This is a genomic window from Micromonospora sp. NPDC049049 (genome assembly GCF_040649115.1).
Classification (GTDB): domain Bacteria; phylum Actinomycetota; class Actinomycetes; order Mycobacteriales; family Micromonosporaceae; genus Micromonospora.
In genome coordinates, this window is record NZ_JBEZEX010000011.1 from 150736 (window position 1) to 194927 (window position 44192).

39 protein-coding genes and 1 pseudogene are annotated in these 44192 nt (G+C 70.1%); 20 read left to right on the forward strand and 20 right to left on the reverse strand.

All coding sequences use genetic code 11. The features are described from left to right. The first annotated feature begins 256 nt into the window (after nt 1-256). Complete coding sequence (locus AB0B68_RS14310) at nt 257-811, forward strand: hypothetical protein (RefSeq protein ID WP_357204828.1); 555 nt, start codon at nt 257-259, stop codon at nt 809-811. Here AB0B68_RS14310 and AB0B68_RS14315 read toward each other — a convergent pair. After that, nucleotides 796-1284 carry a MarR family transcriptional regulator gene (locus AB0B68_RS14315; protein WP_357204831.1) on the reverse strand — a complete coding sequence of 163 codons (489 nt, stop codon included), beginning with the start codon at nt 1282-1284 and terminating at the stop codon, nt 796-798. The two genes, AB0B68_RS14310 and AB0B68_RS14315, sit on opposite strands and share 16 nt — an antisense overlap. Nucleotides 1285-1409: 125 nt before the next feature. On the opposite strand from AB0B68_RS14315, the gene AB0B68_RS14320 reads away from it, so the two are divergent. After that, entirely contained in the window at nt 1410-1637 is a 228-nt protein-coding gene (locus tag AB0B68_RS14320; protein WP_357204834.1) for a hypothetical protein, read from the forward strand. Between the two features lie 10 nt (nt 1638-1647). Here AB0B68_RS14320 and AB0B68_RS14325 read toward each other — a convergent pair whose 3' ends face one another. The 5 genes from AB0B68_RS14325 to dnaA form a co-directional block, all read right to left on the reverse strand. Continuing rightward, nucleotides 1648-2259, reverse strand: a complete 612-nt coding sequence (locus AB0B68_RS14325) for a DciA family protein (RefSeq protein WP_357260255.1) — start codon at nt 2257-2259, stop codon at nt 1648-1650. Next, nucleotides 2249-3382 (reverse strand): DNA replication/repair protein RecF, encoded by a 1134-nt coding sequence (gene recF / locus AB0B68_RS14330; RefSeq protein ID WP_112583934.1) that lies wholly within the window; start codon nt 3380-3382, stop codon nt 2249-2251. The genes AB0B68_RS14325 and recF overlap by 11 nt, the downstream gene beginning before the upstream one ends. 16 nt (nt 3383-3398) lie before the next feature. After that, a complete protein-coding gene (gnd, locus tag AB0B68_RS14335) occupies nt 3399-4271 on the reverse strand; it encodes a phosphogluconate dehydrogenase (NAD(+)-dependent, decarboxylating) (RefSeq protein WP_357260258.1) in 873 nt (290 codons plus the stop codon). A 40-nt stretch (nt 4272-4311) separates the two neighbouring features. Then, entirely contained in the window at nt 4312-5445 is a 1134-nt protein-coding gene (dnaN, locus tag AB0B68_RS14340) for a DNA polymerase III subunit beta (RefSeq protein ID WP_210782097.1), read from the reverse strand. A gap of 777 nt (nt 5446-6222) precedes the next feature. Beyond that, nucleotides 6223-8052 (reverse strand): chromosomal replication initiator protein DnaA, encoded by a 1830-nt coding sequence (gene dnaA, locus AB0B68_RS14345; RefSeq protein ID WP_357260276.1) that lies wholly within the window; start codon nt 8050-8052, stop codon nt 6223-6225. Between the two features lie 626 nt (nt 8053-8678). On the opposite strand from dnaA, the gene rpmH reads away from it, so the two are divergent. The 9 genes and pseudogenes from rpmH to AB0B68_RS14390 all read left to right on the forward strand — a co-directional run. Continuing rightward, on the forward strand, nt 8679-8816 hold the full coding sequence (gene rpmH, locus AB0B68_RS14350) for a 50S ribosomal protein L34 (protein ID WP_007453904.1): 138 nt from the start codon (nt 8679-8681) through the stop codon (nt 8814-8816). Between the two features lie 34 nt (nt 8817-8850). Continuing rightward, a complete protein-coding gene (rnpA, locus tag AB0B68_RS14355) occupies nt 8851-9267 on the forward strand; it encodes a ribonuclease P protein component (RefSeq protein ID WP_357204844.1) in 417 nt (138 codons plus the stop codon). Continuing rightward, a complete protein-coding gene (yidD, locus tag AB0B68_RS14360) occupies nt 9264-9560 on the forward strand; it encodes a membrane protein insertion efficiency factor YidD (protein WP_355004553.1) in 297 nt (98 codons plus the stop codon). The genes rnpA and yidD overlap by 4 nt, the downstream gene beginning before the upstream one ends. 2 nt (nt 9561-9562) lie before the next feature. Further along, on the forward strand, nt 9563-10552 hold the full coding sequence (gene yidC, locus AB0B68_RS14365) for a membrane protein insertase YidC (RefSeq protein ID WP_357204865.1): 990 nt from the start codon (nt 9563-9565) through the stop codon (nt 10550-10552). 212 nt (nt 10553-10764) lie between these two features. Then, the gene (locus tag AB0B68_RS14370; RefSeq protein WP_357204848.1) at nt 10765-11382 is read left to right on the forward strand and encodes a R3H domain-containing nucleic acid-binding protein; all 618 of its coding nucleotides are present in this window, start codon (nt 10765-10767) and stop codon (nt 11380-11382) included. Between the two features lie 4 nt (nt 11383-11386). Continuing rightward, a complete protein-coding gene (gene rsmG / locus AB0B68_RS14375; protein ID WP_357204851.1) occupies nt 11387-12241 on the forward strand; it encodes a 16S rRNA (guanine(527)-N(7))-methyltransferase RsmG in 855 nt (284 codons plus the stop codon). A gap of 256 nt (nt 12242-12497) precedes the next feature. Beyond that, entirely contained in the window at nt 12498-13823 is a 1326-nt protein-coding gene (locus tag AB0B68_RS14380; protein ID WP_357204854.1) for an AAA family ATPase, read from the forward strand. Between the two features lie 27 nt (nt 13824-13850). Then, complete coding sequence (locus AB0B68_RS14385; protein ID WP_357204857.1) at nt 13851-14867, forward strand: ParB/RepB/Spo0J family partition protein; 1017 nt, start codon at nt 13851-13853, stop codon at nt 14865-14867. Between the two features lie 1466 nt (nt 14868-16333). Next, nucleotides 16334-16924 (forward strand): annotated as a pseudogene (locus tag AB0B68_RS14390) (hypothetical protein); the annotation flags it as partial. Nucleotides 16925-17673: 749 nt separating this feature from the next. Here AB0B68_RS14390 and AB0B68_RS14395 read toward each other — a convergent pair. Both AB0B68_RS14395 and AB0B68_RS14400 read right to left on the reverse strand, forming a co-directional pair. Continuing rightward, nucleotides 17674-18675: a D-alanine--D-alanine ligase gene (locus AB0B68_RS14395; RefSeq protein ID WP_357205147.1), complete on the reverse strand. Its 1002-nt coding sequence runs from the start codon at nt 18673-18675 to the stop codon at nt 17674-17676. Nucleotides 18676-18682: 7 nt separating this feature from the next. After that, nucleotides 18683-19996 (reverse strand): PLP-dependent aminotransferase family protein, encoded by a 1314-nt coding sequence (locus AB0B68_RS14400; protein ID WP_357205150.1) that lies wholly within the window; start codon nt 19994-19996, stop codon nt 18683-18685. A gap of 295 nt (nt 19997-20291) precedes the next feature. Here AB0B68_RS14400 and AB0B68_RS14405 point away from each other — a divergent pair, with 295 nt between their 5' ends. Next, nucleotides 20292-20957: a GNAT family N-acetyltransferase gene (locus tag AB0B68_RS14405; protein WP_355004547.1), complete on the forward strand. Its 666-nt coding sequence runs from the start codon at nt 20292-20294 to the stop codon at nt 20955-20957. Between the two features lie 11 nt (nt 20958-20968). Here the strand turns inward: AB0B68_RS14405 and AB0B68_RS14410 are convergent, their stop codons facing one another. The 7 genes from AB0B68_RS14410 to murJ all read right to left on the reverse strand — a co-directional run bounded on the left by AB0B68_RS14410 (nt 20969) and on the right by murJ (nt 29325). Further along, nucleotides 20969-22132 carry an N-acetylmuramoyl-L-alanine amidase gene (locus AB0B68_RS14410; RefSeq protein ID WP_357205154.1) on the reverse strand — a complete coding sequence of 388 codons (1164 nt, stop codon included), beginning with the start codon at nt 22130-22132 and terminating at the stop codon, nt 20969-20971. Nucleotides 22133-22303: 171 nt separating this feature from the next. Continuing rightward, entirely contained in the window at nt 22304-22627 is a 324-nt protein-coding gene (gene trxA / locus AB0B68_RS14415) for a thioredoxin (RefSeq protein ID WP_030331849.1), read from the reverse strand. 31 nt (nt 22628-22658) lie between these two features. After that, complete coding sequence (gene trxB / locus AB0B68_RS14420) at nt 22659-23609, reverse strand: thioredoxin-disulfide reductase (protein WP_091396582.1); 951 nt, start codon at nt 23607-23609, stop codon at nt 22659-22661. A gap of 183 nt (nt 23610-23792) precedes the next feature. After that, complete coding sequence (locus tag AB0B68_RS14425; RefSeq protein ID WP_357205157.1) at nt 23793-24764, reverse strand: hypothetical protein; 972 nt, start codon at nt 24762-24764, stop codon at nt 23793-23795. After that, nucleotides 24761-25477 carry an RNA polymerase sigma factor SigM gene (sigM, locus tag AB0B68_RS14430; protein WP_357205160.1) on the reverse strand — a complete coding sequence of 239 codons (717 nt, stop codon included), beginning with the start codon at nt 25475-25477 and terminating at the stop codon, nt 24761-24763. Before sigM ends, AB0B68_RS14425 begins: the two co-directional genes overlap by 4 nt. Nucleotides 25478-25520: 43 nt before the next feature. Next, the gene (locus tag AB0B68_RS14435) at nt 25521-27128 is read right to left on the reverse strand and encodes a protein kinase family protein (protein ID WP_357205163.1); all 1608 of its coding nucleotides are present in this window, start codon (nt 27126-27128) and stop codon (nt 25521-25523) included. 445 nt (nt 27129-27573) lie between these two features. Next, on the reverse strand, nt 27574-29325 hold the full coding sequence (gene murJ, locus AB0B68_RS14440) for a murein biosynthesis integral membrane protein MurJ (RefSeq protein ID WP_355004542.1): 1752 nt from the start codon (nt 29323-29325) through the stop codon (nt 27574-27576). Nucleotides 29326-29451: 126 nt separating this feature from the next. Between murJ and AB0B68_RS14445 the strand changes: the two genes are divergently transcribed. Further along, complete coding sequence (locus tag AB0B68_RS14445; RefSeq protein ID WP_357205167.1) at nt 29452-30912, forward strand: CCA tRNA nucleotidyltransferase; 1461 nt, start codon at nt 29452-29454, stop codon at nt 30910-30912. A gap of 303 nt (nt 30913-31215) precedes the next feature. Continuing rightward, nucleotides 31216-33294: a S8 family serine peptidase gene (locus AB0B68_RS14450; RefSeq protein WP_357260262.1), complete on the forward strand. Its 2079-nt coding sequence runs from the start codon at nt 31216-31218 to the stop codon at nt 33292-33294. Nucleotides 33295-33420: 126 nt separating this feature from the next. Here the strand turns inward: AB0B68_RS14450 and AB0B68_RS14455 are convergent, their stop codons facing one another. Next, on the reverse strand, nt 33421-34944 hold the full coding sequence (locus tag AB0B68_RS14455; RefSeq protein ID WP_357208249.1) for an SPFH domain-containing protein: 1524 nt from the start codon (nt 34942-34944) through the stop codon (nt 33421-33423). Nucleotides 34945-34972: 28 nt separating this feature from the next. Continuing rightward, a complete protein-coding gene (locus AB0B68_RS14460) occupies nt 34973-35530 on the reverse strand; it encodes a hypothetical protein (protein ID WP_357208251.1) in 558 nt (185 codons plus the stop codon). A gap of 98 nt (nt 35531-35628) precedes the next feature. Here AB0B68_RS14460 and AB0B68_RS14465 point away from each other — a divergent pair, with 98 nt between their 5' ends. The 3 genes from AB0B68_RS14465 (at nt 35629) to AB0B68_RS14475 (ending at nt 36900) form a co-directional block, all read left to right on the forward strand. Further along, the gene (locus tag AB0B68_RS14465; RefSeq protein ID WP_357208246.1) at nt 35629-36108 is read left to right on the forward strand and encodes a methylated-DNA--[protein]-cysteine S-methyltransferase; all 480 of its coding nucleotides are present in this window, start codon (nt 35629-35631) and stop codon (nt 36106-36108) included. A 202-nt stretch (nt 36109-36310) separates the two neighbouring features. Further along, nucleotides 36311-36517 carry a ribbon-helix-helix protein, CopG family gene (locus AB0B68_RS14470; protein WP_088987059.1) on the forward strand — a complete coding sequence of 69 codons (207 nt, stop codon included), beginning with the start codon at nt 36311-36313 and terminating at the stop codon, nt 36515-36517. Beyond that, nucleotides 36514-36900 (forward strand): hypothetical protein, encoded by a 387-nt coding sequence (locus tag AB0B68_RS14475; protein ID WP_357208243.1) that lies wholly within the window; start codon nt 36514-36516, stop codon nt 36898-36900. Before AB0B68_RS14470 ends, AB0B68_RS14475 begins: the two co-directional genes overlap by 4 nt. Nucleotides 36901-36962: 62 nt before the next feature. On the opposite strand, the gene AB0B68_RS14480 is transcribed toward AB0B68_RS14475, so the two are convergent. Both AB0B68_RS14480 and AB0B68_RS14485 read right to left on the reverse strand, forming a co-directional pair. Further along, nucleotides 36963-38042 (reverse strand): inositol-3-phosphate synthase, encoded by a 1080-nt coding sequence (locus tag AB0B68_RS14480; protein ID WP_091396616.1) that lies wholly within the window; start codon nt 38040-38042, stop codon nt 36963-36965. A 23-nt stretch (nt 38043-38065) separates the two neighbouring features. Then, on the reverse strand, nt 38066-38704 hold the full coding sequence (locus AB0B68_RS14485; RefSeq protein WP_030331823.1) for a PadR family transcriptional regulator: 639 nt from the start codon (nt 38702-38704) through the stop codon (nt 38066-38068). A gap of 175 nt (nt 38705-38879) precedes the next feature. Here AB0B68_RS14485 and AB0B68_RS14490 point away from each other — a divergent pair, with 175 nt between their 5' ends. Then, nucleotides 38880-39329, forward strand: a complete 450-nt coding sequence (locus AB0B68_RS14490) for a DUF5318 domain-containing protein (protein WP_355004535.1) — start codon at nt 38880-38882, stop codon at nt 39327-39329. 139 nt (nt 39330-39468) lie between these two features. Here AB0B68_RS14490 and AB0B68_RS14495 read toward each other — a convergent pair whose 3' ends face one another. Further along, nucleotides 39469-40179, reverse strand: coding sequence for a hypothetical protein (locus AB0B68_RS14495; protein ID WP_357207717.1), 711 nt, complete (start codon nt 40177-40179; stop codon nt 39469-39471). Here AB0B68_RS14495 and AB0B68_RS14500 point away from each other — a divergent pair. Continuing rightward, nucleotides 40142-42445, forward strand: coding sequence for a transglycosylase domain-containing protein (locus tag AB0B68_RS14500; protein WP_357260265.1), 2304 nt, complete (start codon nt 40142-40144; stop codon nt 42443-42445). The two genes, AB0B68_RS14495 and AB0B68_RS14500, sit on opposite strands and share 38 nt — an antisense overlap. A gap of 126 nt (nt 42446-42571) precedes the next feature. Then, complete coding sequence (locus AB0B68_RS14505; protein ID WP_357207711.1) at nt 42572-44074, forward strand: glycosyltransferase 87 family protein; 1503 nt, start codon at nt 42572-42574, stop codon at nt 44072-44074. Nucleotides 44075-44192: the final 118 nt, after the last annotated feature.

Here is a 44192-nt window from a genome sequence, read left to right on the forward strand (position 1 = left end):
TCGGCACCCTCAGCGAGGCGGCTGAGAAGTCCATAGCCGGCAGAACCCTGCCGCCCACGACTCCCCCCACACGGCTGACCCCCATCGCACGCGCCGCCCCAGGACGGGTTGACCCGCGGTCGGGCGGGTCGGGGGTCGCGGCCGAAGCGTCGGTGCCGTACGTTTGCGGCGCCCCGGAACCGGCCTTGATCTTTACCGGTTGGAACCGGGACGATCGACCCGATCGACCCGACACGTGCTCTTTAAGAGGTGACAGATGGGGCTGGACAACGTCGCGGTGCACTGGCCGCGGACCGGCCGCTTCTACGATCCGGTCGCGCCGGCCGAGTTCGTCGACTTCGGCGAGATCGTCGACCTGCCGCGCATCTCCGCGCCGACCGCGGCCCTGGCCGAGCTGATCGCGAAGACCGGCACCGTCCGGGCGACCGCGTACACCGAGTTGGTGGATCTGCTTCTCGGCCTCGAAGGTGTGTTGTACGCCACAGACGCCGCCGCCGAGGACGAGGACCCGGTGATCGACCCGGACGGGTGCTCCTGGATCGCGGGCGGCATCGAACGGTTCGTGGCCGCGCACCGTCCGACCGGCGAAGCGGTCACCTTCGAGTCGGTGAGCACCGTGTTGCGCTCCCTGCTCGGCGACGGTCGGTTGGCCGAGCAGCAGTTGCGTTGGCTGGAGAGCCGGCTCGACGCGCTGCGCGACGAGAGCGGTGACCCGCCGCAGTGGAACTTCACCTGCGCCGAGCTGGGCGTGCTGGCGGCGTTCTACCGGCGCTGCGCCGAGCGCGGGTTCGCCGTCTACGCCGACGCCTGAGCCGCCGCGTCAGATTCCGAGGCGGCCGGCCGGTTGGCTGCCGAGATCACCTGCGTGAGCACGGCGTGCAGATGTTGCAGGTCCTCGACGGGCAGCCCGAGCCGCTGCACGATCGCGGCCGGGATCAGCTCGGCCTGACTCCGCAGCGCGGCACCGCTGGCGGTGAGGGTGACGGCGAGGCTGCGCTCGTCGCTCGGGTCGCGTTCCCGGCGTAGGTAGCCGGCCGTCTCCAGCCGCTTGAGCAGGGGTGACAGCGTGCCCGGGTCGAGCTGGAGCAGGCGACTGAGGTCACGACCGGACAGTGGCGCGTGCTGCCAGAGCGCCAACATCACCAGGTACTGCGGATGGGTCAGCCCCATCGGCTCCAGCAGCGGCCGGTAGACGGCCACCACGCTGCGCGCGGCGACCGAGAGGGCGAAGCAGACCTGCTGCTCCAGGGCCAGCGGGTCGCCGCTGCCCGGCCGTTCGCTCATCGGTTGCCCTCCCTGCGCACGGTGACTATCGTACCGATCATTGGTACACCAATCATTGGTGCCCCAAAGGTCTGCTCGTGCGACGGGCGAGCACCGGCGAGGCGACGCGCGGAAGAGGGCGGCAGATGAGCGAGGACGGCGCGGTCACCAGGACCCCGGGCGAGGGCGGCCGACTGATGCGGTGGGCCTTCCGGCACCTCGCCGGCCCGGCCGAGGGCGTGCAGGGCGCGGTGCAGGGCGGCTCGGCCGAGGCCCGCGAAGCGTGGAAACGTGACCTGGCCGAGCGCAAGCGCTTCACCCGGGAACAGCGGGAACGCAAGCGGGCAGCACGCGAGGCCGACCGGCGAGGCTGACCGGCGAGGCTCAGCCGTAGGTGTCGCGCGGGCCCCGGCCGCGTACCCGACGCGGACCCTTACCCCACGAGGGCGCGGCCGGGCCGTGAATGTGCAGCTTGCGCACCACGTTGTGCCCGACCTCGCTGGCGATCTGCTTGAGCAGCGAGCCGGCGAGCAGCCGCAGCTGGGTGGCCCAGGCGGTCGAACGCGCCTCCACCGTCAGCTCGCCGTTCTCCAACTTCACCGGGCGACTGTTCTGCGCGACCTCCGCGCCGACGACCCGCTCCCAGGCGCCGAACACGGTGGCCTCGGCGGCCGGCTGCTGCCAGCCACGCGCCTTCACCAGCCGGTTGAGCACGGCGCTGAGCGGCTGCGGGTCGCGCGGGTCGGGCCCGGGGCCGGAGTAGCCGCGCAACCGCCGCCCCGAGCCGCCGGCAGCGTCGCCGCCGCCGGGGGTACGCCGGGCGCGGGCGGCCGCCTGCCGTCGGGACAGCGCCGCGTCGAGCACCGCCCGGGCCAGCTCCGGCCCGCTGGCGGCCGCCGCAGGCTCACCGCCCGCCGAACCCTGTGCCGCCTTCGGGGTACGCGCAGCAGGGCCGTCGCCGGCCGCTGGTCGTTTGCCGCCTGGCTCATCCGACACGGCGTACCGTCCCTTCGCCGACCTGGTAGCGGGTGCCGCGCAGGGCGGCCGGCACATCGTCGTCCACGGCGCAGGTGACCAGCAGCTGACTCGCCCCGCCGACCAGCTCCGCCAACCGCTCCCGGCGGCCGGTGTCCAACTCCGCGAAGACGTCGTCGAGCACCAGCACCGGCTCGATGCCGTCGGCGCGCAACAGGTCGTACCCCGCCAACCGCAACGCGAGAGCGAACGACCACGACTCGCCGTGGCTGGCGTACCCCTTGGCGGGCAGTGGGCCGAGGCTCAGCGCCAACTCGTCGCGGTGTGGGCCGACCAGGGTGGTGCCCCGCTCGATCTCGGCGGAGCGGGACGCGGCCAGGGCCGCCGTCAGCGCCTCGGCCAGCGCGGCCCGATCGGTGGTCGGCTCGGCCAGCTCGATCGAGGGCCGGTACGTGATGCTCGCCGCACCCCGACCGGCGGCCACCGCGTCGTACGCCTTGGCAACGTGCGGGGTGAGCGCGGCCACCAGCTCCAGGCGGCCGGCGAGCAGCTCCGCCCCGTGCTGGGCCAGGTGGGTGTCCCAGACCGCGAGGGTGCCGAGATCACCACCGCGGGAGCCACCGGTCTTGCGGGCCAGGTACGCCGTGCGCAGCAGGGCGTTGCGCTGCTTGACGACCCGCTCGTAGTCGGCCCGCACGCCCGCGAACCGGGGCTGCCGGTTGACCAGCAGGTCGTCAAGGTAGCGGCGGCGCTCAGCCGGATCGCCCCGGACCAGCTCAAGATCTTCCGGAGCGAAGAGCACCAGCCGGAGCGCACCGAGCACGTCCCGTGCCCGCCGCGCCGGTGACCGGCCCAGTCGCGCCCGGTTGGCCTTGCCGGGCACGATCTCCAGCTCGACCAGGAGTTCGCGGCCGTCGTGAACCACAGCGCAGCGGATCACTGCGGACGTGGCGCCCATCCGGACCAGGGGCGCGTCGGTGGCGACCCGGTGCGAGTCCAGGGTCGCCACGTAGCCCAGCGCCTCGACGAGGTTGGTCTTGCCGACACCGTTGGCCCCGATCAGGACGTTCGCTCCCGGCTGGAGGTCGACGGCCACCCGCTCGTACGAGCGGAAGTCGACCAGTTCCAGCCGGTGAACGTACACAGGTTGTGGATACCGCTCAGCGCTTGTGGACGGCGTGGCCACCGAACTGCTGACGCAGCGCGGAGACGGCCTTCATGGCGGGTGAGTCGTCCTGCCGCGAGGCGAACCGGGCGAAGAGCGAAGCGGTGATGACGTTCAGCGGCACCGCCAGCCGGACCGCCTCGTCGACGGTCCACCGGCCCTCGCCGGTGTCCTCCGTGTAGCCGCTCAGATCGGCCAGCTCCGGATCCTCGTCGAGCGCCCGGTCGAGCAGGTCGAGCAGCCAGGAACGGACGACGGTGCCCTCCCGCCAGGACTTGATGACGCCCGGCACGTTGGTCACCAGCTCCGAGGCGGCCATCAGCTCGTAGCCCTCGGCGTAGGCGTGCATCAGGCCGTACTCGATGCCGTTGTGCACCATCTTCGAGTAGTGCCCGGCACCGACGGGGCCGGCGTGCACGAAGCCGAACTCACCCTCCGGCTTGAGCGCGTTGAAGATCGGCATCAGGCGGTCCACGTGCTCCTGGGCACCGCCGACCATCAGCCCGTAGCCGTTCTGCCGGCCCCAGATGCCGCCGGAGACCCCGACGTCCATGTAGCCGATGCCCCGCTGGTTGAGTCGCTCCGCGCGGGGCGCGTCGTCGCTGAAGCGCGAGTTGCCGCCGTCGATGATGATGTCACCCTCGCTGAGAACCTCGGCGAGCTCGTCGATGGTGGCGTCGGTGACACCGGCGGGCACCATGACCCAGACCGCGCGCGGCGACTCAAGCTTCTCTGCGAGGCCCGCGATGGTCGTGACGTCGCTGATCTGCGCGTTGTGGTCGAAGCCGACCACCTCGTGCCCGGCCGAACGCAACCGCTCCCGCATGTTGCCGCCCATACGGCCGAGTCCTACCAGGCCGAGCTGCATGTGTTTCTACCTCCGTGGATCTGGGTGTTGCTGGGCGCGATCAGCGCGAGACGCGGATCGGCATGATGAGGTACCGGTACCCCGGAATGACCTCGCCATCCTCGCCAGCGGGTGAGATCACCGCGGGTTTGAAGGCGTCGACGAACGAGAGCACGGCCGTCTGAGCGCCCAGGTTTGCCAGACCGTCGATGAGGTACTGCGGGTTGAAGCCGATGGTCAGCGGTTCACCGGTGAAGGTCGCCTCCATCGCCTCGCTGGCCCGTGCCTCCTCGGAACCGCCGGCCTCGACCACCAGGCCGTCGGCGCTGAAGCTGAGCAGCACCGGGGTGGTCCGTTCGGCGACCAGCGCGACCCGCTTGACCACCTCGATCAGCGTGCTGACCGGCACCCGCGCCGCGGCGTTGTGGGTGGCCGGGAAGAGTGACCGCACCGGCGGGTAGTTGGCGCCGTCGAGCAGCCGGCTGGTGGTACGTCGGGTGCCGCCGGCGAGGCCGACCATGCCCTCGCCCGCAGCGCCCTGGGCGAGGGCGAGGGTGACCTCGCCGCCCAGCGGGCCGAGGGCCTTGGCGGTGTCGTTCAGGGTGCGGGCGGGCACCAGGGCGTTGATGCTCACCTCGGGGTCGTCCGGCCGCCACTGGATCTCGCGCAGCGCCAACCGGTAACGGTCGGTGGCGAGCATCGACAGGGTGTCGCCCGACAACTCCACGCGGACGCCGGTCATCATCGGCAGCGTCTCGTCACGACCGGCGGCGATGGCCACCTGGGCCACCGCGGTGGCGAACGCCGCGGCGTCGACAGTGCCGGCGCTCTGCGGCATCTCGGGCAGCGCGGGGTAGTCCTCCACCGGCATGGTGGGCAGCGTGAACCGGGCGCTGCCACAGACCAACTCGAGATGCGCGCCGACCGCGGCGATGTCGACCGGCTTGGCCGGCAACGCCTTGGTGATCTCGGCGAGCAGGCGGCCGGAGACGAGCGCGGCACCGTCGGCGTCGCCCTGCACCTCGACGGTCACCTGGCTGGAGACCTCGTAGTCGAACCCGGAGACCCGCAGGTTGCCGTCGGTGACGCGGAGCATCACCCCGGCGAGCACCGGTACGGATGGCCGGTTGGGCAGGCTCTTCGCGGTCCACGCCACAGCCTCGGCGAGCGCGTCGCGCTCCACTCGGAACTTCATCAATGCCTCCGCGTCGACGTCAGCGACAACTCTCTCATGCCGACCGCTGCCTACCGTCCCGCCCGACCGTGCGGGTACCCATCGCACCTTAGGGCGCGGGGACATCGGCTGTGCGCCCGACCCCATGGATCGTGTCGATGCTGACCGGCTGATCCGACAGCGTTCGGCCCGATCCACAGAAAGCCCAACGGTGATGATTGGTTTTTGTTCTCTTAGAAGAGATAACTCATCGTCTTCATCGCACCTGTGCAAACTGTGGAAAACCGAGGTCTGCGCAGGTCAGACGGGTTATCCACCGGTGATTTAGCTGTGGAGAACCCGGGGTACAACCGGCTTGTATGTCCACAGCCCGGCGACGACGGCCGGTTGTCCACCGTTGTCCACCGGTTGTCCACCGGTAATCCACCGACTTTCTCCCCAAGCCTGTGGATCGCGGGGAAGATCACCATTGCCGTCATCCCCAGAACCTTCAACAGCTCGTACACAGGTTGATGATGATCGGTGGATAACCTGACCGTCGTCCCCAGGCGTCCACAACCTCGTCCACAGGGTTTCTCCACAGCCTGTGGGTAACTGGCGAAGGACGGTCCGTAGTTATCCACCGACGGTGGACGACGAGCTGTGGACAACGAGTGGGGATCGAGGCGGTCACGGCCTCAATGCTGTGGTCTGCACCATGTCGAGAGTCCAGCTGACTGACCCAAAAAGAACGCCCGACCGGAGATCCGGTCGGGCGTGTCCTGCGGCTGTGCGCCGCCGTGCGGGCGGTCGTACGCCTCAGCTGTTCTGTTTGATGCGGTTGGTCAGCTCGGCGATCTGGTTGTAGAGCGAGCGGCGCTCCGCCATCTGCTGACGAATCTTCCGGTCGGCGTGCATCACGGTGGTGTGGTCCCGGCCACCGAACGCCTGCCCGATCCGGGGCAGCGACAGCTCGGTCAACTCCCGACACAGGTACATGGCCACCTGGCGGGCGTTGACCAGCACCCGGGACCTGGACTGGCCGCGCAGATCCTCCAGGCTCACCCCGAAGTAGTCAGCGGTCGAGGCCATGATCTGGTCAGCGTTGATCTCCGGACCGGCGCCGTCGGGCATGAAGTCCCGAAGCACCTCCTCGGCCAGCGACAGCTCGACTGTCGACCGGGTCAGGCTGGCGAACGCGGTCACCCGGATCAGCGCGCCCTCCAGCTCCCGGATCGAGTTCGACACTCGGGAGGCGATGAACTCCAACACGTCCGGCGGGGCGTACATCCGCTCCTGCGCCGCCTTCTTCTGCAGGATCGCGATCCGGGTCTCCAGATCCGGCGGCTGGATGTCGGCCAGCAACCCCCACTCGAACCGGGTTCGCATCCGGTCCTCAAGGGTCGCGAGCTGGCGCGGCGACCGGTCAGAGGTGATCACGATCTGCTTGTTGGCGTTGTGCAGGGTGTTGAAGGTGTGGAAGAACTCCTCCTGGGTGCGCTCGCGGTTCTCCAGGAACTGGATGTCGTCGATCAACAGGATGTCGACGTCGCGGTAGCGCCGTTGGAACGCGCTGGTCTTGTCGTCCCGGAGCGAGTTGATGAAGTCGTTGGTGAATTCCTCAGTCGACACGTACCGGACCGAGCGGGCGTTGCCGAGCGTCGTGGCGTAGTGCCCGATCGCGTGCAACAGGTGCGTCTTGCCCAACCCGGAGTGCCCGTAGATGAACAGCGGGTTGTACGCCTTGGCCGGCGACTCCGCCACCGCCACGCTCGCCGCGTGGGCGAAGCGGTTGGACGAGCCGATGACGAACGTCTCAAACATGTACTTCGGGTTGAGCCGGTTGCCGCCGGTGTCGGCGCCGGGCAGCCGGCGGTCGTCCCGGCCACCGGAACGATGGTCCACCGCGCTGCGACCCGGGCCGCTGTCCGTCCCGCTGTCCCGGGGGAGCGAACGGATCACGTGCTGGTCGCGCGGTGACGCCGAGTCGTCCCGGTAGCGGGGATCGTAGGGCCGGGTGTCGGGGCCGGACGGGTCCAGTCGGGCGGCCTGCTCGTCGTAACCGCGCCGGTCCGGACCCGGCCGGGAGGGCCGCAGGGGCTCCGCGAAGGAGGCGCTGAACAGCGCCTCCTGCCCGTCCCTGCTGGCGGGAATCAACCCCGCGCGATGCCCCTCCACCGGGGGCGCGAGCGGCGGACCAGCCGGCGCGGGCAGCGGACCCGGATCGGGGTGACGCGGCGCTGGCGACTGCTCAGGGATCATCGCGTCGGCCGAGGGTCGAGCGCCCTGGTCGTCGTCGAACGGCGCGACACCCGGGCCGTCGATGTCGAGCTGCCCGGTCTCCGGGGCGCTGCGGTAGACGGTGCCGGCCGGTCGGCCGGTGGCGTCCTCGGCCACCCGAACGGTGACCGCGACCTGGATCGGTCGGCCGAGCCGGCGGGTGAGCGCCTCGGTGATCGCCGGGCGCAGCCGTGACTCGATCACGTCGCGGGTGAACGCGTCCGGAACGGAGAGCAGTGCGGTGTCCTCGACTATCGCTCGCAGCCGGGTCAGTCGGAGATAGGCACGCTGCTGGGCGGAGATGATCTCGTCGGCGAGCTCGTCGGTCGCCGCTAACCACACCGCGGCAAGGTCGGTCGTACCGGCCACCGTCGTGCCACCCCCTCGCTTCTGCTCCCGGCCGCCGCTGTCTGCCAGCCGGCCGTCCCGGGCCCGCCGCGTTCGCGGGTGGAACAACACCCACCCGGACGGTCGACCGGTGGTCATCCACAAGTTATCCACAGCCTGTGTACCGACCGATTGTGGCCGCCGCCGGACGCGGGTGGGACCTGCCCCTGCCTGAACGGGCGCTGAAGCGGGTTCACCGTGCCGAACGATTCACTGCCATGTCCGGTCTTGCCTGCGCGACGACCGGAGCTTCCGACGCTCACCGCAATCGGGCACGGTAACAGCGTTGTCCCTGCGCCATCAACCGGCGACGCGGCGACGGCCTTGTCGGCATCAGTGAAAACCGCCCTTCGGCCTCGGGCGCGTCCCGTTGTCCCCCTGCTCGGGGTGTTTGACGGTCATTGCACCCCTGCGTAGGCTGGAATGGCTGCTTTCTCGCCCTCTGCTAGGGTGATGGGTGCTTGCTGTCCGCGGTCGCATCCCCGCATCGCCGAGGTCTCGCTCCGCCGGACAGCACCGATCGTGGGCCACCGTCGAGGTGGCCTGGACCACCACACGACCCCGGCGATCCCGTCGCGCGGGGCGCGTACGAAAACGGAGAGCCTGACGTGAGCAAGCGCACCTACCAGCCGAACAACCGCCGGCGCGCGAAGACCCACGGCTTCCGGCTGCGCATGCGCACCCGTGCCGGCCGTGCCATCCTGTCGAGCCGTCGCGCCAAGGGTCGCACCACCCTGTCGGCCTGAGCCGACCGGGCCGGTCCAGGGGACGTGGGCAGTCGTGCTGGCCGCCGCACAGCGACTGCGGCGCAGCACTGACTTCGCCGCAGCGGTTCGCGGTGGCCGGCGCGCCGGACGTGGCGCCGTCGTGGTCCACCTGAGCGTGCCGGTGACCGTCGACCCCAGCACACCGACCTTGCCGGAGCCGGTACGGGACAACAGTGCGGAGCAGTCGTCCGTGCCGTCCCGTGCCGGCTTCGTCGTGTCCAAGGCGGTCGGCAACGCGGTGACCCGTAACCGGGTCCGGCGCCGACTGCGGGCGCTGGTCCGGGAACGGCTGACCGACCTGCCCGCCGGCAGCACCCTTGTCGTCCGGGCGCTCCCCGCCGCCGCGCAGGCGTCGTACCCTCGGCTCGCCACCGACCTGGACGCCGCCATCGCGGTCGCCCGGTCGCCGCGCGAACGGCGGGCCCGATGAGCGGCACCGAGCAGAGCAGCCCACGGCCGTCGACAACCGGTGCCAAGGTGCTGATCGCGCCCATCATCGCGTACCGTCGGTGGATAAGTCCGGCACTGCCGGCTCGCTGTCGGTTCTACCCGTCGTGCAGTGCGTACGCCCAGGAGGCGGTCGTTCGGCACGGCGCGCTCCGGGGAGCCGTGCTGGCGGCCCGGCGGTTGTTGCGCTGCCACCCCTTTCACCCTGGTGGACATGACCCGGTGCCAGAGCCGGGCGGCCGCCGCCGTGCTGATGTGACTGGAGCCCCGAATTGAGTCTGAGTCTCGACTGGATCTACTACGCGATTTCGTGGATCCTGCTGACCTGGCACTCTGCCTGGGACGCCATCGGGGTGCCCGTCGGTGCGGTGATCGGCACCAACTTCGCCTGGATCCTGGCCATCATCTTCCTGGTGGTCACCGTCCGGGTGATCCTGTTCCCGGTCTTCGTCAAGCAGATCAAGTCCCAGCGGGCGATGCAGGCGCTCCAGCCCAAGGTCAAGGAGCTTCAGGAGAAGCACAAGGGTGACCGGGAGACGCTCCAGAAAGAAATGATGGAGCTCTACAAGAAGGAGAAGGCCAACCCGCTGATGGGTTGCCTTCCGATGTTCCTTCAGATCCCGGTCTTCCTGGGCCTCTTCCACGTGCTGCGCCGGCTCGACCCGGACAAGCAGAACAAGACCCTCTACGGCTGGACCGCCGACCAGTTCCAGAGCGCCTCGCAGGCGAAGCTCTTCACCGCCCCGATCGCCGGCAAGTTCGGCTCGACGGCCGACGAACTGGCCAGCCTCGGCGCCAACGGCAGCACCGTGAAGATCATTGCTGGTGTCCTGGTCCTGGTCATGATCGCCACCACCTACCTGACCAGCCGTCAGATGATCCTCAAGACCGGCTGGGCCGAGGACCCGCAGCAACGGATGATCCAGCGACTGATGCTCTACGGCATCCCCGCGTCGCTGCTGATCTCCGGCGCGATCTTCCCGATCGGCGTCATCATCTACTGGGTCACCAACAACCTCTTCACCCTGGGCCAGCAGCAGTGGGTGCTGCGGAAGTTCCCGCCGCCGGTGACCGCCAAGAAGGCCGTCGCGCCCGCCGCCAGCCGTAACCCGGTGCAGCCCGCCAAGTCCGGTGGCCTGTTCGGTCGCGGAAAGGCCACCCCGCCGGCGCCCGTCAAGGCGACCGCGCCCAAGGTTGCCGGGCCGAAGCCGGGCGCCAAGCCGGTGAACAACCCGAAGAAGAGCCGCCCCGCCAAGCGGCAGGGCTGACCAGCGAGGGCCGTCGCCGGCGATCCGGCGGCGGCCCGTTTCGCACCGCGCAGCCGCCGTACGGCCGGCGCCGGGCGGAACCGACCGCGCACCGCGCGGCCACGGGCGACACTGCCCGTACAGACGTGCCTGTGGGCACCGGCAACCTCCAGCCGGCCCCGGGAAACCAGTCGGACCCGACGGTCCGGCCGAGCGAGTACGGAGATGAGACCGTGACCGAGACCAGCATCCCCCGCGCCGAGCAGTCAGTGGACGAGGAGGAGACCGCCACGATCGCGGTAGACGGTGACGACACCGAAGCCGACGACACCGAGGCGGACGACGACACCGACACCGCCGCCGGCACCCGGGTGAAGAAGGCTGTGGGCGAGGGCGACCTGTTCCGGCAGAGCGAGATCGCCGCCGACTACGTCGAGGGCCTGCTTGACATCCTCGACTACGACGGCGACATCGACGAGCTGGTCGCCGCCGGCCGTCCGATGGTCGAGGTGGTCGGCGAGCGGCTGCAGAATCTGGTCGGTCAGCGCGGCGCCACCCTGGAGGCGCTCCAGGAACTGACCCGCCTTGCCGTCTTCCGGCAGACCGGTACGCCGAGCCGTCTGCTGCTCGACGTCGGTGGCTACCGGGCGAACCGCCGTAAGGAACTCGCCGCGGTCGCCAAGAACGCCGTCGAGAAGGTCAAGGAGTACGGCGAGCCGGTGCGCCTGGACGCGATGTCCGCGTTCGAGCGCAAGTGCGTGCACGACGTCGTCAACGCCATGTCCGGCGTGGCGAGCGAGTCCGAGGGTGTCGAGCCGAACCGGCGCATCGTCGTACGGCCCGCGGACTGACCGGGTGACCCACGACGACAACACGGCCGATGCCGTGTCCGGCCCGGGCGGCACGCCGCCCGGGCCGTCCGCTGTCCACCCCGCCACAGGCGACGCAGATGCCGACTCGGCAGGGCGCGACACCGCCCCGTCCCCAGCCGACGCGGCGTTGCCGCCCGAGTTGGCCCCGGCCGCGCTGACGCTCTTCGGTGACCGTCTCGACCTGGCTGCCGCGTACGCCGAACTGCTGGCCACCGACGGGGTGGTCCGCGGCCTGATCGGCCCCCGGGAGGCACCCCGGATCTGGGACCGGCACCTGCTCAACTGCGCCGCGGTCGCGGAGCGGATCCCGGCCGGCGCGACGGTGCTCGACGTCGGCTCCGGCGCCGGTCTGCCGGGTCTCGTCCTGGCTATCGCCCGCCCCGACCTGACTGTCACCCTGATCGAGCCGCTGGCCCGGCGGACGTCGTTCCTGATCGAGGTCGTCGAGCGACTCGGGTTGGCCAAGTCGGTGCGGGTGTTCCGTGGTCGGGCCGACGAGGCGGCCAGCGGGTCGAGCGGCCGGGAGCCGATCAGCGGAGACGTGGTGACCGCGCGCGCGGTCGCGCCCCTGGATCGGCTCGCGGGCTGGAGCCTTCCCCTGGCGGTTCGCGGTGGTCGGCTGCTGGCGCTCAAGGGCTCGTCGGCCGCCACCGAGATCGAGGAGCACGCCGAGGTGGTGGCGCGACTCGGCGGCGGGGAGCCGGCCGTGCAGCTCTGCGGCGTCGGCGTGATCGATCCGCCCACCACGGTCGTGGAGATCGTGCGCGAGCGGATGGTCGGCCCGGCCCGCCCGGCGGCCAGGAAGCGCGCCCGGAGTGGACGCTCCCGCCGAGGTTGACACTTCGCGCCATCGGGCTTCCGGCCGGTGGGTTGCCTCGTTGTACCGGTACGGATGGACGAGGGGATGAGAACCCGACGTGGACCGGCCGCGCCCGTCCGCCGTAGGCTGACCGCGCGTCGATAGTGTGGAGCGGGTGACGGACGTCGCGGGTCTCCGACCGCTCCCGCGGGCCGTACGCCCCGGGTTGCGGGCGAGGATGCGGCCAAGTTGACCGGGGCGCGGACCGACCATCCGAAGCGGGCAGGGATGACAGGTGCATGACGACGGCAGGTACGACGATCCACGCGTGACCGGGTCGCCCAGCGATCCCGTTTCACGTGAAACCGACTACCCGAGCTGGTCGCCCGGCGCGACCGGGCCATCTACCCGACCTACCGACGGCGATCCGCCGGCCGCGCTCGACCCGCCCTCGGGCGCCGGGCGGCCGGAGGGCTCGACCATTCCGGATCCGGCGAGTGGTCGCCGGCCGCCGGAGGCGTCGGGTCGACCCGTCAACGCCGCCGAGGTGCGGTCGACCTCAGGTCGCCGCAACACCGCGGCAGCGGTTCGCTTCGAGCCGGCCGTCCCACACCAACCCACTGCGGCGGCCGTTCGGGACGCCGGGCCGGTGGTCGCCGACGCCCCGGTCGCTTCGACCGAGTCGTTGGCCGCCGTGGCGACCGACCCCACGTACGTTTCACGTGAAACCCCGACGCGCGAAGAGGATGACCCACCGTTGGCTATGGAGGCGATGCGCGCCGTGCAGATCCTGAATCCCAGTGGCGAGGTGACAATGCCTCGGCCGGACCGGACCCGGGTCATGTGCGTCGCCAACCAGAAGGGTGGCGTGGGTAAGACCACCACCACCGTCAACCTTGCGGTGGCGCTCGCCCTGCACGGCAACCGGGTGCTCGTGGTCGACCTCGACCCGCAGGGCAACGCCTCGACCGGGCTCAACGTCCCACACCACACCGGAATCCCCGACGTGTACGACTGCCTGATCAACAGCGTGCCGCTGGCCGAGGTGGCGCAGGCGGTCGAGGGCATCCCCAACCTCTGGTGCGTACCCGCGACCATCGACCTGGCGGGCGCGGAGATCGAGTTGGTGTCGGTGGTGGCCCGGGAGTCGCGTCTGGACCGGGCGATCGCCGCCTACCCGGGCGAGTTCGACTACGTCTTCATCGACTGCCCGCCCTCGCTCGGCCTGCTCACTGTCAACGCGCTGGTTGCCGCGCAGGAGGTGCTGATCCCGATCCAGTGCGAGTACTACGCGCTGGAGGGGCTCAACCAGCTGATCAACAACATCAACCTGGTACGCCAGCACCTCAACCCGAAGCTCGATGTCTCCACCATCCTGCTGACCATGTACGACCGGCGCACCCGTTTGGCCGACGCCGTCGAGCAGGACGTCCGGAACCACTTCGGCGACAAGGTTCTCCAGGCGGTCATCCCCCGCAACGTCCGGGTCTCCGAGGCGCCGAGCTACGGCCAGTCGGTGATGACCTACGATCCCGGTTCGCGGGGCGCCACGAGTTACTTCGAGGCCGCCCAGGAGATCGCCGAGCGGGGCGTCAAGGAGCCGGTGGGCCGGAATGCGTAGTGCGGACGAGTCGCTGGGAGGCGTCGCATGAAGAACCGTCCTCGGGGCGGTCTGGGTAAGGGCCTGGGGGCGCTGATCCCGACCGGGCCCGCGCCGGGTGCCGCTGGCACCGTGACGGCCGAGCCGGAGAACGAGCACCTGGACAACGGCAGCACCGAAGCCGCCGCCGCTGTGCCCGTTGGCGCGCCGATCCGCGAGCCGGAGCCCGTGCTGAGCCCGGTGCCCGGTGCTCGATTCGCCGAGATCCCGGTCGACGCGATCATGCCCAACCCGAAGCAGCCCCGCCAGGTCTTCGATGAGGAGGCGTTGGAGGAGCTGAAGACCTCGATTCAGGAGGTCGGCTTCCTCCAGCCCATCGTCGTTCGGCAACTCGACGACGAGAAGTACGAACTGGTGATGGGCGAGCGGCGCTGGCGGGCCGCCCAGGCGGTGGGGCGGGAGAGCATCCCGGCGATCGTCAGGGACACCCGTGACGACGCGATGCTTCGCGACGCCCTGCTGGAGAACATCCACCGGGCCAACCTGAACCCGCTGGAGGAGGCCGCCGCCTACCAGCAACTGCTGGAGGAGTTCGGGGCCACCCACGAGGAGTTGGCCCGCCGGATCGGCCGGAGTCGCCCGCAGATCTCCAACACGATCCGACTGCTGAACCTGCCCGCACAGGTGCAGCGCCGGGTGGCCGCCGGCATCCTGTCGGCGGGGCACGCCCGCGCCCTGCTGAGCCTCGACGAGGCGGAGGCGCAGGAACAGCTTGCTCTGCGGATCGTGGCCGAAGGGCTGTCGGTTCGGGCGACCGAGGAGATCGTGGCCTTGACGCTCAACGACGGGCCGGCGAAGGGCCAGGCCGCGAAGCGGCGACCCAAGGCGCACGCGCCGGCCCTGACCGATCTCGCCGATCGGCTGTCCGACCGGTTCGACACCCGCGTGAAGGTGGACATCGGCCGGAGCAAGGGCAAGATCACGATCGAGTTCGCGACCGTGGACGACCTTGAGCGGATCGTCGGGATCATCGGAGTGCAACAGGAGGAGAGCGGGGAGGACTGACCCACCCGCTCGCCTACGGCCGCGCCACCCCACCGGGAGCGCGGCCGTTCTGCATCCCGGCGTCGATGCCTGTTTCACGTGAAACAGGCATCGGACCTGATTCTGAGATTGGCATGAGCGTGGACCGTCGTCATCCTCGGCTCGCTCAGCCAACCAGGGGTCCCGCGCTTGCCGCAGGAGAAGTTGACGGGGCGGGGCCGGAGGGGTCCGGTTGGTCGCGCTGGCCGGAAGGTTCGAAAGCAATCAGCGAGCGGTGAGGGCGCCGATAGGCGGTGCGCGCGGCGGTGGGCGACAGGCCTGGTGTCGCGAGCGGCTGGTGGCGGAGCAGACGCAGCGACGGGCGAGCGCGGTGGCGCGACTGGCGGCGGGGCGCGTGCTCGCGACTGGCGGAGGCGACTGGGCGAGTGCGGCGTGGGGGAAGCCCTACACGCCTCGCAGAAGCCCTCGGGAAGGTCCACTCGACCGCGACTGCCCCTAGCGCCGATCAAGGCGCCAGCGAGCCGCTGAGTGGCGCGAAACGAGGTCTCCGTGGCTATCGGTGGGGGCCGAGGCCCACGATCGTTGTTGGGTCCTCCGGAGCAGCCTCCTCACAGCGACCGCTGGGCCGCCGGGCGCTGGTCGGTGAGACCGCCACGCCGCGACACCGCGAAGACCGCTAGACCGCATAGATCGCTAGACGGCGACACGGCGACACGGCTAGGCCGCGACACCGCGTGAACTAGGTGCACGGTCGGTAGGCCGGGTGCGCGCCCACCAACCGTCGGGACGCGCGGCGCGCCGGCGGCGATGGCCCGGAAGCGTGAGCCCGCCCCCCCGGATCACCTCGGCAGCTGGCGCTCGGTTTCACGTGAAACCGAGACAGCGGCTCGCTGGCACCGATCGAAAACCCGGCGTTCGGAGTGGCTAGTCAAGCGGCGTGACCCCTTCACCTCAGACACTCGATGTCGGTGCTGCCGTGCGATGCCCCCGCCCTTTGCGGCGTTCAGGGAGCATCCGGGCCTCCGGGGCATCCAGGCCGCGCGGTCGAGGTCTGTGCTGGTGTGGGTCCGCGAACGAGCCAACCGTCGGCGCCGACGTGGGCCACATGAGCCAGCGGACGGTCGCCGGCGGCCGGATACCGCTCCGACGGTGGCACGCGCAGCCCCTCGGAAGGCACCCGTTCGATTCCGTCTGCGGCGGCCGTCAAACCCGCCGATCCGGAGGCTCGCGGACAACGACCGACTGGCCGAAAAGTTATCCACACCGGTTGTCCACAGGCACCCCCCGTTTCACGTGAAACAGCGCGTGGGAGCGGGTGTGAGCCTGTGGATGACGGCCTGTGTTCAGGATCTCGGCAGCCTGTGGATATCGCCTCTCGGTGCCTGCGCGAGCACGAACAGCCGGCCGGCGGTGGGTACCGATCCGGTGGCCCGGGACCGCTCGATCAGGTAGGGACAGCGGTGCCAGACTCGGTTAGGGTCAGCGTCGTGCACGACAACCCTCCCTCAGTCCCGGACTTCACCCAGTGGCCGTCATTTCCCTTCGAGGGTGACCTCCACGTGAAGCAACTCGATGATCCGGTCCCGGTCGAACCGCCCCGGAAGGGCGAGGGTCTCCGGGAATGCACCGCCTGCAACGCACCCGACGACGCCTACATCTGGGTGGGCGAGCGGTGGCGGGTCCGCGCGATGGACCGGCCCACCGGTCTGCCCATGGTGCTCATCCTGGAATCGCGCACCCACCTCGACCTCGGCGACCTGCCGAACCTGCTGGCTGCCGAGTTGGGGGTGATGACGGTACGTCTGGAGCGGGCCATCCGGTCGCTTGACGGCGTGGCACGGGTGCACGTCAATCGCTGGGGCGACGGCTCCGCTCATCTGCACATGTGGTTCCTCGCTCGCCCGTACGGCCGCCTTCAGTTGCGGGGTACGTTCCTGTCCCTGTGGGACTCGATCCTGCCGCCGATCTCCGAGGCGCAGTGGCGGGAAAATCTGGCGCTCGTCGCGGCCTGGCTCGCCGAGTTCGGTGGCCGCCCGCTCGCCGAGCCACCCCGCATCCAGTGGCAGGCGCCGTCCAGTCTGCTGGCCCAGTCCGCCGCCGCGGACGCCGCTGCCGCAGCGGAGGCTGCCTCAGCGGCAGCAGCCGGGACGGAGGCCGTCTCGGTCATCGAGGCGGCAGAGGAGATCCCGGAACCGCCCCTCGACTCCACTCCTGATCCGACCGACGCCGACAGCGGCCCCCGGGCCGAACCGGTGGCGGACCCCGGCGCCGGCGCCGGCTCGACGACGACCACCGTCACCGACCGGCCTTCGGCTGAGCCCGCCCAGTCGGGCACGGTCAACCGTCCGGCGGCTGAACCCGCTCGGACGGCATCCGCCACCGACCTGCCCGGCGTCCCGGCCGCAGACGCCCGGGAGTCCACCACAGCGGCATCCGGCAGCGCCGCCACGACGGCCACCGACGGACTCCGCGCCGGCCAGGCGGAGATGCCCACCGACAGACCTCATGGCGTCGGCTCGGCGGAGAAGCCCTCCGGCGGGCCGCACGTCGGCCCGGCGAGCGGAAGCGCCGACGAGGCTGGATCCGCCAACCCGGCAGCGTCCGACCCTGCCAACGGAGAAGCCTCCGGAGAGGCCGTCAGCAGGAACGCCCCTGAGAGGGGCACTGGCACTCCGGGCGAGGCCGCGCGCACCGACGGCAGCGGCACTCCCGACGTACGCGCGACTCACTGATCTGGAACCGACCATGAGGTTGACCCGGCAGGACAAGGCCAACCTCATGGTCGGCCCGCGGGTGGTCCGCTCCGCCGAAGTGGTTGGCGGGTAGGTCAGTGCCTGGTGAGGCGGGCAGCGGCTCGGGCGACCAGGGTGCCGAGGAGTCGGCCGAAGTCCAGCCCGGCCGCCTGCACGGCGAGCGGAAGCAGTGACGTCTCCGTCATCCCCGGGGAGACGTTGACCTCCAGCACGTGCGGCTGGCCGTCCGCGTCCACGATCACGTCGACGCGGGAGAGGTCCCGTAGACCGAGCGCGGTGTGCGCGGCGAGGGCCACGTCAGCGACAGTGGCAGCCACCTCCGGGTCCAGCCGGGCGGGGGCGTGCCAGGTGGTCCGCCCCGCGGTGTAGCGGGCGGCGTAGTCGTACACGCCGTTACGCGGCACGATCTCCACCGGGGGCAGCGCCCGCGGGCCGTCGCCCAGGTCGACGACGGAGACTGCCACGTCCATCCCCGGCACGTATCGCTCCACGAGCGCAGTGGAGTAGTACGCGAAGCAGCCGACCATCGCGGCGGGCAGTGCGGCGGCGTCCCGGACCACCGCCCCGCCCAGCCCGGACCCGCCCTGTGCCGGCTTCACCATGAGAGGTACGCCCAGACGGTCGACGATCCGGTCCAGGACGGCGACCGCGCCGAGCTCGGAGAAACGATCGTGCGGGAGCGCCACCCAGTCGGGGGTGGGGATGCCGGCCTCGCGGAGCACCGCCTTGGCCGAGGGCTTGTCCCAGGCGACCCGGGAGGCCCGAGCGTCGCAGCCGACGTACGGGACGTCGCACAGATCCAGCACCCCGCGCAGTGAGCCGTCCTCGCCGGTCGCGCCGTGCAGTGCGATCACCACCGCGTCCGGCGGGTCGGCTGCGAGCGCCGGCAGCAGCGCCACGTCCGCGTCCCGCAGCTCGGCCTCCACCCCGACGGCGCGCAGCGCGTCGAGCACACGGCGACCGGAGCGCAGCGACACGTCCCGTTCGTAGGAGAGCCCACCGGCGAGCACCACGACGCGCAGGTCGGCCGAGATGGCGGAATCGGTCACGAGGAGGTGCTCGGCGGTCGTAGCCATGCCGGCATCATGCCAAGTCGGGCCCGGGCACGTCGGAGCCGGCCCGGCCGCGTCGCCCGGCGGCACCACCCACGGCACCGAAGACCCGGCGCATCGCGATCTCCTGCTCCATCACCCCGGCCAGCCGGCGGACGCCCTCACGGATCCGCTCCGGCGGCGGGAAGCTGAAGTTGAGCCGCATGGCGTCGGTGCCGGTGCCGTCGGCGTAGAAGCCGGTGCCGGGCACGTAGGCGACCCGGGCGGCGACCGCTCGCGGCATCATGGCCTTCGAGTCGAGCCCGTCGGGCAGGCTGGCCCACACGAAGAGACCGCCGGCCGGGGTGGTCCAGCTGGTGCCCTCGGGCATCAGGTCGGCCATCGCGTCGAGCAGGGCGTCGCGGCGTTCCCGGTAGACCTCGCGGTAGACCTTGAGCTGCTGCCGCCAGGGCATCGTGCTCAGGTAGGTGGCCACCGCGGCCTGGGCGAAACCGCTGGGGCAGAGGATCTGCGCCTCGCTGGCGATGACCAGTTTGTCGCGGACCGCGTGCGGCGCCAGGATCCAGCCGACCCGCAGCCCGGGGGCGAAGGTCTTGGAGAAGGTGCTGAGGTAGAAGACGCCGTCGCGGCGGCGGGCCCGCAGGGGGGCCGGGGCCTCACCCTCGAACCCCAGTTGGCCGTACGGGTCGTCCTCGACGACGAGCAGGCCGGCGCGCTCGCAGATGTCGAGCACCCGTTCCCGGCGCTCCTCGCTGAGCGTCACGCCGGTCGGGTTCTGGTAGGTGGGGATCGTGTAGAGGAACTTGACCCGCTGGCCCGCACGGGCCAGGTCGGCGATGGCCGTCTCCAGCGCCTCCGGGATCAGCCCGTCCGCATCCATCGGTACGTGGACGACCTGCGCCTGGGCGGCCTGAAACACGCCGAGCGCACCGACGTACGTCGGTCCCTCGGCGAGCACCACGTCACCCGGGTCGAGGAAGAGCCGGGCCACCAGGTCCAGTGCCTGCTGCCCGCCCACGGTGACGACGACGTCCTCCGGGGAGGCCCCGCACGCGGCGTCGATCCCGGAGAGCGACATCACCTCGCAGATCCGCTCCCGCAGTTCGAGGGTGCCCTGACCGATGCCGTACTGAAGGGTGCTCACGCCGTGTTCGGAACCGAGCCGGCCGAGCATCTCGCCGACCGCGTCCAGCGGAAGGGCCGCGATGTACGGTGCGCCACCGGCGAGCGAGACGACCTCCGGACGACTGGCCACCGCGAACAGTGCTCGGATCTCGGAGGCGGTCATCCCGCGTACCCGCCGGGCGTACCGGTCGGTGTAGTCGTCGAGTGTCGTGCCGGTCATGACCTCACCTCGATCGCTGCTCGAGTGGCTCCCGCCCCGGGTACCCCGCACACCGCTGACCATGGCGGCGGGCACACCGATTGTCGATCCTAGTCCGCCTGGGTCGTGCTGCCGCCGTACCGCAGCAGATCGACCACATCGCGGACCGTCCTCGGCGTCCCCCGTCGTGGTGGGCATTCGCGCGTCCCCTCCCGTATGGTCGATCGGCGGCGTACGATCGCTCGTCGGGGGCAGGAAGGCGGCGCTGTCGTTCCATGCCGGTCTCACCACCGAGCCTATTGTGGGGATGCGCCATATGTCGCGACGTCTGGTCAGCCTGACCCTCGACACGTTGGAAGACCTCCCGCGCCCGTGCCGGCAGTGCGTCTACTGGGAGCTCGATCCGGTCTCCGCTGAGCGCGCCTGCGCCGCTGGCGATCCGGGCCTGGAGAAGGAGGCGTGGGTCTCCCAGACGCTGCTGGAGTGGGGCTCCTGCGGCAAGCTCGCGTACGTGGACGGCATGCCGGCCGGCTTCGTGATGTACGCCCCGCCCGCCTACGTGCCCCGTTCGATGGCGTTCCCGACCTCACCGGTCTCCGCGGACGCGGCACTGTTGATGACCGCCAACGTGGTCGCCGCGTTCTCGGGCGGCGGGCTGGGCCGGATGCTGGTGCAGGGTGTCGCCCGGGATCTCACCAAGCGTGGGATCAAGGCGATCGAGGCTTTCGGCGACGCCAAGTTCGGCGACGCGGACGACCCTGCCGGTGGTTGCGTGGCCCCGGTCGACTTCTTCCTCTCCGTGGGCTTCAAGACCGTACGTCCGCATCCGCGCTTCCCCCGGTTGCGTCTTGAGCTGCGTACGGCGTTGAGCTGGAAGTCCGACGTCGAGTACGCGCTGGAGAAGTTGCTCGGGTCGATGAGCCCCGAAACCCTGCTCCGCCCGGTCCGTCCCGCCCCGGCCACCCGCTCCACCAACGGCTGACGTCCGGCTGATCAGTCCACCACGGTGCCGGCGGTCACCACGGCACGCAGTTCGCTGACGTCGAGCGATCCGGTGGGGACGTCTCGTTCGATCGGGTAGTACATCCGCTGCACAGCGGCCACGATCGCCTCCACCACCCGGTCCCGGAATCGGGGGTCGACGAGGTGGGCGCGGTCCGTCGGAGAGGTGAGATAGCCGACCTCGACCCGGACGGCGGGCATCCGCGTCAGTCGCAGCAACTCCCACGTCTTGGCGTGGGTGCGGCAGTCCCGCAGCCCGGTGCGGGCGACGATCTCCCGCTGCACGAGCCCGGCCAGGCGCTCACCCGTCGCCGACGTCACCCCGTTGTCGGTGCCGTAGTGGTAGGTCGCCACGCCCTCCGCATCCGGGTTGGCGTGCCCGTCCAGGTGCAACGAGATGAACACGTCGGCGCCGAGCGAGTTGGCGAGCAGGGCCCGGTCGGTGTCCGGCAGGCAGCTGTCGGGCGACGGGCCTCGGGTGAGCTGCACCCGCACTCCGGAGGCGGCGAGACGTCCCTCCAATCGGCTGGCCAGGTCGTGCACCAGGTCCGCCTCGGTCCAGCGCAGTGAGCCGTCGGGCACCACCATCCCGGGGTCGGTGCCCCCGTGCCCCGGGTCGATGACGACAGTCTTGCCGACCAGCGCCGGTCCGGACTGGCGGATCGCGTCGGATTCGCGGAGCCACTGCGGGCGGCCACCGACCACCTTGCGGCCGATCCGGCGAAGCGCGTTCATCGTGTGCGGGCCGCAGGAGCCGTCGGGGGTGAGCCCGACCTCACGCTGGAACTGGGCCAGCGCCCGCGACGTCCGGACACCGTAGATGGCGTCCGCGCGGCCCGTGTCGTACCCCATCTCCAGCAGTCGCTCCTGGAGCGACCGGACGTCCTCGCCGGTGAGCGGTTCGGGAACCGCGTGGTAGAGGGTGCGGGCGCCGAGCCGCCAACGGGCGGCATCCAGGGCGCGCCAGGTTTCCGCGCCGACCCGGCCGTCCACGCTGAGCCCCCGCGACTGCTGGAACGCGCGGACCGCCCGCTCGGTGTCGAGGTCGAACTCGTCGGTGTGCGGGTCGGCGGCGGCCAGCAGGTCGAGGCCGGTCAGGATGGTACGGATCTCCGTGACCGCGGGTCCCCGGTCACCGGGTCGGATCGGACGCACGCACGACCCCCTCTGCACGACACTCGCTGGCCGGGCGGCCCAGGCTTGAGGCTATGCGCTCTCAGGCGGCGAGGTGGCTGGGGCCGGGAAATACGTCGACGGTACGGCCGGGAAGACACCGAACCCCGCACCCGACGAGCGGGTACGGGGTTCGGTTGATGTTTCTGCTGCTCAGAGGGCCGATTCGATGAGCCGGACCAGCTCGCCCTTCGGCTTGGCACCAGCGATCGACTGCACCGGCTGACCGTTCTTGAAGACGGTGAGGGTCGGCACCGACATCACCCGGTAGGCCCGGGCGGTCTCCGGGTTCTCGTCGATGTTGAGCTTGACGATGGTGACCTGGTCACCCATCTCCCGGGCGATCTCCTCGAGCAGTGGCGACACCTTGCGGCACGGCCCGCACCACTCCGCCCAGAAGTCCACAAGCACCGGCTTGTCGGCCTGCAGCACGTCAGCGACGAAGCTCTTGTCGGTGACCGCCTTGGTTGTTCCCACTATGCCCCTCCTCCGGGATGTGTTCCTTGTTTCAGCTGAGCGTCGCGATGAACCGCTCGGCGTCGAGCGCTGCGGCACAACCGGTGCCGGCTGCGGTGATCGCCTGACGGTAGGTGTGGTCGACCACGTCGCCTGCGGCGAAGACACCTGGCACGTTGGTACGGGTGCTCGGGGCGTGGACCTTCACGTAGCCCTCGTCGTCCAGCTCGACCTGGCCCTGGAACAGTTCGCTGCGAGGGTCGTGACCGATGGCGACGAAGACACCAGTCACGTCCATCACCTTGGTCTCGCCGGTGTGCACGTTACGGACGCGTACGCCGGTGACCTTGCCGTCCTCGCCGAGGATCTCCTCGACGGTGCTGTTCCACTCGACCTTGATCTTCTCGTTGCTCAGCGCCCGGTCGGCCATGATCTTGCTGGCCCGGAACGAGTCGCGGCGGTGGATGATGGTCACCGACTCCGCGAAGCGGGTGAGGAAGGTGGCCTCCTCCATCGCCGAGTCGCCGCCGCCAACAACCACGATCTGCTGGTTGCGGAAGAAGAAGCCGTCACAGGTGGCACACGCGGAGACGCCGTGGCCCAGGAATTCCTGCTCACCGGGCACGCCCAGCGGCCGCCAGGCCGAACCGGTGGAGAGAATGATGGATCGCGCCCGGTAGGCGGTCTCGCCAACCCAGACGGTGCTCACCGCGCCGGAGCCGGCGTCGCCGGTGTCCACCAGCTCGACCCGGGTCACGTCGTCGGTGAGGAACTCGGCGCCGAACCGCTCGGCCTGCTTGCGCATGTTGTCCATCAGCTCGGGGCCGAGGATGCCGTCGGCGAAGCCGGGGAAGTTCTCCACCTCGGTCGTGGTCATCAGCGCGCCACCGGACTGCACGCCCTCAATGATCAGCGGCTTCAGGTTGGCACGTGCGGCGTAGACCGCCGCTGTGTAGCCGGCCGGCCCGGAGCCGATGATGATCAGGTTGCGGACCTCGTCCACTGCCGTCTCCCGAGTTGTGTGTGTTCGGCGTCGGCGCGAGCACCGATGCTGATCCGAGTCGCCGACGCCTGGGTGGGGCCGGCAGCTGACTTCCAGAACGTCATCGTACGAACCGGGGATTCCCGAGCCGGGCATCCGGTGGGTCAGGTCACGTGGGGGGTCATCGTGCCATCGACCGTGGATTCACCCTACCCGCGCCGAATACCGGCTGTCCGAGCCGGACCCGGGCACGCCGCACTCCGGGCCGCTGACCCAGGCCCACCGGGCCCCGTTCGCGTCGGTGAAGTGGATGACCAGTGCCTGGTCGCCCTGGAACCGCGCGTAGTCGACCACCTCGACCACCAGAGGGGCCGATCCGTGTTCCGCCGCGACGCTGGTAAGGCAACTGGTCAGCGCGGCCTCGTCGGTGAGCCGGGCGAGCTGGTCCGACCCGTCGGGAGACGGACGGCGTCCGCCCTCGGCATCCACGTGCGGCTGCCCGCCCGGGGTGTTGCCGGTCGCCCGGCTGGCAGCCGGAGCATCCGGGCCGTGGGCGTCCCCGAGGGTCTGCGGGGTGTAGTTCGTACCACTGCGCAGTGCCGGGCCGGTGGTGCGGGCCGTCCCAGCCCCCGCGACGCCCTCCGGCGCGCTGGCCGGCTGGTTCATGGCGGTGCCGGCGGAGTCGTCCGACGCCCGCATCGAGAGCTGGTTGAGGCCCAGCGCGGCGGCGACGACGGCGATCGCGGCGGCGGCCACGGGTGCGCCACGGCGGGCCCAGCCGCGCCGTCGGCGGCCCGGACCGGTGGACGCCCAGCGCCCGGCGGGCGTCGGAGCGGACGGTCGGCGACCGACTCCACCCTGCGCCGGTACGACGAACGGCGTGGTTGTGTCGGTCTTCCCGGTCGAGGCTTCGTGAGTCGGCTCCGCGGCGGCGAGCGCGGCCAGGAGGCGGTCGGTGATCTCCGACGGCATCTCCGGGGACGGCTCGGCCCAGCGGCTCAGATCCGTCCGCACCTCGGCCACGGCGGGGGCCAACAGCCCGTACGCCTCGGCCCAGGACGGGTCGGTGGAGACCAGCAGGGCGACCTCGTCCTGCTGCGGGGTGCCGTCCAACGCCCCGCCGAGGTAGTCAGCGAGGAGGTCGGCGTCGACCTCCCGGAACCCCTCGGTCGTCACGTGTCCTCCTGGTTGGCGTCCCGCCGGTATCGACCTGACCCCGATCCGACGCCCTCCACCGGGCCTGGGTTCCCCGGCGTGACGCCGGGCACGCTTGTGCTCGGGCCGGTGGGGTCCGGTCGGTGCGAAGGCGTCGCCACGACGGCGGGGCGGAGATGCCCGAGCAGCACGGCCAGCCGGGCCCGGCCCCGGGCACACCGGCTCTTCACCGTCCCCTCGGCGACGCCGAGTATGCGTGCCACCTCGGCGACCGGATAACCCTGGACGTCGACGAGCACCAGCGCGGCGCGTTGCTCAAGGGGCAGTGCGGCGAGCGCCTCGCGGACCACGAGGGCGGTGTCGTGGTCCGCTGCCGGCGCCGCCGGTTCGAGCCCGCCGGTGCCCGATCCGCCGTCGGCCCGGTTGCCGTCCGGCAGTGGCACTGTGGGGTGCGCCTGCCGGCGTCGGATCCGGTCCAGGCAGGCGTTGACCACGATCCGGTGCAGCCAGGTGGTGACGGCGGAATCACCACGGAACCGGGCCGCCGCCCGATGCGCCGACAGCAGGGCGTCCTGGAGAGCGTCGGCTGCCTCCTCGCGGTCGCCGAGCGTCCGCAGGGCCACCGCCCACAGCCGGTCCCGGTGCCGGCGGAACAATTCGGCGAAGGCGTCCCGGTCTCCGGCGACGTGCGCGCGCAGCAGCTCCAGGTCACTCGCGGCCGCGCGCCCGTCCATCACCACGTCCAGTGCGTGCGATGCCCGGATCGTGGCGCGCGGCTCACGACCCTTGGACCGTAATCTCCTGCACCCCCAGCTTGAACCCACCCTCGACCGGAGCCAATTCGGTGATCCAGAACAGCAGGTACTGGTATTTCTTGTCGGCGTCGAAGCCGTTGAAGGTCATTGTGGTGCCGTCGTGGTCCTCGAACGGCTGGCCGATGGCGGTCTTGTAGCTCGCGACCAACTGCTTGTCACCGCTGGAGCTGGACGGCCAGGTCGTCGTGCCGGCGAGCAGTTGAGCGGACGCGTTGGTGGCCGACAACACTGCCTGCACCGACTTGACGGTGTGCGGCTCGCCGAGGTCGATCCAGACGCCCATGCCCTTCTTCAGGTTGCCAAAGTTGGGCTTGTTGACGTACGTCTCCGTCTCCCAGCCCTTGTCCTCGTCACCGTCGATGACCTTCTCGGCGTCCTTGACCTCGCTGCGGTCCTTGCTGTCCGGGTCGATGATCCGGACGTTCTTCACTGTCAGCTTGCGCGTCGCCGCGGCGGCCGGGGTGGCGTCGCCGGCCGGGGCACTGGAGGTCGGCGCGGCGACCGGGTTGGACTGCGGGTCCTCGTCGTCGCCGCCCAACGCGATGATCCCGATCAGCAGACCGACCAGGGCGACGGCCAGCAGACCAGCGATGCCGACGGCGACCTTGCGACCCCCGGCCGCGGCCAGCGGCGACGGCTCTTCCCCGGTCTCGGCGGCGAACCGCAGCGGCCCGCTGTTGTCGAGGTAGTGCTCATCCTCGGCAGGCACGTCCAGTCGCGCCAGCTCCGCGGCGAGCACGTCGGAGGACGGCGGCGCGATTTCGGCGTCGAGCAGGTCCATGGTCAGGTCGTCCAGGTACGCCGGAACGCCCGCCCGGACCTGGCGCGGTGCGGCGATGGCACCCCCGGCGTCCCGAACAGCGTCCGGGATGGCGGCGCGGCCGTGGCCGGCGGTGGCACCATGCAGTGGCGCCTCGGTGTGCGGCCAGGAGCCGGTCAGCGCGAAGTAGAGGACCCCGCCGACCGCCCGGATGTCGTTCTCCTGGCTGTCGGCGCCATCGGTGCGGGCGTCGGCCAGGACCACCCGACCCTCATCGCTGATCATGACGGTGCCGGGGTGGACGTTGCCGTGCACCATGCCGGTGGCGTGCACCGCGGCGAGCGCGCTCGCGACGGCGTTGCCGATCGCGGTGGCCCGAGCCGGGTCCAGGGGGCCGTCGGTCGCCAGGTCCCGCAGGGACTGCCCGTCGACCCACTCGCGCACCACGTACGCCCGGTCGGCCTCGTCGATCGCGTCGTAGACGCCGACCAGGTTGGGGTGGATGACCCGGCTGGCCGCGACGGCGGCCTGAAGCATCTCGGTGGCGGAGTCGCCACCCGGGTAACGCAGCACGACGGCAACGGGACGGCGCAGGATGACATCGACCCCGCGCCAGACCAGCCGACCCGCGCTGTCGTTGTTGATGTGCTCAACCAGTTCGTACCGCTCGGCGAGGACTTCACCGGCCGTGGGAGCACCGAAGGTCATGACCGGAGGAGCGCTTTCGTCTGCCTCCTGACCCTCGCCGACCTGGGTCACCCGTCCTCCCTCGGTGATCGTGTCGATCGATGAACCCGAACTGCTGGGCATGTGGCTTCCCGCTCTGCCGTTGAAGGAACCGGCCGACCGGTGTCGACGCCCAGCGTCGGCCCCTGCCGTACCCGTCGAGAGCGACCTTACCCGGGTTGCCCGTCTCTCCGACATGTCATCTTCCCGCCGTACCTGGCGGGGTTCTGGCTGTCGAAGAACTCGTCCGGTTACGACCGTTGTCAGCCACGTTGCTGGCACATGTACTAGCTAATCTACGGCTTCACCGCAAGTGACCGACGCCGGGGCTGGGCTGGCGTGGCGCTCGCGTCGCCCCGTACGTTCCCACCGATCGGGTCGCCACCCTCAGCCGTACGGTTGGTTATCCACAGGCCGAAGCGGCGGTTGACCGGCGAATCGCGGAGTTATCCACAGGCGCATCCCCAGCCTGGTGATCCGTAGTCACATTCCGTATGAGTGCCAACTTGTTGTAATCGGATGCGGACTTTCAGCGACCGAGGCGGCGGCGAACCATACCGACCACCTCGGTGATCTCCCCGATCCGCAGCAGCATGGCCAGACCCAGATAGGTCCCGCCGATCACCACGCCGCCGACCACGAGCTGCACAACGGCCTGAATCCAACTCGGCCGGTCGCCGCCGGGCAGAAGACTCACCACGAGGAGGCCGACCAGGGCGGCGCCCAGCGCGGCGACCGCGACTCGGCCGAGCGTGCGCAGGATGGCACCCATTCCGATCCGGCCCACTCGGGGCCGCAGCAGCCACGCGGAGGCGAAGGCGGCCGCCAGGTAGGACACAGCGTTGCCGATCATCATCCCGGCCGCGGCGAAGTGGGCGGCGAAGGCCACGTAGAGCACCACCTGAACGCCGATCCGCAGGGCGACCACCGGAATGTTGATCAGCGCCGGGGTGCGGGTGTCCGGCAGGGCGTAGAAGGCGAAGGTGAAGAGCTGGCTGATCGCGAAGGGCACCAACGCCAGTGCCGCCAGGAGCAGCACCAGCGAGGTGTCCGCCGCGTTCTCGTCGGTGAACGCGCCGTAGCGGAACAACGTCACGGCCAGCGGAGTCGCCAGTACCGCGTAGCAGACCGCGATCGGGGCGAGCACCGCCGAGACGGTGCGAGTACCCCGGGACAGATCGGCGGCGACGTCGGAGTACCGGCCGTCGGCGGCGGCCGCGCTCATCCGGGGCATCAGCGCGGTGATGATCGATACGGCGATGATGCCGTGCGCCATCATCAGCAGCAGGAACACGTTGTTGTAGATCAGCGGGCCGGCGGCGTTCTCCTTGCCTGCCCGGTTCAGCAGGTTGAACAGCACGATCAGGCCGACCTGGCTCACCGCGACGTAGCAGAACATCCAGCCGCCGAGACGCCCCAGCTCCCGTAGGCCGAGGGTGCGGAAATCGAACCGGAACTTCCACCGGAAGCCCACCTTGCGCAACGCCGGCAGCAGCCCGGCGGCCTGAATCGCGACGCCGAGCAGGGTGCCGCCACCGATCAGCAGGATCCGTCCGGGGGTCATCTCCTCCGGCTTGACGATCTCCGCGCCGAAGATCGCGATGTACAACCCGGCGGTGGCGATCACCACGATGTTGTTGAGGATCGGCGCCCACATCGGTGCGGCGAAGTGCCCCCGGGTGTTGAGCACCGCGCTGATCAGCGCACTGAGACCGGTGAAGAAGATCATCGGCAGCATCAGGTACGACAGAGCCTTGACCAGACTCCGGAAGCCTTCCCCGGTGTCGTCACCGGCGTAGAGCTTGGTCAACAGTCCCGCCGACAGCACCGCGAGGAGCGCCGCGCCGGCAAGGGTCAGCACCGCGAGGGTCAGCAACCGCTGGGCGTACGCCTGCCCGCCGTCGGTGTCGACCCTGCGCCGACGGACCAACACCGGGATCAGCACGCTGGTGAGGATGCCGCCGAGTAGGAACTCGTAGACCATCCCCGGGAGGATCTGCGCCGTGGTGTACGCGTCACCCACCAGCGCCCCACCCAGCGCGGCGGTCAACGCCAACGTGCGCAGGAAGCCGGTACCCCGGCTGACCAGGCTGCCGATCGCCATCACCGCGCTGTTGGCCGCCGCGCTGGCCTCGCCCACCTGCTCCTGCGGCGGCGCGGTCGACTCCATGGCCGGCTGGTTCAGCGGCTCGGCGGAGATGAAGGTGGCGCCATCCCCGGGACGGACACCGGGATCGCCGTCATTCGCGGCGTTGGCGCTGCGGTAGAGCCCGCCGCTCATCTCCAGCCTCCCAGGGGTACGTCGAGTCGGACACCGACCCGCACGCCACAGACCATAGTCAACCCCCACCCGTTACCCGCGCCCGGCGGATCGGATCACACCCCGGCCCGATAAGCTGGCGATCCCATGTCCGACGCCTCCGCTCCTCACGCCGCCGACCGCCGCGAACTCACCGCCGCGCAGCGCAACGCCGTCGCCGAACTGCTCCGGGTGTCCCCGGTCGCCGACGAGTTGGGCCGCCGCTTCGTCCGCGCCGGTCACGAGTTGCACCTGGTGGGTGGTTCGGTACGGGATGCCCTGCTCGGTCGACTCGGGGACGACCTCGACTTCTGCACCGACGCGCACCCCGACGAGACCCTGCGGATCATCAAGGGCTGGGCCGAGTCGATCTGGGAGACCGGTCGGGAGTTCGGCACCATCGGCGCCCAGCGAGACGGCCTCCGACTGGAGATCACCACCTTCCGCGCGGAGTCGTACGACCAGGTCAGCCGCAACCCGGTGGTCGTGTACGGCACCAGCCTCGACGAGGACCTGAAGCGGCGCGACTTCACGATCAACGCGATGGCGGTCAGCCTGCCGGACCACCGGTTCACCGACCCGCACGGTGGGCTGGAGGATCTCTCGGCGAAGGTGATCCGTACCCCGAGCACGCCTGGTGAGTCGTTCGGCGACGACCCGCTGCGGATGCTGCGGGCCGCCCGGTTCGCCGCCCAGCTGCGTTTCGCCGTGCACCCGGATGTGCACCGGGCGATGACCGAGATGGCCGCCGACCTGGACCGGATCACCGCCGAGCGGATCCGTGACGAGTTCACCAAGCTGCTCTGCGGCGCGGACCCGATCACCGGGCTGCGGCTGCTGGTCGACACCGGGCTGGCCGAGCGGTTCCTGCCGGAGCTGACCGGGCTGAAGCTGGAGATTGACGAGCACGCCCAGCACAAGGACGTCTACGAGCACACGTTGACGGTCGTCGAGAACGCGGTCTCCTACGAGGAGGAGGGCTGCGACTTCATCCTGCGGATGGCCGCCCTCCTGCACGACGTGGGCAAGCCGGCGACGAAGGCGGTCGGGTCCGACGGCCGGGTCAGCTTCCACCACCACGAGGTGGTCGGCGCCCGGCTGACCAAGGCCCGGATGAAGGCGATGCGCTACCCCAAGGACGTCACCGCGCAGGTGACCGCGCTGGTCGCGCTGCACCTGCGCTTCTACGGGTACGGGCGGGGCGAGTGGACCGACTCGGCGGTGCGCCGCTACGTCGCCGACGCCGGTGATCTGCTGCCCCGACTGCACAAGCTGACCCGCTCTGACTGCACGACCCGCAACCGGCGCAAGGCCGCCCAGCTCGCGGCGGACTACGACGCGCTGGAGGATCGGATCGCGCGGATCGCGGCCGAGGAGGACCTGGCGCGGGTTCGACCCGACCTGGACGGCAACGCGATCATGGAACTGCTCGGCGTACCGCCGGGGCCGGTGGTCGGGCGGGCCTGGAAGCACCTCAAGGAGCAACGTCTCGAGCAGGGGCCGCTGGACCGCGACGCCGCCGAGGCGGAGCTGCTGCGCTGGGCCCGCGCCGAGGGCATCCTCGGCTGACGCGCTCCACTTCGATGCTGGTCAGGTAGCGCGATCCGCGGTGAGGTGGCGGGAACCGTCACTTCAGGACGTCGCCGACAGCGACGCGCAGCTGTCCGGTCGACGACGAAACGCGAGCGGATCGACCGAATGGCTGAGGTGTAGCGCTTTCATCGTCGTCCATGATGACTGGGCGTCCGTCGGCTACCGGTGCATCGACACCGCCGCCGACCCCACCGCCCGTCCGCCGTCCGGACTGGACGGGCGACGATCAAACGGGGAGATCACCTAGTGAAACGCCGTGGCGTAATACGCCGCTCGGCGGTGGCGAGCGTTGCTCTCGCCTCCGCAACCATCATCGTCACCGCTGCGACCGGTGGGGCCGCCATGGCCGAACCGACCGCTCCGCTGGCGCCAAAGCCCGCCAGCAAGTTGACCGCCCCCAAGGCGGACGGCCGGTTGGCCAAAGCCAAGGCCGCCGAGGTCGTTCCGAATCGCTACATCGTGGTCCTCAAGGACAAGAAGACCACGCCCGCCAAGATCAAGGCCGCCGCTTCGGCTCTGGCCAAGGAGAACGGCGGCAGCGTCCGCCGGCTGTACAGCAGCGCCGTCAACGGCTACTCCGCCGCGATGACCGCGAAGCAGGCAGGCCGGCTGGCCGCCGACCCGGATGTCGCATCCGTGGAGCCGGTGGTTCGCGTCCACGCGAGCGGAACGCAGAGCTCGCCTCCCTCCTGGGGCCTGGACCGGATCGATCAGGTTTCGCCCAAGCCGAATGGCAGTTACACCTACCCCAACACCGGTGCCGGGGTGAAGGCGTACATCGTCGACACTGGCATCGACATCAGCCACAGCGATTTCGGTGGCCGCGCCTCCAACGGTTACGACGCGATCGAGCGGGACAATGTGGCGCAGGACTGCCACGGTCACGGCACGCACGTGGCGGGCACCGTCGGCGGCACGAAGTACGGCGTGGCCAAGGACGTGAGCCTGGTCGCCGTCCGGGTCCTCGACTGCGATGGTGCTGGCACCACCGAGGAAGTCGTGGCCGGGATCGACTGGGTGACCGCCAACGCGCAGAAGCCTGCCGTGGTCAACATGAGCCTCGGCGGGCCGGAGAACCCGGACTACCCGGCGATCTCCATGGCGGTCAGCAACTCCATCGCCACCGGTCTCACCTACGCGGTGGCCGCCGGCAACGAAGCGGACGATGCCTGCTCGTACACCCCGGCCGGGGTATCGGCGGCGATCACTGTCGGAGCCACCGACAGGTTCGACCGTCGCGCCTCGACCGAGTACTTCGATTCGAACTACGGTCCGTGTGTCGACGTCTGGGCTCCGGGCGTGGACATCGTCTCCGCGGCGAGCGGAACCACCAACGGGTCGGTGGCCTTCAGCGGGACCTCGATGGCCTCGCCGCACGTGGCCGGCGCCGCTGCGCTGCTGCTTCAGTCGAACCCGACGTGGTCACCGAACCAGGTGCGCAACACGATCGTGACCCGAGGGCTCGCTGGCGCTGTGTTGAACCCGCAGGGCGGAGTGGACCGTCTGCTCAACGTCGCGGCGGCCCTGTCTCCCGCGCGCACCGCGCACGGTCTGCTGGCGCGTTCCAACGGCTATTTCGTCTCGGCTGACGGTGCGGGCAGCAAGCCTCTGGCCGCTGTCGGCCCGGTGCTGGGCGGCTGGGAGAAGCTCGACATCGTCGACCTCGGCAGCGGCCTGGTCGCACTTCGGGCGAACGTCAACGGTAAGTACGTCAGCGCCAACGGTGCCGGCAGCAAGCCACTGATCGCCGCTGCCGCGTCGGTGAGCACCTGGGAGAGATTCCAGCTTGTTCACCAGACCGACGGCACCGTGAGCCTGAGGGCCACTGTCAACAACAAGTACGTCAGTGCCCCCAGCAACGGTGGTCCGCTGATTGCCAGCGCGACGAACGCCAGCACCTGGGAGAAGTTCGACCTCGAGACGAACCTGCTCGTCAGCTTCAAGTCCTCCGCCAGCGGCAAGTTCGTCTCCGCTGACGGTGCCGGAAGCAAGCCGCTGATCCCGGTGGCCACGAAGGTCAGCACCTGGGAGAAGTTCGAGCTGTACGACCTGGACTACTACGGCTACTTCGGCCTGCGTTCGCTGGCCAACGGCAAGTTCGTCTCGGCGACCTCCGCCGGATCGAAGCCGATGGTTGCCTCGGCCGCCGGAATCAATGCCTGGGAGGCCTTCACCTTCTGGCACCGGGGTGTCGGGGCCACGGACGGGTCGGGCTGGATCTACGCGAACGTCGACGGGCAGGCGGTCAGCGCCGGCAGCGCCGGCACCAGCCAGCTGATCCCGAACAAGGACTTCGACTTCTGGAGCCCGGACTTCGGCCTTTCGGCGGGCGAGCGCTTCGTCATGAACCACGCCTGAACCAACCACGGAATCACCACCGGCGCCCGCCGGCACCCCTCCCTCGGGAGGCGGTGCCGGCGGGCGCCGGCCGTTGGTGGGTGATCCGTGCCGGCCAGAGCCCTGACTCTCGCCGGTTGTGCGCGCTCAGCGCGAGACGGTGCTGCCGTCCACAGTGCCGCCCCCGGTGACCGGCGCGGTGGCGTCGCTCCGTCCAGCACCGAGCCGTGCCAGCAGTCCGGGCAGGTCGATCCCGGTGAGATCGCTGCCGAGCTGGAGGCCCTGGGCCACGTTGCCGGCCACCGACCTGGTGAGCGACGACGCGCCGTCGGTGGAAATCACGGTCATCTTGTCGATCGCCCCGATCGGCGCGCTGGCCGCCTCGACGACCTGCGGCAGCACCTTGACCAGCAGGTCGAGCACGGCCGCCTCTCCGTACGCGGCGAACGCCTCGGCCTTGCGCGCCATCGCGTCGGCCTCTGCCTCACCCTTGGCGAGGATGGCCGCGGCCTCGGCCTGGCCCTCCCGCTCCACCGCCTCGGCGATGGCGGAGCGTCGCCGCTGCTCGGCCTCACCCTCCTTGGCACCCTCGATGGCGTTGGCCTCGGCGAGCGCGGCCCGTCGGGCCCGCTCACCCTCACCGGTGAGGCGGGCCTGCTCGGCGGAGGCCTGCGCTGCGGCGATGACGGACTGGCGCTGCGCGTCGGCGTGCAGCACCGCCGCGTTGCGGGACGCCTCGGCCTCCTGCTCCACCTTGTACCGGGCCGCGTCGGCCGGCTTGCGAACCTCGGTGTCGAGTTGGCGCTGCTTGAGTTCGGCGTTGCGCTCGGCCACCTTCTGCTGCTCGGAAAGGATCGCCTGGTCCCGCTCGGCCTGGGCGAGCGGTCCGGCCGCCGCGGACTTCGCCTTAGCCGCGTCGATCTCGGCCTGGATGCCGGCCTGCTTGAGGGCCAGGTTCCGGTTCGCCTCGGCGATGGCCTCCTCGGCGAGCAGGCGCTCCTGCTCGGCCTGCTGCCGGGCCCGCGCCTCGGCGATCGCCGCGTCCTTGAGCACCCGGGCGGCCTCAGGCCGACCCAGGTCCTGCAGGTAGGAGCCCTCGGCGAGGATGTCCTGGAGCTGGAAGGTGTCCAACACCAGACCCTGGTTGGTCATCGAGTGTTCGGCCTCCTCGGCCACGGCGCTGGCGAACGCCGCCCGGTCCCGGATGACCTCCTCGACGGTGAGCCGCCCGACGATCGAGCGCAGCGCGCCGGCCAGCACCTCCCGGGTGAAGTTGTCGATCTCGTCCTGCTGGTGCAGGAACCGCTGGGCGGCGGCCCGGATCGCGTCCTCGGTCCCGCCGACCTTGACGATCGCCACGCCGTGCAGGTCGGCGCGGATGCCCTGCTTGCTCACCGCGCCCCGGATGCCGACGTCGATCCGCCGGCTGGACAGGTCGAGCGACTGGAGCTTCTGCACCACCGGCAGCACGAACACCGAAGCGCCCAGCACGACCTTCTGACCGGAGGTGTCGGTGGACCGCCCGCCGTCGGCGGTGTGCGTGGTGCGGCCCTTGCGACCGGTGACGATGAACGCCTCGTTCGGGCCGGCCACCTTGATCCTGGAGAGCACGAAGAACACCAGGATGAGCACGAGGAGGACCGCGCCACCGATGGCGATGAGTAGGGCCATATAAATAGTCCCGTCTGTGAGGGGGAGATCAGTAGGTCTCTACGTGCACGCTGGTCTCGCTGAGCGCCTGCACGACGAAGATCTGGGCGCCGATCGGGATCGGCTGGTCCGCGCGGGCGCTGAGCTTGACCGGTTGGCCGGCGAGGCGAATGCGGACCTCGCCGTACCCGTTGGCTGGCACCGGGGTGACGACCAGGCCGAGCGCGCCGACCAGGTCGTCGCGGGTGGGGGTGGGGTCGGTGCGCATGTTCCGCGCCGCCCGACTCAGCCGGGACGCCAACCAGCCGGTGGGCACGGCTGCGAGCACGCCGCCGGCCACCGCCCCGACGACCATGCCAGGTGTACGGGCACCGAGCAGCTCGTTGACGATGGCCGCGCCGAACCCGAAAGCCCCGGCGAAGCCGGCGACCGTCTCGACCGAGATCGGCCCGTCCACGTCGGCGTGCCCGAAGTGGAGCAGCTCGGTGCCGAGCAGCGCGAGCGCGAGCACGCCGATGCCCGCCCCGCCGATGATCAGAAAGATGAGCGTCCCCGTTGCCACGACCTTGACGGTATCGACGCCGCGCAACGCCGAACGGCCTGACAGGACGCGAAGATGATCTACCGCTGCGGGTCGGGAGTCGCGCTCTACCCGACGCCGGAGGCCGGGCCGGCGAGATGGTCCGCGTCGGGGAGAATAGGTGGATGCGCTGGGCCGTGCTCGACTCACCGATCGGTGAGTTCTCCGTGGCCACCGACGGCACGAGCGTCTGTGGTGCCCATTTCGGCCGGCTCGAGGCGGCCACCGACGAGCCCGACGACGCGCTGTCCCGGCAGGCCGTCGACGAGCTGCGGGCGTACTTCACCGGTGAGCTGACCACGTTCACCGTTCCGGTGTCGGTGCCGCGCGGTTCCGACTTCGAGCGCGCCGTGTGGCGGGAGATGACGCGGATCCCGTACGGGGAGACGCTCACGTACGGCGCGGTGGCGCGGCTGGTCGGCGATGCGGGGGCGGCGCGGGCGGTGGGAGTGGCCTGCAACCGCAACCCGGTCCCGGTGCTCGTGCCGTGTCATCGGATCGTCGGGGCGGGCGGCAAGCTGGTCGGCTTCGGCGGTGGCCTGCCTCGCAAGGTCAAGCTGCTGGAGTTGGAGGCCGCCGTCGCGCTGCGACACGCGTGGTCCTGACCTTCGACCGATCCCGTCACGCCTGGCCGCCGCGCCGGAGAGGAACACGTGACGATCGCTACACATTTCGACCCTTTGTCTCCGTACCTCGGTCTCTGCATGTGCGTTGGTCGAAACGCGAACGTGCTGGCTGCGGAGATGGAGGCAAGAGATGGTGTCGAGTCTGGTTGACGTACCCCCGGAAGAGTTATACAAAAACGGTATGGCCTTCACTCTGACGCTCAAGCCCGAGGTCGAGCAGCGCCTTCGGGAGCTGGCCGAGGCGGAACACCGTTCGATGCACAAGACCGTCGAGGTGGCGATCCAGGAATACCTCGAGCGTCAGGAGCGCAACGAGTGGACCCGCCAGGCCGCCCGGCGGGTCCTGGAGGAAGACGCCGAGTTCTTCGAGATGTTGGGTGACCGGTGAATCAACCGTGGCCCGAGCCGGAAGACCTGTTGATCCTCTTGTCCGAGCACACGGGCCAGCACAGCCGGGTCAGGGACGGCGGCATCCTCGTCGCAGCGGCGGCCCGCCCACACGCCCGGATGCTGGGTCGGGCCGTCTACCCGACCGTGCTGGAGAGGGCGGCGGCGTTGATGCACGGATTGATGATCTGGCGGCCGCTCGACATGTGGAACGCCGGCCTCGCCTGGGCAGCGATGCGGATCTTCCTGGTCCGTTGCGGGGTGGTGCTACACATGCCGGCCAAGGAGCGGATGGCACTCACCGACGCGTTGGCCAGCGGTGAGATCGATTCCGTCGACGAGCTGGCGCTGCGGCTGTCGCCGTACCTGGAGATGTCGAGCTGAACGCGGCGAAGGGCCGGGTCCGCACGGACCCGGCCCTTCCACGTGCTTGATGAATCAGCGCGTCAGCGCGTGACCTCACCGGCGATGAACTCCTCGACGGCCTGGTGGGCGTCGTGGTCGGCGTACTGCACCGGCGGGGACTTCATGAAGTACGACGAGGCCGACAGGATCGGGCCGCCGATCTTCCGGTCCAGGGCGATCTTCGCGGCCCGGACCGCGTCGATGATGACGCCGGCCGAGTTCGGAGAGTCCCACACCTCGAGCTTGAGCTCGGCGTTGAGCGGGGTGTCACCGAACGAGCGGCCCTCCAGGCGGATGTACGCCCACTTGCGGTCGTCCAGCCACGGCACGTGGTCCGACGGGCCGATGTGCACGTCGCTCTTGCTCATCTCGTGCGGGATCTGCGAGGTGACCGACTGGGTCTTCGAGATCTTCTTCGAGACCAGGCGCTTGCGCTCCAGCATGTTCATGAAGTCCATGTTGCCGCCGAAGTTGAGCTGGTACGTGCGCAGCAGCTCGACGCCGCGGTCCTCGAAGAGCTTCGCGAGGGCACGGTGCACGATGGTGGCGCCGACCTGGCTCTTGATGTCGTCACCGACGATCGGCAGGCCCGCGTCCTCGAACTTCTTGGCCCACTCGGGGTCGGAGGCGATGAAGACCGGCAGGGCGTTGACGAACGCGCAGCCGGCGTCGATCGCGGCCTGGGCGTAGAACTTGGCGGCCTGCTCGGAGCCGACCGGCAGGTAGCAGACGACGACGTCGACCTGTGCGTCGCGCAGCGCCTGCGCCACGTCGACGGGGGTGGCGTCCGACTCCTCGACGATCTCGCGGTAGTACTGGCCCAGACCGTCGAAGGTCGGACCGCGCTGCACGCTGACGCCGGTCGGCGGCACGTCGCAGAGCTTGATGGTGTTGTTCTCGCTGGCGACGATCGCCTCCGCGAGGTCCATGCCCACCTTCTTGGCGTCCACGTCGAATGCCGCGACGAACTCCACGGCGTTGACGTGATAATCGCCGAAGGCGACGTGCATGAGACCCGGGACGCGGTCGTTCGGGTTGGCGTTCCGGTAGTACTCGACGCCCTGAACCAGGGACGAGGCGCAGTTACCCACACCGACGATGGCGACGCGGACGGAGCCCATAGCGTCTGCCTCCTTCTTTTCTGTCACGGCCGCTCATTCCTGGTCTCTCCAGGCGGAGGCGGGCTGTTGTCTTCTCGTCGGCCGCCGGCTGTCCCTATGTTCGGGACCGTCGGGGCTCGGCCGGAGCGCTCGTTGGCGATGAGCTCCTCCAGCCAGCGGACCTCGCGCTCACAGGCATCAAGGCCGTGGCGCTGCAGTTCCAGCGTGTAAGCGTCGAGGCGCTCGGCTGCCCGGCCCAGCACGTCACGAAGCCCTTCGCGACGCTCCTCGATCTTGCGGCGGCGACCCTCCAGAATGCGCAGTCGGGTCGCCTGGTCGGTCCGGGCGAAGAACGCGAAGTGCACTCCGAAGCCCGTGTCGTCGTACGTCTCGGGTCCGGCCTGTGCGATCAGCTGGGCGAAGCGTTCCTTGCCTTCCGCGGTGATTTTGTAGACCACCCGACCTCGTCGGCTGGTCAGCGCGGGAACCTCCTCGGCAGTGGCGGGTGTCTCAGCAGCTTCGGTGATCCATCCCGCCGCTTGAAGCCTGCGTAGCGTGGGATAGAGCGAGCCGTAGCTGATCGCCGCCCGGATCGCGCCGAGTTTGGCGGTCAGCTCCTTGCGCAGCTCATAGCCGTGCATCGGAGACTCCTGCAGGAGGCCGAGGATGGCGAACTCAAGCACTGGCCACCCTCTCTTTACCCTCCGGCGTGGAGTGGTAACCGCCGCGATGTATCGGACCGATACATCGCACGTTAGCGGGTCGCGTGGGCCAGGGCAAACCCCCGTTCCGAGATGTCGTCGTCACGGATTGTGAGCGTGGTCGCCTGCTCGGTTCGGACCGCGTACCCTTCTCCGCATGCGTACGCAGCGCCAGGTCGTCGACTACTCGCTTCAGAAGCGAGCAGTGCTGCGTGAGCTCCTGGCCGGCCGGGTCGGCACGTACGACGTCTGCGACGCGTCGCCGTACCTGAAGAACGCCGCTCGGTTCCACGGAGAGCCGACGGACCGGCGCTGCCCGATCTGCCGCAGCGAAAACCTGACGCTGGTCCACTACATTTACGGTGACGAACTCAAGCAGTCCGCCGGCCAGGCTCGGACACTTGCCGAGTTGCCCGTGCTGGCGATGACGCTGCGTGAGTTCCAGGTCTTCGTCGTGGAGGTGTGCCTCGGTTGTGACTGGAACCATCTCGTCGAGCAGTACCTGCTCGGCCGGGACGGTCTGACCGGCGACAGCGACGGCACGAGCGAGCAGGACGCGGCGGGCGCCGAAGGCGCCGGTCGGCGGAGGCGAGAGGCGCAACGGTGACATCAGCTGGTTGGACCGGCCCCGGAGTGGCAGACGAAACCCGGGACGGCCGACCGCTTGTTCGCCCGATTGGCCCGATTGATACGGCAATGACCCCGGTCGGTCGGCACCCCCGTGCCGGCGTCCCGGGTGAAGCAACTCACGGCAACCCGGTGGCGGCGCAGCCGCGCCCCACCGCGACCGGCAGGGTGTGAGGAATGAACTCGTACGGTGATCCCAGTTCTGCGCGCGGGCGGGCCCAGTACTCGGGGCCGGACGGTGACCCCGGACCGGGCGCGGACGACGCGTACCGCCGGCCCGGCGGTGACTCCGGCGCGGCAACCCCGGGCCGCGCCTCGGTGACGCCCCGGGCTGCCGGTGGCCGCGCCACGGTCGGTGGCTCCGCCTCGGTGCCGCCGCGTGGCAGCGCGGCCGCCGGGTCCGCGTCGGTGGGTTCGGCAGCGACCGGCCGGGCCGGTCGGGCCTCGGTGCCGGTGTCGCCGGCACCTGGTGCGGCAGCTGGCCGCGCCGGCGCCGGTCGGGCCTCGGTGCCCGTCTCCCCGGCGCCGGGCGCGCCCGCAGGTAGGGCTGCGGTCGGTGCCGCCTCCGTCGGTGCGGCCTCGGTCGGCACCGCCTCGGCGGGCCGGGCCAGCGTCGGGTCCGCGTCGGTCGGTGGTCGTGCGGCGGTCGCGCGGGCGAGCGTCTCACCGGTCTCCGGTGGGCCGGGCGGCCCTGGGGGTCCCGGTGGGCCGGGCGGCCCTGGTGGTCCCGGTCGGGGCGGCCGTGGTCCGGGCGACCCGGGCGCCGCAGCGCGGGCGAAGAAGCGCAAGCGGATGAACCTGCTGATCGCCGGGTTCGCCGTCTTCGTCATGCTCGCCGGCATCGGCGTGGTCGGGTTCACCTACTACTCGACGAACGTGGTGCTTCCGGACGAGATCACTCCGCCGCAGGCGACCACCCTGTACGCCTTCGACAACAAGACGATCATCGCGAAGGTGGGCGATCAGAACCGGACCCTGGTCACCATCGACCAGATTCCGGACCACGTGCAGAAGGCGGTGGCCGCAGCCGAGGACCGGAACTTCTACCGGCACTCGGGTGTGGACTACAAGGGCATCGCCCGGGCCGGCTGGAACAACCTCTCCGGCGGCGACAAGCAGGGTGCCTCCACCATCACCCAGCAGTACGCGCGCAACGCCTACGACAACCTGAAGGACGACACGTACGCCCGGAAGGTGAAGGAGGCGATCTTCGCCTCCAAGCTCAACGACGAGTACACGAAGCCGCAGATCATGCAGCACTACCTCAACGTGATCTACTTCGGCCGGGGCGCCTACGGCATCGAGGCCGCAGCGCAGACCTACTTCGGCAAGTCGGTGAGCAAGCTCAACCCGGCCGAGGGTGCCGTCCTCGCGGCTCTGATCAAGCAGCCAGAACCCAGCTCCACCCACCAGGGGTACGACCCGGCCATCAACCCGACCGCCGCACAGGATCGCTGGAACTACGTGATCGACGGCATGGTCAAGGAGGGCTGGCTGGGTGTACCCGGCATGGAGCCGCGTCCTGCTGAGTACCCGCTGAAGGCCATCAAGTCCCCGAAGAAGGGCGGCATCGGCGTCGACTTCGGCGTCGACACGCCATACGGCAACGTCATCAACTACGTCCGGCAGGAAATGCGGGACAGGGGTATCTGTGTCGAGAAGGACACGGAGGTGACAGCTACCAAGCCGTCGTGCTCCCAGGCGCTGATGTCTGGCGGTTACCGGATTCGCACCACAATGGACACGAAGATGCAGGCGGCGGCGGTCGAGACCGCCCAGCGCAAGTCCAAGGGCTCCGAGTTGGCCGGTCAGCCCTCCAACATCATGGCCGCGGTGGTGTCGATCGATCCCACGAACGGTCGGGTGGTCGCGTACTACGGCGGTGACAACGGCACCGGCACCGACTACGCCGGTAAGAACACCGACTCCACCGGGGCGATCAGCGGCGGTCACTCGCCAGGTTCAAGCTTCAAGATCTACACCTTGGCGGCCGCGCTCAAGGAGAAGAAGGCGCTCGAGTCTCGCTGGAAGGGCAAGGCCTTCAAGCCGGAGGGCACCTTCAAGGTCAGCAACGCCGGCACCGACAACCCCAGCTGCGGCAACTCCTGCACGCTGCGGGTGTCCACGCTCAAGTCCCTGAACGTGCCGTTCTACTACGTCACCGAGGAGATCGGTGCCGACAAGGTCATCGACATGGCCAAGCAGGCCGGCGTCACCACCATGTGGCGCACTGACACCAACCCGGCCAAGGCCTACGACCTGACGAAGACCGACGCGAAGGACATCACGCCGGAGCCGTTCTTCAACGTCGTCGGCTACGGCCAGTATCCGATCACGGTGCTGGACCACGCCAACGGCGTTGCGACCTTCGCCAACGGGGGCGTCTACAACAAGGCGCACTTCCTCTACTCGGTGGAGAAGCAGAACCCGAACACCGGTAAGTGGGACAAGGTCTACAGCGAGAAGCTCGACTCGAAGCGGAGAATCGAGAAGAGCGTGGTGGACGATGTGACGTCGGTGCTGAAGGACTACCCGGCCGCTGTCAACCACCGCCTCGACGACGGCCGCAAGGCCGCCTCCAAGACCGGCACCTGGGAACTCAAGGACGACAGCAGGGACAACGGCGACGCGTGGATGATCGGCTACACGCCGCAGTTGGCGACTGCGGTCTGGGTGGGCAACGTGGGGGCACGGAAGCCACTCATCCTCAAGGACGGCCGCACCAAGGTCAGTGGTGGCAACCTCCCGGGTGAGATCTGGGAGCGGTTCATGAACGAGGCGCTCAAGGGCAAGCCCAAGGTTGACTTCCCGCCGGCGGCGAACGTCGGTGATCCGGATTCCGGGAACGGTGAAGCGCCGCCGCCCCCGCCGCCACCGCCGAACCCGGGGGGTCAGCCCGGTCAGGGACAACCCTGTAACCCGCTGATCGACATCCTCTGCAACCCCGGAGGCAACAACCCCGGGGGCGGCGGCAACCCCGGCGGCGGCAACCCTGGGGGCAACCCCGGCGGTAACCCCGGCGGTAATCCGGGCGGCGGCGGCACAGGTGGTGGTGGTGGCGGGCTGTTGCCCAGCCTGCCACCCAACCGGGAGTGACCCGCACCAGCACACGACGCCGCCGCCGGCCGGACGACACGTCCCGGCCGGCGGCGGCGTTTTCGTACCCGGAACTCCGCGCCGGGACGGGACGGGCACCCCTGTCGTACGGCAGGATGCCTCTTCATGAGCACCCAGTCGACGCCCGGCATCGACGACGCCGGAACCACTGATCACCCGTCCCGCTCCGACGGGTTCGTCCGCGGCATCTCCAGCGTCATCGGCGGGCCGCTCGGCGACCACGCGACAGCGCTGAACCGGCCGGCCGGTCGGGAGCATCGCTTCTGGACGGCCGCGCGGATCGTGCTGGCGCTGGTGTGCCTCACACTCGCGCTGCACTGGGTGCAGAAGTCGCCCTGCCAGAACGGCGCCTGGCAGAACAACGTCCAGTACACCCGGTTCTGCTACACCGACGTCCTCGCCCTCTACTACGCCGAAGGGCTCAACGAGGGCAAGGTGCCCTACCGCGACCACCCGGTCGAGTACCCGGTGCTGACCGGCTACTTCATGGGGGCGCTGGGCCTGCCGGTGCACGCCATCGGTGACGGCGACCCGAGCATCAACCAGGGCCAGTGGTTCTACAACCTCAACGCGCTGGTGCTGGGCGCGCTCGCGGTGGCCACGGTGGCGGTGATCCTGTCGTTGCGCCGACGACGACCCTGGGACGCGGCGATGTTCGCACTCGCCCCGGCTCTGGTGCTCACCGCCACCGTCAACTGGGACCTGCTCGCCATCGGGCTGGCAGCCTTCGGCCTGCTCGCCTGGGCCCGAAAACGACCGGCGGTGGCCGGCGTGCTGCTCGGTCTGGCCGGCGCGGCGAAGCTCTGGCCGCTGTTCCTGCTCGGGCCGATCCTCATCCTGGCGCTACGGGCCGACCGGGTTCGGGCCGCGCTCATCGCCATCGGGACGGCTGTCGCGGCGGTGGTCCTCGTTAACCTGCCGGCCGCGCGGGCGTACCCGGAGAACTGGGACCGGTTCTTCGAGCTGAACACCACCCGGCCGATCGACTGGGGCACGCTCTGGTACATCGGGCGCTACCTGGACGGCAAGGTCGGTAACGACCCCGGCAGCCTCGGCCCGTTCGAGTGGCTCAACGCCAACATCCCGACCCTCAACACCGTCTCGTACGCGCTGTTCGGGCTGGCCTGCCTCGGCATCGCCGTGCTGGCGCTGCGGGCACCGCGCCGACCCCGGCTGGGTCAGCTCGCCTTCCTGGTGGTCGCCGCGTTCCTGATCTTCAGCAAGGTCTGGTCGCAGCAGTTCGTGCTCTGGCTGCTCCCGCTGGTGGTGCTCGCCCGGCCGAAGTGGGGCGCGTTCCTGGCCTGGCAGATCGCCGAGGTCTGCTACTTCGTCGCCTTCTACGGAGAACTGCTCGGTGCGGCAACCAGCAAGCCCGTCTTCCCGGAGGGGGTGTTCGTGCTGGCCTCGACGTTGCGACTGGCCACTGTGGTGGTGCTCTGCGTGTTCGTCGTCAAGGAGATCCTGCACCCTGAGCAGGACGCGGTGCGGGCTACCTACCCGGACGACCCGGACGGCGGGGTCCTCGACGGCGCCCCGGACGCCCCCTGGATAGACCGCTGGCGCCGCCCCGCGAGAAGCGAACCCTCCGTGGAATTGATCACCACCTGACCCCTCAAGCCGACCGCGGCCGGCACCACGTCAGGTTTTCGGGGGAGCCCGCCCGGCTCCGGGCGGGCGCTCGGCGCGCCGTCGCTCGCCTCCACCAGCAGGTCGGCCGGGGCGGTGG

Coding starts and splice junctions, on each gene's coding strand:
- AB0B68_RS14455 (WP_357208249.1), bottom strand. CDS start 34,944: ATGGCCCTACTCATCGCCATCGGTGGCGCGGTCCTCCTCGTGCTCATC.
- AB0B68_RS14400 (WP_357205150.1), bottom strand. CDS start 19,996: ATGACCGGCACGACACTCGACGACTACACCGACCGGTACGCCCGGCGG.
- AB0B68_RS14470 (WP_088987059.1), top strand. CDS start 36,311: ATGGCCTTCACTCTGACGCTCAAGCCCGAGGTCGAGCAGCGCCTTCGG.
- AB0B68_RS14310 (WP_357204828.1), top strand. CDS start 257: ATGGGGCTGGACAACGTCGCGGTGCACTGGCCGCGGACCGGCCGCTTC.
- sigM (WP_357205160.1), bottom strand. CDS start 25,477: ATGGACGGGCGCGCGGCCGCGAGTGACCTGGAGCTGCTGCGCGCGCAC.
- AB0B68_RS14395 (WP_357205147.1), bottom strand. CDS start 18,675: ATGGCTACGACCGCCGAGCACCTCCTCGTGACCGATTCCGCCATCTCG.
- AB0B68_RS14405 (WP_355004547.1), top strand. CDS start 20,292: ATGTCGCGACGTCTGGTCAGCCTGACCCTCGACACGTTGGAAGACCTC.
- AB0B68_RS14480 (WP_091396616.1), bottom strand. CDS start 38,042: ATGGGCTCCGTCCGCGTCGCCATCGTCGGTGTGGGTAACTGCGCCTCG.
- dnaN (WP_210782097.1), bottom strand. CDS start 5,445: ATGAAGTTCCGAGTGGAGCGCGACGCGCTCGCCGAGGCTGTGGCGTGG.
- gnd (WP_357260258.1), bottom strand. CDS start 4,271: ATGCAGCTCGGCCTGGTAGGACTCGGCCGTATGGGCGGCAACATGCGG.
- murJ (WP_355004542.1), bottom strand. CDS start 29,325: ATGAGCGGCGGGCTCTACCGCAGCGCCAACGCCGCGAATGACGGCGAT.
- AB0B68_RS14385 (WP_357204857.1), top strand. CDS start 13,851: ATGAAGAACCGTCCTCGGGGCGGTCTGGGTAAGGGCCTGGGGGCGCTG.
- yidD (WP_355004553.1), top strand. CDS start 9,264: ATGAGCGGCACCGAGCAGAGCAGCCCACGGCCGTCGACAACCGGTGCC.
- AB0B68_RS14445 (WP_357205167.1), top strand. CDS start 29,452: ATGTCCGACGCCTCCGCTCCTCACGCCGCCGACCGCCGCGAACTCACC.
- AB0B68_RS14500 (WP_357260265.1), top strand. CDS start 40,142: ATGAACCTGCTGATCGCCGGGTTCGCCGTCTTCGTCATGCTCGCCGGC.
- AB0B68_RS14320 (WP_357204834.1), top strand. CDS start 1,410: ATGAGCGAGGACGGCGCGGTCACCAGGACCCCGGGCGAGGGCGGCCGA.
- AB0B68_RS14490 (WP_355004535.1), top strand. CDS start 38,880: ATGCGTACGCAGCGCCAGGTCGTCGACTACTCGCTTCAGAAGCGAGCA.
- AB0B68_RS14495 (WP_357207717.1), bottom strand. CDS start 40,179: ATGACGAAGACGGCGAACCCGGCGATCAGCAGGTTCATCCGCTTGCGC.
- AB0B68_RS14315 (WP_357204831.1), bottom strand. CDS start 1,284: ATGAGCGAACGGCCGGGCAGCGGCGACCCGCTGGCCCTGGAGCAGCAG.
- AB0B68_RS14505 (WP_357207711.1), top strand. CDS start 42,572: ATGAGCACCCAGTCGACGCCCGGCATCGACGACGCCGGAACCACTGAT.
- AB0B68_RS14465 (WP_357208246.1), top strand. CDS start 35,629: ATGCGCTGGGCCGTGCTCGACTCACCGATCGGTGAGTTCTCCGTGGCC.
- AB0B68_RS14435 (WP_357205163.1), bottom strand. CDS start 27,128: ATGCCCAGCAGTTCGGGTTCATCGATCGACACGATCACCGAGGGAGGA.